This is a genomic window from Nostoc sp. (assembly GCF_036917415.1).
In the GTDB taxonomy this organism is placed as follows: Bacteria; Cyanobacteriota; Cyanobacteriia; order Cyanobacteriales; family Nostocaceae; genus Nostoc.
The window spans coordinates 115344-173014 of sequence record NZ_JBALDJ010000044.1 but is presented as its reverse complement, the minus strand read 5'-3'; the positions used below and the strand labels follow the sequence as shown (position 1 = coordinate 173014).

At 41.2% G+C, this 57671-nt stretch carries 46 protein-coding genes and 3 pseudogenes (2 of these 49 cut by a window edge); 16 read left to right on the top strand and 33 right to left on the bottom strand.

What is annotated here, in order from left to right; genetic code table 11:
• Positions 1 to 371, bottom strand: partial view of an MFS transporter gene (locus V7K41_RS08165; protein ID WP_334847084.1) — the beginning only. Its footprint begins 904 nt before the window's first position; 371 of the gene's 1275 nt are visible here — the first part of the coding sequence; it begins with the start codon at positions 369 to 371; the stop codon falls past the left edge of the window.
• A gap of 470 nt (positions 372 to 841) precedes the next feature.
• Between V7K41_RS08165 and V7K41_RS08160 the strand changes: the two are divergent.
• A pseudogene (locus V7K41_RS08160) lies at positions 842 to 1033 on the top strand (DUF2811 domain-containing protein); the annotation flags it as partial.
• Between the two features lie 611 nt (positions 1034 to 1644).
• Here V7K41_RS08160 and V7K41_RS08155 read toward each other — a convergent pair.
• Positions 1645 to 2364, bottom strand: coding sequence for a response regulator transcription factor (locus tag V7K41_RS08155; RefSeq protein WP_334847082.1), 720 nt, complete (start codon positions 2362 to 2364; stop codon positions 1645 to 1647).
• 650 nt (positions 2365 to 3014) lie between these two features.
• On the opposite strand from V7K41_RS08155, the gene V7K41_RS08150 reads away from it, so the two are divergent.
• The gene (locus V7K41_RS08150; protein WP_292780627.1) at positions 3015 to 3641 is read left to right on the top strand and encodes a CPP1-like family protein; all 627 of its coding nucleotides are present in this window, start codon (positions 3015 to 3017) and stop codon (positions 3639 to 3641) included.
• 155 nt (positions 3642 to 3796) lie between these two features.
• On the opposite strand, the gene V7K41_RS08145 is transcribed toward V7K41_RS08150, so the two are convergent.
• From V7K41_RS08145 to V7K41_RS08080, 13 genes and pseudogenes are all read right to left on the bottom strand, one after another.
• A complete protein-coding gene (locus tag V7K41_RS08145) occupies positions 3797 to 4489 on the bottom strand; it encodes an HAD family hydrolase (protein WP_334847080.1) in 693 nt (230 codons plus the stop codon).
• A 67-nt stretch (positions 4490 to 4556) separates the two neighbouring features.
• Positions 4557 to 4739: a hypothetical protein gene (locus V7K41_RS08140; RefSeq protein ID WP_334847079.1), complete on the bottom strand. Its 183-nt coding sequence runs from the start codon at positions 4737 to 4739 to the stop codon at positions 4557 to 4559.
• Complete coding sequence (locus tag V7K41_RS08135; protein WP_334847078.1) at positions 4700 to 4996, bottom strand: hypothetical protein; 297 nt, start codon at positions 4994 to 4996, stop codon at positions 4700 to 4702. Before V7K41_RS08135 ends, V7K41_RS08140 begins: the two co-directional genes overlap by 40 nt.
• Entirely contained in the window at positions 4993 to 6117 is a 1125-nt protein-coding gene (gene hppD, locus V7K41_RS08130) for a 4-hydroxyphenylpyruvate dioxygenase (protein ID WP_334847076.1), read from the bottom strand. The genes V7K41_RS08135 and hppD overlap by 4 nt, the downstream gene beginning before the upstream one ends.
• A gap of 106 nt (positions 6118 to 6223) precedes the next feature.
• Positions 6224 to 6928 (bottom strand): SDR family oxidoreductase, encoded by a 705-nt coding sequence (locus tag V7K41_RS08125; protein ID WP_334847074.1) that lies wholly within the window; start codon positions 6926 to 6928, stop codon positions 6224 to 6226.
• A gap of 81 nt (positions 6929 to 7009) precedes the next feature.
• Positions 7010 to 8293 (bottom strand): IS1/IS1595 family N-terminal zinc-binding domain-containing protein, encoded by a 1284-nt coding sequence (locus V7K41_RS08120; RefSeq protein WP_442943152.1) that lies wholly within the window; start codon positions 8291 to 8293, stop codon positions 7010 to 7012.
• Between the two features lie 189 nt (positions 8294 to 8482).
• Positions 8483 to 9262: a phosphate ABC transporter ATP-binding protein gene (locus tag V7K41_RS08110; protein WP_334847073.1), complete on the bottom strand. Its 780-nt coding sequence runs from the start codon at positions 9260 to 9262 to the stop codon at positions 8483 to 8485.
• 660 nt (positions 9263 to 9922) lie between these two features.
• On the bottom strand, positions 9923 to 10702 hold the full coding sequence (pstB, locus tag V7K41_RS08105) for a phosphate ABC transporter ATP-binding protein PstB (protein WP_334847071.1): 780 nt from the start codon (positions 10700 to 10702) through the stop codon (positions 9923 to 9925).
• A 37-nt stretch (positions 10703 to 10739) separates the two neighbouring features.
• Positions 10740 to 11621: a phosphate ABC transporter permease PstA gene (pstA, locus tag V7K41_RS08100; protein ID WP_334847069.1), complete on the bottom strand. Its 882-nt coding sequence runs from the start codon at positions 11619 to 11621 to the stop codon at positions 10740 to 10742.
• A gap of 74 nt (positions 11622 to 11695) precedes the next feature.
• Positions 11696 to 12673, bottom strand: coding sequence for a phosphate ABC transporter permease subunit PstC (pstC, locus tag V7K41_RS08095; RefSeq protein ID WP_334847067.1), 978 nt, complete (start codon positions 12671 to 12673; stop codon positions 11696 to 11698).
• Positions 12674 to 12853: 180 nt separating this feature from the next.
• Positions 12854 to 13897 (bottom strand): phosphate ABC transporter substrate-binding protein PstS, encoded by a 1044-nt coding sequence (gene pstS / locus V7K41_RS08090; protein ID WP_334847066.1) that lies wholly within the window; start codon positions 13895 to 13897, stop codon positions 12854 to 12856.
• Positions 13898 to 14074: 177 nt separating this feature from the next.
• Positions 14075 to 14230 (bottom strand): annotated as a pseudogene (locus tag V7K41_RS08085) (Uma2 family endonuclease); the annotation flags it as partial.
• A 103-nt stretch (positions 14231 to 14333) separates the two neighbouring features.
• Complete coding sequence (locus V7K41_RS08080; RefSeq protein WP_334847063.1) at positions 14334 to 15287, bottom strand: stage II sporulation protein M; 954 nt, start codon at positions 15285 to 15287, stop codon at positions 14334 to 14336.
• An 80-nt stretch (positions 15288 to 15367) separates the two neighbouring features.
• Between V7K41_RS08080 and V7K41_RS08075 the strand changes: the two genes are divergently transcribed.
• Positions 15368 to 16213 (top strand): hypothetical protein, encoded by an 846-nt coding sequence (locus tag V7K41_RS08075; protein ID WP_334847062.1) that lies wholly within the window; start codon positions 15368 to 15370, stop codon positions 16211 to 16213.
• Positions 16214 to 16258: 45 nt separating this feature from the next.
• Positions 16259 to 17044 carry an RDD family protein gene (locus tag V7K41_RS08070; protein WP_334847060.1) on the top strand — a complete coding sequence of 262 codons (786 nt, stop codon included), beginning with the start codon at positions 16259 to 16261 and terminating at the stop codon, positions 17042 to 17044.
• Between the two features lie 69 nt (positions 17045 to 17113).
• On the opposite strand, the gene V7K41_RS08065 is transcribed toward V7K41_RS08070, so the two are convergent.
• A complete protein-coding gene (locus V7K41_RS08065) occupies positions 17114 to 17902 on the bottom strand; it encodes a DUF1868 domain-containing protein (protein ID WP_334847058.1) in 789 nt (262 codons plus the stop codon).
• 179 nt (positions 17903 to 18081) lie between these two features.
• Here V7K41_RS08065 and holA point away from each other — a divergent pair, with 179 nt between their 5' ends.
• Positions 18082 to 19071: a DNA polymerase III subunit delta gene (gene holA / locus V7K41_RS08060; RefSeq protein ID WP_334847056.1), complete on the top strand. Its 990-nt coding sequence runs from the start codon at positions 18082 to 18084 to the stop codon at positions 19069 to 19071.
• Between the two features lie 109 nt (positions 19072 to 19180).
• Positions 19181 to 19663, top strand: coding sequence for a DUF4168 domain-containing protein (locus V7K41_RS08055; protein ID WP_334847054.1), 483 nt, complete (start codon positions 19181 to 19183; stop codon positions 19661 to 19663).
• A 234-nt stretch (positions 19664 to 19897) separates the two neighbouring features.
• On the opposite strand, the gene V7K41_RS08050 is transcribed toward V7K41_RS08055, so the two are convergent.
• From V7K41_RS08050 to V7K41_RS08025, 6 genes are all read right to left on the bottom strand, one after another.
• Complete coding sequence (locus V7K41_RS08050) at positions 19898 to 24301, bottom strand: PAS domain S-box protein (protein WP_334847052.1); 4404 nt, start codon at positions 24299 to 24301, stop codon at positions 19898 to 19900.
• Positions 24302 to 24488: 187 nt separating this feature from the next.
• A complete protein-coding gene (locus V7K41_RS08045; RefSeq protein WP_334847051.1) occupies positions 24489 to 26867 on the bottom strand; it encodes a glycoside hydrolase family 31 protein in 2379 nt (792 codons plus the stop codon).
• Positions 26868 to 27113: 246 nt separating this feature from the next.
• The gene (locus V7K41_RS08040; protein ID WP_334847049.1) at positions 27114 to 27452 is read right to left on the bottom strand and encodes a hypothetical protein; all 339 of its coding nucleotides are present in this window, start codon (positions 27450 to 27452) and stop codon (positions 27114 to 27116) included.
• Complete coding sequence (locus V7K41_RS08035; protein WP_334847048.1) at positions 27452 to 27811, bottom strand: hypothetical protein; 360 nt, start codon at positions 27809 to 27811, stop codon at positions 27452 to 27454. Before V7K41_RS08035 ends, V7K41_RS08040 begins: the two co-directional genes overlap by 1 nt.
• 3 nt (positions 27812 to 27814) lie before the next feature.
• On the bottom strand, positions 27815 to 29029 hold the full coding sequence (locus V7K41_RS08030) for an NRAMP family divalent metal transporter (protein ID WP_334847046.1): 1215 nt from the start codon (positions 29027 to 29029) through the stop codon (positions 27815 to 27817).
• Positions 29022 to 29534: a hypothetical protein gene (locus V7K41_RS08025; protein ID WP_334847044.1), complete on the bottom strand. Its 513-nt coding sequence runs from the start codon at positions 29532 to 29534 to the stop codon at positions 29022 to 29024. Before V7K41_RS08025 ends, V7K41_RS08030 begins: the two co-directional genes overlap by 8 nt.
• 1793 nt (positions 29535 to 31327) lie before the next feature.
• Between V7K41_RS08025 and nifH the strand changes: the two genes are divergently transcribed.
• Positions 31328 to 32218: a nitrogenase iron protein gene (gene nifH, locus V7K41_RS08020; RefSeq protein ID WP_334847041.1), complete on the top strand. Its 891-nt coding sequence runs from the start codon at positions 31328 to 31330 to the stop codon at positions 32216 to 32218.
• A gap of 285 nt (positions 32219 to 32503) precedes the next feature.
• Here the strand turns inward: nifH and V7K41_RS08015 are convergent, their stop codons facing one another.
• Both V7K41_RS08015 and V7K41_RS08010 read right to left on the bottom strand, forming a co-directional pair.
• Positions 32504 to 32800 (bottom strand): hypothetical protein, encoded by a 297-nt coding sequence (locus tag V7K41_RS08015; RefSeq protein WP_194043762.1) that lies wholly within the window; start codon positions 32798 to 32800, stop codon positions 32504 to 32506.
• A gap of 229 nt (positions 32801 to 33029) precedes the next feature.
• Positions 33030 to 33218: pseudogene (locus tag V7K41_RS08010) on the bottom strand (hypothetical protein); the annotation flags it as partial.
• 998 nt (positions 33219 to 34216) lie between these two features.
• Here V7K41_RS08010 and glgX point away from each other — a divergent pair.
• Positions 34217 to 36343: a glycogen debranching protein GlgX gene (gene glgX, locus V7K41_RS08005; protein WP_334847039.1), complete on the top strand. Its 2127-nt coding sequence runs from the start codon at positions 34217 to 34219 to the stop codon at positions 36341 to 36343.
• A 70-nt stretch (positions 36344 to 36413) separates the two neighbouring features.
• Here glgX and V7K41_RS08000 read toward each other — a convergent pair whose 3' ends face one another.
• On the bottom strand, positions 36414 to 36968 hold the full coding sequence (locus V7K41_RS08000) for a hypothetical protein (protein ID WP_334847037.1): 555 nt from the start codon (positions 36966 to 36968) through the stop codon (positions 36414 to 36416).
• Between the two features lie 12 nt (positions 36969 to 36980).
• Positions 36981 to 37874 (bottom strand): hypothetical protein, encoded by an 894-nt coding sequence (locus V7K41_RS07995; protein ID WP_334847035.1) that lies wholly within the window; start codon positions 37872 to 37874, stop codon positions 36981 to 36983.
• A gap of 295 nt (positions 37875 to 38169) precedes the next feature.
• Between V7K41_RS07995 and V7K41_RS07990 the strand changes: the two genes are divergently transcribed.
• Entirely contained in the window at positions 38170 to 38814 is a 645-nt protein-coding gene (locus tag V7K41_RS07990; protein WP_334847033.1) for a Uma2 family endonuclease, read from the top strand.
• Positions 38815 to 38825: 11 nt separating this feature from the next.
• Here V7K41_RS07990 and V7K41_RS07985 read toward each other — a convergent pair whose 3' ends face one another.
• The 4 genes from V7K41_RS07985 to V7K41_RS07970 all read right to left on the bottom strand — a co-directional run bounded on the left by V7K41_RS07985 (position 38826) and on the right by V7K41_RS07970 (position 42571).
• Positions 38826 to 39749: a tetratricopeptide repeat protein gene (locus V7K41_RS07985; protein ID WP_334847032.1), complete on the bottom strand. Its 924-nt coding sequence runs from the start codon at positions 39747 to 39749 to the stop codon at positions 38826 to 38828.
• A gap of 176 nt (positions 39750 to 39925) precedes the next feature.
• Positions 39926 to 40261, bottom strand: a complete 336-nt coding sequence (petJ, locus tag V7K41_RS07980) for a cytochrome c6 PetJ (protein ID WP_334847110.1) — start codon at positions 40259 to 40261, stop codon at positions 39926 to 39928.
• Positions 40262 to 40740: 479 nt separating this feature from the next.
• On the bottom strand, positions 40741 to 41235 hold the full coding sequence (locus V7K41_RS07975) for a GNAT family N-acetyltransferase (RefSeq protein ID WP_334847108.1): 495 nt from the start codon (positions 41233 to 41235) through the stop codon (positions 40741 to 40743).
• 163 nt (positions 41236 to 41398) lie between these two features.
• A complete protein-coding gene (locus tag V7K41_RS07970) occupies positions 41399 to 42571 on the bottom strand; it encodes an RpoD/SigA family RNA polymerase sigma factor (protein ID WP_334847030.1) in 1173 nt (390 codons plus the stop codon).
• A gap of 801 nt (positions 42572 to 43372) precedes the next feature.
• On the opposite strand from V7K41_RS07970, the gene priA reads away from it, so the two are divergent.
• The 3 genes from priA to V7K41_RS07955 all read left to right on the top strand — a co-directional run bounded on the left by priA (position 43373) and on the right by V7K41_RS07955 (position 48774).
• Positions 43373 to 45964 carry a primosomal protein N' gene (priA, locus tag V7K41_RS07965; RefSeq protein WP_334847029.1) on the top strand — a complete coding sequence of 864 codons (2592 nt, stop codon included), beginning with the start codon at positions 43373 to 43375 and terminating at the stop codon, positions 45962 to 45964.
• Positions 45965 to 46107: 143 nt separating this feature from the next.
• Positions 46108 to 46278 carry a hypothetical protein gene (locus tag V7K41_RS07960; protein ID WP_334847027.1) on the top strand — a complete coding sequence of 57 codons (171 nt, stop codon included), beginning with the start codon at positions 46108 to 46110 and terminating at the stop codon, positions 46276 to 46278.
• Positions 46279 to 46575: 297 nt separating this feature from the next.
• Complete coding sequence (locus tag V7K41_RS07955; RefSeq protein ID WP_334847025.1) at positions 46576 to 48774, top strand: Ig-like domain-containing protein; 2199 nt, start codon at positions 46576 to 46578, stop codon at positions 48772 to 48774.
• Positions 48775 to 48794: 20 nt separating this feature from the next.
• Here V7K41_RS07955 and V7K41_RS07950 read toward each other — a convergent pair whose 3' ends face one another.
• Together V7K41_RS07950 and V7K41_RS07945 are read right to left on the bottom strand one after the other, a co-directional pair.
• Complete coding sequence (locus tag V7K41_RS07950; protein WP_334847024.1) at positions 48795 to 50318, bottom strand: ATP-binding protein; 1524 nt, start codon at positions 50316 to 50318, stop codon at positions 48795 to 48797.
• Positions 50319 to 50320: 2 nt separating this feature from the next.
• Positions 50321 to 51019: a response regulator transcription factor gene (locus V7K41_RS07945; protein ID WP_334847022.1), complete on the bottom strand. Its 699-nt coding sequence runs from the start codon at positions 51017 to 51019 to the stop codon at positions 50321 to 50323.
• Between the two features lie 149 nt (positions 51020 to 51168).
• Here V7K41_RS07945 and V7K41_RS07940 point away from each other — a divergent pair, with 149 nt between their 5' ends.
• Both V7K41_RS07940 and V7K41_RS07935 read left to right on the top strand, forming a co-directional pair.
• Positions 51169 to 51438, top strand: a complete 270-nt coding sequence (locus V7K41_RS07940) for a hypothetical protein (RefSeq protein WP_334847020.1) — start codon at positions 51169 to 51171, stop codon at positions 51436 to 51438.
• A 149-nt stretch (positions 51439 to 51587) separates the two neighbouring features.
• Entirely contained in the window at positions 51588 to 52238 is a 651-nt protein-coding gene (locus V7K41_RS07935; RefSeq protein ID WP_334847018.1) for a hypothetical protein, read from the top strand.
• 710 nt (positions 52239 to 52948) lie between these two features.
• On the opposite strand, the gene V7K41_RS07930 is transcribed toward V7K41_RS07935, so the two are convergent.
• Positions 52949 to 54415, bottom strand: coding sequence for an APC family permease (locus V7K41_RS07930; protein ID WP_334847016.1), 1467 nt, complete (start codon positions 54413 to 54415; stop codon positions 52949 to 52951).
• 266 nt (positions 54416 to 54681) lie between these two features.
• On the opposite strand from V7K41_RS07930, the gene aspS reads away from it, so the two are divergent.
• Positions 54682 to 56469 (top strand): aspartate--tRNA ligase, encoded by a 1788-nt coding sequence (gene aspS / locus V7K41_RS07925; RefSeq protein ID WP_334847015.1) that lies wholly within the window; start codon positions 54682 to 54684, stop codon positions 56467 to 56469.
• Positions 56470 to 57346: 877 nt separating this feature from the next.
• Positions 57347 to 57671, top strand: the 5' portion of a protein-coding gene (locus V7K41_RS07920; RefSeq protein WP_334847013.1) for a hypothetical protein. The gene runs 1187 nt beyond the window's last position; the window shows 325 of its 1512 coding nt (coding positions 1-325); it begins with the start codon at positions 57347 to 57349; its stop codon lies beyond the right edge, outside the window.

The window sequence follows — 57671 nt, the reverse complement described above, 5'->3', positions numbered from 1 at the left end:
CTAATCAAGCTACCGATTACCAAAGTAGTGAAATTATTGGTTGTAGCTAAAACTAGAGAAGCAATTGCTGAAATCGCCGTCGCTAGCAACAATGTGCGGCGGCGTCCCCAATATCCAGAATCAGCCAAAGAACCACCTGTAATCCGTCCTACAACGCCGGAAATCGAGGCGCTACCCAAGGCTACCCCAACACTGGTTGCAGATAAACCAAGTTGATTGACAAAAAAGATGGGGGCGTAAAACAGGGTACAGCCGGTGCCAACTTCCGAGAGAAATCTACCAATTGCGAAAATCCAGACCTGGGGATGTATCGAGGGCAACCACGATGATAACTGCGATTGAGAAGCTAATTTCATGAGCTTAAATGTCATATTTTGATGACATTTTTGTAATTCTTATCATTGGCTACTATTTTCCTCACTCATTCCACAGGGTTTCCACAGGGATTTTAGCAGTTTTCCACAGGTGCTATACGAGCTAATAGGCTTCTTGCTGTCTTACTGGGGATTGTTGATTATAAGTAGCAAAGAAGTTTAAGGACTGAGTTTTTGTGAAGTAAAGTAACAAAAAATTGGCTTAAAACCCGATTATTTCGTTCGTATTTATTTTTTATACAATCGTTTTTAACATTTCGCAGCATTGACAAACCCACCCCCTCTTGGCGCACAATGATGCGGCTTGCTTTTGTAATCCGTTCAACTGTTGACATCAAATGTGTAAAATATATTACTATCAGATGTAAGTGCAGATTGTCGGGATAGCGAAAGAGCGTGTGAAGCCCTAAACCGCTTTAACGCAAGCAACTTGTCCCTCTTGATTATCCTCATAGGAGGAAAATCTCATGAAAGCAACGGTTAGCATCTTTACAGAAATTCCTGAAACACTCCACGAATCCTTAAAAAACTACTTAGAAACCCATCCTGATTGGGATGAAAACAGAGTATTAACGGCGGCGCTATCATTGTTTTTACTCCAAAATGGAGATAGCGATCGCCGTGCTGCGCGAGTCTATCTGGAAACTTTGTTTCACCACTCCACAGTAGAAATGCCCTGTACCGACTCACCAGCAACAGCTAATTTACCGAAACAGTGCTGAGTGCTGAGTGCTGAGTAAAAAAGTAATCACTGCACTCAGCACTCAGCACTCCTGAATAGATACCCCATAGGTACTGGTATGAAGGGTGTTATTGTGGCTCATGCCCTATTGACGGGACACGGTAAACCGTGTCTCGTTAATGAGATTTTGATCCAAAGCGATCGGCAATATTACAATAAAAAAGATCAGTAGATCCCGATCTATAAAAAAGTTCTAATAGTTTCTCTTATTGCCAAAACTAGTACCGCAAGGCGGAAGTCAAAAGTCAGCTTAAGTTGACACGAATGCACGGCTATGTGCCCTACGAACTCCAATCTAAGCACCGTTATATCTACCAAAACGGTCACATACAAAGAAATATTTTCCAGTGGACTCTCTCGCCTGCCCACTGTCTTAAATAAATAAATATCTCAAATAACTGTTTGGTCTGTATTTGAGAAATATCTACCTATTTTGTCTAAATTTGTTTTTTACTAAAGCCAAAGAAATTCACTAATTACTCGCCCAAAAGTTAACAGTCAAGAGTTAAAAAACTCTAGACTATAAACTTAGGACTTGGATTCCAACTGCCCTGGGTGAGCAGCAGATTCAAACTTATAGCCTACGCCACGTACAGTTTGAATTAATGCTGGCTGACTAGCATCAATTTCAATCTTCTTGCGAATTTGGCCGATATGAACATCTACAACCCGTTGGTCGCCGACATATTCATAATCCCACACCTCTTGGATTAGTTCTGCCCGCCGCCAAACTCGGCCTGGATGACTAGCTAAAAAATGCAACAAGTCAAATTCCAGAGCCGTTAAAGGTACTGGTTGGTTATTAAGTGCTACCTCCCGTCGCACTGGATCGATCATAAGTTTTTCAAATACCAAGCGTTTCTGCTCGGCCGTAGTTATCACTCGCTGACGCCTCAAAATAGCTCCGACTCTGACTTCTAGCTCTCCTAGCCCAAAAGGCTTGGTGAGATAGTCGTCGGCACCTTTAGCAAAACCGCGAATTTTGTCAGCTTCGTCAGCACGGCTAGTCAACATCAAAACAAAAACACCATTACGACTTTGCATCTCTTGGCAGAGGTTAAACCCTGTGACATCTGGTAAATTCACATCTAGAATCACCAAATCAGGGTTAAATTGCTCAAATAGAGTTAAGGCTGTCTTTCCATCTTCGGCAGCCTCCACCTGATAGTTCTGCTTAATCAAAAAGCGTTGGATTAAATTCCGAACCGCAGGGTCGTCGTCAACTACAAGAATCTTGGCAGGAGCCATGACCATTATTTTGCACAAAAATTCGTAAGATTAACAAGAGAGTTGCGTAAAAACGCAGTTGCCACTTTGGGACTAACTAAGAATCTAGATGGCTACGGTGGAAGAATCCCGATAATTCAAAAATAAATACTTTAATCAGGATTGTGAGCAATGAGAACGCGAAACTTCTGTTAGCCACAGTAATTATAAGCGCTCTGACTTTAACTGCAACCGTTCTTGACATCAAGATACCTTCTCGATCCCAGTTAAGTGATAACTTAAAACGTTTCAATTTTAAATCGATATGCGGATATATACCACAAGCGATTATTCAGTATAATTAAAAAAAACTCTTTTAGGGCACAGTAAGTTGCCAAATTTGAAACAGTAAAGTTGATTTTTTCATAAAAACCATGAATTTTAGGTACTCTCCGTTCAAATTCTAGATTAAAGCCAGAATTAGACAACGACATGAGGGTATACACGGAGTTATAGCGATATGTTAAAGTGACTATAGTTGAAATTACAAAGTCGATCAAACTAACCCGTGCTACTATCCTGGTAGGGCATATAAATAGGTCGAGACTTTAGTTTCGATCGAAATAAAACCTAAAGCTGTTTTTTATTCGATAAAAGACCGCCGCTGACTGAGGCTGAAGTAACAAACTCCCATGAGCGATCAAAATCCCTACGAAAAACTTGGGGTATCAGAAGAGGCTAGCTTCGATGAAATTCAGGATGCTCGTAATCGCCTATTCGAGCAACATAATGGCGATGCCAAGCATTTAGAAGTAATTGAAGCGGCTTACGATGCGATTTTAATGGATCGCTTACGGATGCGCCAGGAAGGTAAAATCAAAGTCCCTGAGCGCATTCGGTTTCCAGAGTTGCGAGTGCAATCGCCTCCTAAAGAAAGTCCAACCCCTCGCGAGCAGTCACCCGCATGGCTGCAACGGATGCTGGATCAGCCAACGCCTGCGGATATACTCTTACCAGGAGCTTGGTTTCTCGGTTTGAGTTCTATTAGCCTGTTCTATCCAGAGGGAGGCGATCAGGTTTTGCAGTTAGCATTGGTGGTTGGCGTAGGCACTAGTATTTACTTTCTTAATCGCAAGGAAGGCAAATTTGGCCGAGCAGTTCTGTTCACACTGGTCAGTTTAATAATTGGCCTAATCGTTGGGGGACTAGTTGCTAGCTGGCTCTTACCACAAATATCATTTATTAGTCTGGAAACGAATCAGTTCTCTACTGTAGTGACGTTTATATTGTTGTGGTTAGTTAGTAGTTTTCTACGTTAAACCACTGCCGTAAGCAGGTTTCTATAAAGAAGACATGGTTTATGTATGTTCTTCTGAGATAAAAAAGTCAGGAGTCAGAATACCTATTCTGACTCCTATTTTAATTTGCAACCCGAATGCTGATTAATTGAATCTGTTGCAGCTACAGAGCCTTTTTAAACAAGGTGTTTAGCTCTTAGAACTAAATCTACAGCAGCGCTAAAATCCTTAACGATTAAGTCGGGGTCGTAAAGTTCTAGTTGGGTGCGATCGCGAATTCCAGATTCCACAGCCATCACCTTAATCCCATAATTTTTAGCTGCGGTAATATCGGCTTCCGTATCGCCCACCATCCAGGTATCAGCAGACGGGGGCAGTTCTTTTAATGCCCTAGCCATCAACAAGGGCTTATCTTCAATATCGCGAGTTTTAACGTAGTCGTTAGTCAAGCAAAAACAACGATTTTCTGGGAAAAATCTCCCTAAATCGTGTTTTTGGAAGGCATAATCTAGTTCCCGAAATCGGCGCATCGTCATCACTGCTAAATCAATTCCAGCTTGTTGAATTTTTAACAGTGCATCCACAGCACCAGGCGCGAGAGTGTCATAGTGAAAGTAAGGTTCTGTATGCACAGTTTGCCGCCGCAACTGGGCGAATTCTTGGGCTTGAGCTTCGTCTAACCCGGAATTTAAGGCGATTTGTTTTTCAGGAACACGCGATCGCTTTAATTGCCAAAATTCCACTTTCGGAAGTTCTTGCACTACTTGATCTCGACGACGGGTTTTCTCTAAGCAGAATTGATAAACGCGGTAGTACCGTTCAGAAACATCAATAATTGGGCCGTCGAAGTCAGTAATAAGTCTTAGCATCGGCGCAAAATGTTAATTTTTATTAAAATTATCTCAGATGTATGGGTATTTTTAGAGAGTATCAAGTTTAGCTAAGGGGTTTTTGTAAATTCTTTTTAAGAAAGTATCGACGATGACCTGGAGGAAAATCCGCTAACTCTCCAAAAACTTCATATCCCAAGTGCTGATAAAATTCAGGAGCTTGGAAGCTGTAAGTAAAAACATATACGTTTAAGCAGCCACGATTAACAGCTTCTTGCTCTGCTGCCAAAAGTAGCGTTTTTCCATATCCTCACCTCTTAACTCCTGTGCAATCCAGAGAGTACCGATATGAAGCCATCCCAAGCCGATAAAACCTTCCAAGCCGCCCACTACATTTTCTTGTGAATCACGCAGCAATAGAAACAGTGACGTATATTGGTAATCTCCAATCTTACCTATATTGAATTGCTGAAGTTGCTTGTCTATAAAATCAACTTCTTTGGAGTCTGGCTGAATTTCAATTGATATTTTGTACTCAGGCATCATTGCAAAGTACCGCGTTTGATTTGTTCGCTTTCAATGGCTTCAAATAAGGCGCGAAAGTTACCTTCGCCAAAACCTTGAGCTTGGAAACGGCGTTCAATAAACTCAAAGAAAAATGTCGGCTGTTCAAATATTGGCTGGGTGAAAATTTGTAGTAATAAGGGTGCGGTATTTCCTCCTTCTGCGGAAGTATCTTCTTGCCAGTCCACCAGAATTTCCTGTTGAGCGATCGCTTCTAGTTCTAGAGGTGATAGCGTGATTCCTGGACGCTGTTTTAGCTGCGAGTAGTAGGTTTGAGGAACTGAGAGTAAAGATAAACCACTCTTCCGAAATTTGGCGATCGCACTCACAAGATTAGTCGTCCGCAAGGCAATATGTTGAATTCCTGGCCCCCGATTGACATCTAGAAATTCCTGAATTTGAGAATTGCTAGTAGCCGGCTCATTAATGGGCAATTGAACGCTACCATTGCGCGAAACCATTACCTGGCTGTGTAAAGCAGAGCGATTGGTTTTGATTTTAAATGCTTGCTGGGGTTGAAAATCTAGGATTTTTTCGTACCAAGCCGCAGCACGATCCAATTCACCAACTGCTACATTTAGCACTATGTGATCTATGGCGGTAAAAGTGTTGTCATTAGTTATTTGTCCTCTCTTACAAAGTTCTGATCGCCGGAAGCCGGCGCTCAGACTTTGCGCTTTGTCACAAACCAATGACAAATGACCGCTGACTAATGACCTTTCTATCAATGTATGAGTTAGTCCACCCCAAGCGGCAATTTTGCCACATTTGATAAATGCCTTACCCTCCTGGCGTTCCTGGATGGGTTGTAGGATTGTAGCACCATGTTTTTGAGCTAGGGCGATCGCGCCTTCGACATCTTCGACAACAAAAGCGACATCTGCCACACCAGGTGGATATTGCCGCAGAAATTCAGCTACTGGACTTGTAGGCAACAGTGGTGAAGATAGAAAAAAGCAGACATCACCACTTTTCACCACTTCTGTACAAGTGTGAAATGAACTAATGCGATTGGTTACTGCTTGAAAACCAAGATGGCGTACAAACCAATCCCGCCACATTTTGGCGTCTTCTAAATAGAAATGAACGCGATCAATTTTCATAGATATTGAAAATCCAGCATAACAGTTTATATATCTGTAAATTTTGCCTTTTCTGCTAGATTTTCACGTCTTTCCTAAGCAAGAATTATGTAAGCGTACTCCCACTCTAAAAGAACAAATGACTATCAGATTGAATGTTAATTTCCATTGGCACAGCTTGCGGTTCGGCACAAAGGGCAAAGAAAATCGCATTGGCAGCAGTTTCAGGACTAAGCATTTTTTTTCGGTCTACTTTTAGGTTGACGTTATCCCAGAAAGGAGAATCTACCCCACCAAAGTAGAATAGCGTGAACTTGATACCAAAACGCTTGAGTTCCTCTGCCATGCACTTGCTGAAACCGACAACACCAAATTTAGAAGCCGAATAAGCTGCTGCCATCCCCATCGAATGCTTGCCCAGAATTCCAACCACATTACAAATGTGACCAGACTTGCGCTTTTGCATCTCTTCAGCAGCCGCCTGAGTGGTGTAAAAGCTACCTTTTAAGTTGACATCTAACATCTTGTCTAAATCAGCGGGTTCTAGGCTGTTGTAGGGCTTGAGTATACCAGCACCAGCTGCATTCACTAAAATATCGATTTGACCAAACTCAGCGATGGTCTTTTTGATCAAAGTATCTACCTGTAGTGGGTCAGTAATATCAGTGGGAACGCTCAAAACTTGCCCTGGTAAATCATCTGCCAGTGTGGTTAAACGAACTGCATCTCTAGCAGCCAGTACCAACCGGACTCCGGTAGGCGCAAGTTTTTGTGTTAAAGCTGAACCAATACCACCAGTAGCACCGACAATAACAACAACTTTATCCTGCATTGTATTATTTATATTTCTTTACATCTTTTTACAGAATACAGAATTACAGGCTCAGGTTGTACGTAAACATCCAGAAAGTATCTATTTGGATAGCGGCATTACCTCATATTCCTTGCCACTCATTTTTAATGTAAATGTGGGAGATGATTCTAAATATTTGGTAAAATTGGAACCTAATTTTAATTTTTTAATAATTGAATTAGGAGACTCTCCGGTTATTTTCCGTAACTCTGAACCTAGTTTAGACACAGATAATTTAGTTTGGGGAGACTTTGTTTGTATATCTTGAATAATTTTTAATAGTAATTTATTTAATATTTTTTCATTAGGAATTTCCGCAGAATCTTCTTTTTCTTTTTTTTGAATAGATTGTGCAGATGAATCATCTCTAACAGAGATATTTTCTTCAATTTCTGGTTGCTTAGGATTAGATTTATTATTGATATTGGATCTTTCGTGAAATAAACTTGCAATAGTTGCTAAAGTATGTAATCGAGTATTAATAGAATCTTGTTCGTTTTTAATTAAATCTTGAATTTGCTCAACCACTTTTTCCAAGGATGGAACTTCTGTTGCTATTGCTAAAGAATAATGAGTTAATTTGCCAGTATTCCGGTTTTCTATATGCAAAGTTTGCCCTTGTCTACGTACCCAATAGACAATTAATCCCTGGTTTTGGAGTTCGTTACAGAGATGAATTAAAATTCCATCGTTAGAACAGACTAATATCTCTTTAACTGTTGGATAAGAGCGTGAAACACAAGCACCGAAAGCGATCATTTTGGCATCAGCACTATCCTTACCCTCTGGTACGTGGACAAGTTGATAGCCACGGTTATATAGTTCAATATCTTGCTTTCCAATACTTGGATTTCTCCAGTTAGCAAATGCCATTTTAAATTGGAGAGGATACTTGCAGACACTAGCTAAAAATAATTCTGAATTAACATCTAATTTTAAGTTCTCTGCATCCAAAAGTAGAAGAGATATTCCTGTTTCTAATTGATATTTTATTTCAGTTTGTTGTTTAAATTTTTGGATAAATTGGCTGAACGCAGCAGATTCTAACCAAGCAGGCGATAATATAAGTTGCAGCAATTGTTCAGCTAATGTCAAATTAAAAAAGCCAAGACTTTTCTCCGTGATTTTTTCTTCTGGCAGGTTTTTTACTAAAGAAAGTTCCGTCGCTTCAGGCGTAGATACTTTAGTATGTCCGTTGCTGTTAGCAAGCAAGTCAGTTTCTAGGGAAAGAGGGAATGCAGGCTCAATGAATTGCTTACCACAATTTTTGCAGAGGTAATTCTGTTTGTCATTCCGACGACCATTTTTACGATATGAAGTAGATTCGCACCGGGGACATTTCATTTTATGATTCAGGTGGTCTAGAGCAGATACTTGTCTTTAAATATATAGTATAAAAAAATACTGTCAATATCAGCAGGTCGCATTGCCCAACACAAGAAAAACCTAAAGCAAGGGGAAATTCAATTTAACCCCTCATTTCCACTTGCACCATATAGTAACCCTCTGAATGGCTAGAATTTAAGAAACACTTCAAATGATGCGAGCAAAAACATAGTCGCGGGTGCGAGAATCCACAGGGTTAGTAAAGATTTTATTTGTAGTACCAAATTCAACCATTTGAGTAATCCGATTTTCATTACTATAAAAGAAAGCCGCAAAATCAGATAGGCGAGTAACTTGCTGGATATTGTGAGTAACCATTACAATTGTCAACTCAGAACGCAAGTTATGGATCAAATTCTCGATTTTCATACTACCCATAGGATCGAGACCTGAACAAGGCTCATCCATCAAAAGAACATTCGGCTTGACCGCTAAAGCACGGGCAATACATAATCTTTGCTGTTGACCGCCAGAAAGTTCTAAAGCAGATTTGTGCAGCTTATTTTTCACTTCATCCCAAAGTTCGGCAGCTTTGATGGCAGATTCAACAATTCCATCTAATTCGACTTTCGGATACCATCCAACTAATTTCACCCCATAAGCAACATTATCGTAAACGCTCATGGGAAAAAGATTTGGCTTGGGAAAAACCATACTAACTTGGCGACGTAAACGATTGATGTTGACACGACGCTCATAAATACTCTGCCCATAAAATTCTACTCTTCCTTCAACTCTCACATCTCCTTCTAATTCACTCATGCGATTTAACGATTTAAGAAAAGTAGACTTTCCACAACCACTAGAACCAATAATTGCCGTGACTTGGTTTTGATAAATATCCATTGACACGCCTTCAACTATCTTTTTAGTTTCGTAATAGAAGCTGAAGTTTTTGACTCTGATGGCTGGAATTAATTTACTCATATTCCCAAAACGTATGAAACAAAACTTGATTAAGTAAAACAGTACAAATCAGCAATGCTGTTTCACTATGTTACTGCCAAAAGGATATATTCATGGAACTTACGTAACTATACAGTAGCCATACAGCAAATAAAGTGTTGTTAGCTATTTGTATTAAGACTGTGTTTCAAAATGTATCTTTTACAGACTTTTTATAGCCATCTTTTGCACCTTGACCTATATACCATCCTTGCTTGTGAAAAAGGATTAGGTTTAGTTCGATTTAAGATAGTGACGTAGAAATCAAAATACGAATATCAGACAGCAGATTTCAAGTTGGTAAGGTACACAAGCAAAGTCTGTAACCCAGATATAAAGGGTGTTTTACTCCTAAATTTTGAATTCCCCTGTATATAAGTAGGACGATGTAAGTAATTAAAGGTTTGTAGTGAGGACTGAAGCCCTCAAAGTAGGCTAAAGTCCTTACTACAAAATAATTTAAAGATTTTTTACATTAGTTAATATAGGTTGAATTATTCTCACCGACTTACTTATCTCATAGATAGTGAGGAATTAGTTTTTTATAAAGATAAATTAGTAACTTTTGTAAGCTACATTTTATGAGTATCTTCTAGTGCAAGCTAGATCGACAAAAATCGATAAGTCACGCTTGAAGACACCTTAACCGAAACGTCCTGAAATGTAGTCGCGGGTGCGAGGGTCTAGTGGGTTGTTAAAGATTTGCTCTGTAGCGCCAAATTCAACCATTTGACCAATCCGACTTTCATCGGTGCTAAAAAAAGCCGTAAAATCGGAGACGCGAGCGGCTTGCTGCATATTGTGAGTAACGATCGCAATCGTCAACTCAGACTGCAAACTATGGAGCAGTTCCTCAACTTTCATGGTAGCGATGGGGTCAAGAGCCGAGCAAGGCTCATCCATCAGCAGAACTTTCGGCTTGACTGCTAAAGCACGGGCAATACATAATCTTTGTTGCTGACCACCAGAAAGCCCTAAAGCAGATTTATCCAGCTTATCTTTCACTTCATCCCAAAGAGCAGCGCTGTGAAGTGCAGATTCAACAATTTCATCTAATTCTAATTTTGAATATCTGCCTGCTATTCTCATACCATAGGCAACATTTTCGTAAATGCTGATCCCAAAAGGATTTGGTTTTTGGAACACCATACCAATTTGCCGGCGTAACCGATTGATGTTGACACGAGGAGCATAAATATTCTGACCAAAAAATTCCACATCTCCTTCAACTTTTACAGGCCCTTCCAATTCACTAATGCGATTAAGAATTTTGATGAAGGTAGATTTACCACAACCACTAGGGCCAATAATTGCGGTTACTTGGTTCTGATAAATATCTATTGATACCTTTTCAATAGCTTTTATTGTCCCATAGTAAAAGCTGATGTTTTTAACTTTGATAGCTGGAATTAGGTTACTCATGCTTTCCCAAGGTACGAAATAAAACAAAAATTTATTTTTACTTAATTCTTCTCTGTCTAATAACTAAGCGAGAGAGAATACTGACACATAAAATTAAGCTGAGTAAAACTATAGAAGTAGTCCATACTAATTGGCTTTTTTGTGGATCGGGGTCGTTGTAGAGGTTAAAAATCAATACTGGTAAGGAAGCTGTTGGACTTAACAATCCTTCTGACCAATCTAGACTAAATAAAGCAGTAAAAATTAAGGGTGCTGTTTCACCAGCAGCACGAGCTACAGCTAACAAAATGCCTGTAGTAATTCCAGGGATTGCAGTAGTCACAACAATGCGAAAAGTCGTTTGGAAGCGAGTTCCACCTAAAGCAGCAGATGCGAGGCGTTGAGATATAGGAATCAGTTTTAAGGATTCTTCTGTTGTCAGTATAATTACAGGTAGCATAATCACGGCTAAAGCAAAACCACCTGCGATCGCACTAAATCCTTTAGTTACCAGAACTATCACACCATAAGCAAATACGCCTACAACAATTGAAGGCACGCCTGTAAGAATACTAGTGACAAAACGAACAATACTAGCAACTGGGTTAGTTTGACTAAATTCTGCTAAGAAAATTCCTGTTATAATCCCTGTGGGAATGCTTAAAATAGCACCAATAACCACCATGATTATGGTTCCCAGGATGGCATTGCCAAAGCCATTATCAATAACTGCTTTAACAAACATTTCTGATTTTAGTCCAGATATTCCACGGACGAGAATTTCCCACAAAATTGATAATAAAGGAATGAGTACTAGACCTGTAAGACCAAAGGCGATCGCATTCATTGCATAGGTAAATATTACTCGTTCTGTTGGCAGAGGTCTGCATAATTCTGCCGCTAGAGATTCATCAGTTTTTGACTGAATATAACCACTCATAAATTTTACAAATTTTGATTAATAAACGTCTTGTTCAACTGAGGTATTTGTAGTAAGTTCAAAGTTAGACAGTGTTATTTGTTTTTCCTGCCAACCCACTTCACTAAGAGTACAGCGCCAATATTTACAATTAGAGTCAACCCAAATAAAATTAATGCTAAATAGCTTAAAGCACCTATATGCAAACCCGGTTCAGCTTCGGCAAATTCATTAGCTAATACAGAGGGAATTGTATAACCTGGATCGAGTAAAGAAGTGCTGATTTGAGCAGAGTTACCAATCACCATAGTTACAGCCATTGTTTCACCCAAAGCACGTCCTAAAGCAAGCATTGCTGCACTCACTATTCCAGAAAATCCAGATGGTAGCAAGACTCGAAAAATTGTTTCCCAACGGGTTCCACCCAAAGCCATAGATGCACTACGTAATTCTTTAGGGATAGCCATTAAGACATCACGACTAATTGCTGCCATTGTAGGCAAAATCATGATCGCGAGAATAACTCCAGCAGTCAACATATTAGTCCCAGAAGGATCTTCTGTATTAAATAGTGGTATCCATTTAAAGGTGCTGGCTAGCCACTTTTGTAGAGGTTCTAGAACTGGAATAAAGACAAAAATCGCCCACAAACCAATAATTACACTGGGAATTGCTGCAATTAATTCAACAACAAATGCTAGGATGGTTCGCAGCGATGAAGGTAAGAAATTTTCACTCGTAACCAAGGCTACCGCTATTCCCACTGGGACAGCAAAAAAAATAGCGATCGCACTACTTACCAAAGTTCCATAAATATAGGGTAATGCACCAAAAATCTGATTACCTGTATCCCAATCTTGGCCCCACAAAAACCCCATTCCAAACTGCTTAATGGCTGGTAGAGCTTCGTGTAAAATTACCCAACTCATTAACAATAGCACTGCAACGGTAATCACAGCAAAAAAGTATACTAGCCGTGTAAAACCTTGGTCAAACCAGAAATTTGTGCCGCTGGTAGTAGTTAGATTGAAATTTTCATCGCTTAGATTTGAATCATCTGATAAATTTGCCATTACAAATCAATAAAATAGTTTTTTCTTACTAGTAGAGCGAGTTATTAACTCAGTCTATTAGGGGAGGAAAATAGTAAAATAATCCCCCTAAACCTTTTAAAAGGGGGATATATTCAAAGCATTCTTCTCTTTTTAAGGGAGTAAAGGGATCTTTTGTGCGTAAGTCTTAAAAATTGTAAATTAAGGCTTGACAGAGCTATTCACTGTCTGAAGCACTCGATTTGCTACATCAGATGGAATTTTAGTGTAGTTAAGGTCATCGTTATATTGTTGACCGTCTTTTAATACCCAATTAATCCATTTCTTAATTGCATCAGCTTTAGCAGCATTAGCATACTGTTTGTAAACCATCATCCAAGTAAGACCGACAATGGGATAACCTTGTCCTGGATCTCCTACAAAAACGCGGTAGTTGTCTGGGAAAGTGACGGTTGATAAAGCTGCATTTGCAGATTCTAAAGAAGGAGCAACAAATTCTCCGTTCTTATTTTGTACCAGTGCTGATTTCAAATTGTTTTTGACAGCGTAGCTATATTCTACATAACCTATAGAACCAGGAGTCCGAGCTACTATAGCAGCTACACCTGGATTCCCTTTGCCTTTGAGGACATTTGGCAGATTCCATTTTGGAGCAGTATTAGTTCCAACTCTGCCTTTAAAATAACCGCTGATGGCACTTAAGTGATTAGTAAAAATGAAAGTTGTACCGCTACCATCGGCACGAACAGCAAATTTAATTGGTTGATTTGGTAGATTAGCACCTGGATTATCAGCTTTAATTTTTGCGTCATTCCATTTGGTAATTTGACCTGAATAAATTGCTGGTAGTGTAGCGCGGGATAATTTGAGAGCGTTAACGCCTGGAAGATTGTAAACAACAGAAACAGCACCACCTGCTGTAGGTACTAAGATTGCACCATTCTTGACTTTAGCGATTTCATCATCTTTCATTGCAGCATCACTACCACCAAAGTCAACGGTTCCAGCGATGACTTGACGAATACCGCCACCACTACCAATTGCTTGGTAGTTAATTTTTAAGTCTGGATATTTCTTCTTCACTTCACGAGCATAGCGTTCGTAAAGTGGAGCCGGAAAAGTTGCTCCTGCACCATTGAGAGTTTCAGCTTGTGCGATCGCACCAAAAAATGGACTAAGTGCAACAGAAGTTGTCACCATTGAAGTAGCAACGACACGATTCAATATGGCGCTCGAAAAAATCATATTACCTCTGATTCAAGGAATATTTTACTGCTGTAATTCCAGTCTTAAATAGGCTACATTTTTTATGGTTAAACCTTATTTAACAATTGATAAGCAAGAAATTAAGATATGTTTAAATCTTGATTTAAAACATCTTTTCTATTTATTTTGATTAACTAAATTAGTTTATTAAAAATATATTATAGGAAAGATTTCTCCTTGAATAGTGCTATATTTTCCTTGAGGCATAGGTTTTGAAATTAATTTGCCGTCGATGTATTCGCAATACGGTTTAGTTTCTGGTAGTGCGAGAAACTCTTCTAGGGTCAATATTTTATTTGATGTTTGTACCATGATTAACCTTGCTTCAACTCATAAAGATTTTTTTACATAGTTATTATTTACCTGGTTCTAAAATACTTTTTAAATTTGCCAATCAGCCGCCATCAAAATTATTTCATGTTTGCTTGCGACTACAATACATTATTAAAAGTATAAATAATCCTATTCCTGCCAGATATTTAATCGGCTCAGGTAGGCTGGGATTAGGGGAGAAAAAGCCTTCGATCGCACCAGCAATAATCAACATTGGTACAATGCCAAATACTAGCTGCACTGCCTGATAACCATAAAATTTCAGTGCATCTCCACGGCGATATTTACCAGGAAATAAAATTGCTCTTGCTAATAATAATCCCGCACCCCCAGCAAAAAAGATTGCAGGTAATTCCAAAGAACCATGCGGAAACACAAAAGCCCAAAAAGGATAAGCCAAATTATTTTGACCAACTAAAGTACCAACAGCACCAATTAATAAACCATTAAATATCATCAAATAGGCAGTGTATGCTCCAGCCGTCATACCACCGGCAACAGCCCCAAAAGACACTGACAAATTATTGATTGCGATCCCGCTAGATGCCAGAGGTTCAACACCGACAATTGAACCCATCCATAATTTATGCTCATCTCGCACCTTGGTAATCAAGCTTTCAGGTACAATCAAAGGCATAAAGCTGGGGTTTTGCCAGGAATACCACCAAGCCACTAATGCGCCTAGTAGAAACAGCGCTGTTGCCGCAGCAATATATACAAATGCTTTCTGGACTACAGATGGTAATCCCCAACGATAAAATTCTAGGATTGCCTGCCATTCCTGCCGCCGCGAACCTTGGTAAATCTGCGTGTAAGCACGAGTTGTTAAAGATTGTAAACTTTGGATCGAGGTATTGCCAATTTGCTGAGTGCGGGCACGTGCCAAATCTGCCGTTACTGAACGATACAAACTCGCTAACTCTCTAATTTCTGCTGCCCGTAAGGACTTTAACCCTTTTTTTTCTATCTGCCTTAATAAGGCATCTAAACGCTGCCAATTTGGTTCTCGTCGCGCAATCCAACGTTGAATATTCATGAATTTTGGGAACACTGAGTTTAACTTAGCTTAAGATAGCCTCAAATTCATCTCCGTAATTTCAAGGCAAATTTAGCATTATGTCTGAAAACTTTGGATCTTCCGGTCAGATACAACCACTGAGTATTGGTAACGTTGTCAGTGCTGCAGTACGGTTGTATCGTTCTCATTTGAAGACTTATCTTAATCTGGCTGCGATCGCTCACTTGTGGATTCTTGTTCCTGTGTATGGTTGGGCAAAATATGCAGCCATTTCTGGACTAATTTCACGCTTGGCTTTTGGAGAATTGATTTACCAGCCTGAAGGTGTTCAAACTGCTAGAAGCCATATTAATCCACGTCTTTGGTCATTTTTAAGAGTTGCTTTGCAAGTAGGTATATCAATACTTTTAATTTATATTGGACTAGCGATCGTGGGCGGTGTACTAGCTGGCTTGATCGGAGTAGTATTAGGAAGGATATTAGGCAATTCAAGCATTATATTTACAACCACATTGGCAATAATTGTAACAGCAGGAGTTATATTGTTAGGAATAACCTTGCTCTACTCTCGTTGGATAGTAGCTGAAGTGCCCTTAGCAGTTGAGGAAAATATCAATGGTGGCGAAAGTGTTGCCAGAAGTTGGGAGCTAACTAAAGCCTCTGTCTTTCGCATTCAAGGCATTGTTTTAGTTGGTTTTATCGTTACATTGCCGTTGGTGTTTGTATTAAACTATATACCTAGCTTATTCCTAATTAAACTTGAGCCTGGTACTGCTATTTACTCGATTGTGTATATTATTTCTGTGATTGGCAGCTTGATCGGTGGAGTTTTAGTCATGCCATTTTGGCAAGCACTAAAAGCTGTTTTATACTTGGACTTGCGTAGTCGGCGTGAAGGTCTAGGTTTGCAATTACGAGAACCTCCCTCGCAAGATTTTCGTTAACTTAACATCTTAATCCAACTCTATTAATTTTGAATTAGTTAAAATATGCGCTTTTTTAATCGCATCACATTCCAGACTCCAGAAAGTGTAGAGTTGGAATTCACTCTAGCGGGAATCGGTAATCGAGCTTTGGCACTCCTGATTGACTATACAGTGTTGGGTGTAACTTTGCTTCTGTTTGTCCTTACTTGGAGTGTCTTCTCGACACAACTGTTAAATTTTGTTGAATACTTTTTTACAAATTTACCAAGTTTAGACATTTGGTTATTAGCAATTTTCTTCATTATCGCCTTTGCAATTTATATCGGCTATTTTGTATTTTTTGAAACCTTATGGTTTGGGGAAACTCCTGGTAAACGCTTTGCTAAAATTCGCGTAGTTCGAGATGATGGTAGACTCATCGGGTTACAACAAGCAACGCTACGTGCTTTACTGCGGCCCTTTGATGAGACTTTGTTTATTGGTGCTTTTTTAATTATGTTGGGTAGCCGCGAAAAGCGCTTAGGTGATTTAGCTGCTGGCACAATTGTCATTCAAGCGCAAGCTCCGACTGCATCTGCAAGATTGACAATTTCAGAACAGGCAAAAGGAGTTCATGAACAGTTAATCGAAATTGCTGATTTTTCGCAATTGATGCCAGATGATTTTGCTGTGATTCGCGAGTATTTACAGCGACGTGGTGCAATGTCGTTAAAGGCAAGAGCATCACTATCTCTAAAGCTAGCCGAGCAAGTTAAAGCTATTATTCATTTAGAAAAATTGCCAGAAGCTGTTACGCCTGATGTTTTTTTAGAAGCAATTTACCTCGGTTATCAACAACCGAAATTTTAAGCTAATTAATAATGAGTAGTCAGTAGTCAGGGAGTTGAAACTATTGACTACTAACTACTAACTAATTACTTAAAAATCTAAAATCGGCCAGTCTGGTTCACGATAATAACGTGTCATGTTGTCAAACTTTCGCAATTCAACACTATCAATCAAAAATTCTGGCAAATTCAACAGCCATTGTTCATTCAATTGAGAAAGCATAGTGCTGAAGCTTATGCGGTCTAGGTCAGATGGAACCTCCCCAAAATAGGCTAATGTAACATGGGCCGTGAAGTGATAATGCTGCTCAATACCCAAAGCAATTAACTTGGGATTTTGATAAATTGTTCGGCGAAATTGAATAATTTCCTCGTAACAGCGTTCATCTTGGGGGACTAAACAAATGGCTACAGCTCTTGGCATCAGTATTAGTCCCAGCATTTGCCATTTAATTGGATGACTCCTGTTTGTCATCAATTGTTGATATTTTTGAAATATTTCAGCTAAACAAGAGTGTAACTCCTCATCAAATTTAGGATTTTTTTCGTAGGCATCAAGGTAAGCATTGTCCCAAATTAAATCCGCTAAAGTTAGATGGAAGCTAGCAGGAGGTACAGGTACAATCAAATTACGGTTTACAGGCAACTGCAAAAGTTCCTGTTGATAAGTCTGTAATTTGGCATAGAAAGCAGAGTTGTGTGATTCTTCTTCTGCCGGCGGGGTAATTAGCGTATAGCCAGGAAAGGATGCTGCTTGTCTCAACCCAGAATCTGGCTGAAACTTAGAAGATTCCTGAATATGCTGGGCTTGGGATCTGTAGGCTTCTGGCAATGTCAGTCTTGCTAACCGATTTAAGTAAGTTTGATAGTTGTCGTCCAATCTTCATAGCCTCACGCTCTCACTTGATAGATTTTAGGGAAAATTATCTTGATTAACAGAATGATTTCAAAAGTATTTAGTTTTTGGGAGGGGCGAGCAGGGGAGCAGTAAGTTTTTCCCCTTTGCACCTCTGCCTTTTGTGCTCAATGCCCAATGCCCATCTACTACAAGGTTTATCTATGCCAATCTATGTTTACTGGGGTGAGGATGATTTTGCGATGGAAAAGGCGATCGCTGTTTTGCGCGATCGCGTCCTCGATCCCCAATGGACAAGTTTTAATTACACTGCATTCTCCCCAGATCGAGCTGATGCTGCTATCCAGGGGTTAAATCAGGTGATGACACCCACTTTTGGCGCTGGTGGGCGTTTGGTATGGCTGATAAATACTACTCTGTGTCAGCACTGTCCAGAGAATGTGTTGGCAGAATTGGGGCGATCGCTACCTGTGATTCCCGAAAGCTCATTTTTATTGCTCACCAGCCGCAACAAGCCAGATGAACGTCTCAAATCCACGAAATTGTTAAAACAGTTTGCTACCGAATTCCGAGAATTTCCCCTCATTCCCCCTTGGAAAACAGAATTATTAGTGCAATCTGTTAATCAAGCAGCCCAGACTGTGGGCGTGAAACTGACTGCCAATACTACCCATCTGTTGGCAGAAGCCGTAGGAAATGATACACGGCTTCTCTACAATGAGCTAGAGAAATTGCGGCTATATGCCCAAGGTAGTAATAAGCCTTTAGATACAGATACCGTTACGAAGTTAGTAAGAAATACTACTCAAAATAGCTTACAATTAGCAGCAGCAATCAGAACAGGAGATACAGCTAAAGCTTTGACAACCTTGGCAGATTTGAGCAATGCTTCCGAGCCGGGATTACGGATAGTTGCCACACTGATTGGACAATTTCGCACCTGGCTGTGGGTCAAGATTATGATAGAAAGTGGGGAACGAAACCAACAAGCGATCGCTATTGCCGCTGATATCGGTAATCCCAAACGGATTTACTTCTTACAGCAAGAAATCAAACTGCTTTCTGTGCAACAGTTAATTTCTTGCTTACCCCTACTACTGGAATTAGAAGTCAGCCTCAAGCAAGGAGCATCAGAAATGTCAACACTCCAGACTAAAGTCATCGAACTTTGTCAAGTATGCCGAGGAAATTGACAATCAAATATAAAAGCTTGATGTATTGAGCAGTTCCTGGAACTTCCAACTCCGAAAATAATTCAAAGTTCTTATAATATCCCTGATGTAGTTTTGTGTCACACAGTATATGAAGAAAATTTCTGATTTATTTTCTCGAACTAGCCGAAAGCGAACCCTTTCGCAATCATTATTTTTCGGTGCGATCGCTACTGTGGGTGTGATTTTCAACGCTTTTTTCTTGAGTTCCAAAGCTGAGGCTCAAACTCCACCACCAATAGTTAACAATACTGAAATCGATAGTTACGCTCAAGCCGTGCTAGCAATGGAGCCAGCCCGTCAAAATGCCTTTGAAGAAATTAAAAAACTTATTGGCAATGGAGAAATCCCCAATATTGTTTGCAACGATTCTAATAGTATAAATGGTCTTCCAAAGAAGGCTCAAGATATCGCAGTGAACTACTGTACCCACGCTCAAAAAATTGTTGAAGATAATGGCTTGAAATTTGAACAATTCAACAAAATTACTATAGAACTACAAAATAATACTATCTTAAAAAGGCAGGTTTATAATACTTTATTACGCCTACAACAACCTCCCGAATCTCGGTAAGTAAAAGGGCTACTTAAAAGCACGTAGTAAGTAAGTGGTTAATTACTATGGGAATCATAACTAATTATTCGGACATTATAGTAGTCCTATTTGATTCATAAAAAATGATAAAGCGTGTTTTACTCCTGAATTCTGTATTCTGAATTCGGAATTATGCTGTATAAATTTTGATATTAAAAAAAAGCAAATCAGGCATTGGGCAGAATTTAATTCATATTCCCCAAAGCCCCATTTTTAAGTCCGTCCAACAAGGCTGGCGATTACTGTAGCTAACTCAGCAGCTTTAATAGGTTTAGGTAAATGCAGCTGATAACCTTCTTGTATAGCTCGCAGCCGATCCTCTTCCTTAGTATCAGCTGTCAACGCTGCGGCTGGAATATTTCCCCCTAGTTCTGGTGGTTGCGATCGCACTTTACGGATCAAAGAGTAACCATCCTCGTGGGATATACTGATGTCGCTGACTAAAGTATCTGGTTTCCACTGTATAATTAACTGCAATGCTTCTGCAACTGATGCTACAGCTTTAACTTCGGCTTGGTACTGTTCGAGGACTGTGGTGATGAATTCACGGATATCGGCTTGCTCGTCTACAACCAGCACGCGCACACCAAGCAGGGAGAGGGGCAAAAGGGCAGAGGGGGGTAGAGGGGCAAAAGGATGGAGGTGGGCACTTTTGAGAAGTGGTAGTTTGACTGTAAACGTTGCTCCTTGCTCTTCACCTGGACTATTTACATGGACAGTGCCGCCATGTAATTCTACTAAATGACGGACGATCGCTAATCCTAGTCCTAATCCACCATAGGTTCTAGTGCTAGAACTATCAGCTTGACGAAAGCGATCAAAGACGTAAGGAAGAAAATTAGGACTGATACCAATGCCTGTATCAATCACCTGAATTTGGGTATATTTATCCGTTGTCTGTTGTTTTTCTTGTCCACTGATTACTGACAATTGCACCTCTACCCTTCCTCCAACGGGTGTAAATTTGATGGCATTGGATAGCAGATTCCAGATGATTTGTTGCAAGCGCTCGAAATCCCCAGAAACTAAAAATTGAGAATTTTCGCCCAGCTTGCTGTCCTCTGAGTGTTGATTGATTTGGGATTGTGCTGCTGAAAATTCGGGATTTTCGTGATTAACTCCTAATTCCCAATCTGAATTTGGCGCGAAAGTGACCACGGGGAGTATCCCCGGTGGCGCATTTCGCGTTTCTTTTGAAGAAATGAGGGAAAATCTCAAATCGATTTCCTTGGATTGGGCGGCTAAACTAACAGTCTTGATGGCTGACTCAATTATGAGAACTAAATTACAAGTACGGACATCGAGGCAAGTTATGCCTCTACTCATCCGCGATATATCCAGCAAGTCTTCAATTAGCTGGGTTTGCGCTTTGGCGTTGCGCTCAATTGTCTCGGTTGCCCTAGCCATTTGGGTATCACTGAGCTTGCTTCGTTGCAGGAATTGCGCCCAGCCAAGGATGGCATTCAGGGGCGATCGCAATTCGTGGGACAATATTCCGAGAAACTCATCCTTCATCCGGTTGGCTTCTTGCAACTGCTCAGTTTGTTGTTGCAAAAAAGCAATTAAACTAGCCCGTTCCATTGCGATCGCTATTTGGTCGCATACTGCTTGCATCATCCCTTTTTGATTGTCGGTGAAGCTTAACAGAGTGCGGCTGCCAAAAGAAAGAGTACCCAATAGCCGTCCTTGGGCGATCAATGGGTAGGCATAATAAGCTGTAATGCCTAAAGAACGAATCAATTCTGTTTTCCGGTCAATTGATTGCTGCACATTCTCTACAGCTATTGCACAACGCTCCTGGGCTACAGTCCCACAAACCGCTTCACCAAGTCCCAAATATTCAATTTCCTTTGCCATCTCCTGGGAAATGCCACTGTAAGACTCTAGCCGCATTATCTGAGAGTTATCCTCAACCAAATAGTTAAAGTAAATATCTAAACCAATTTGGTCTCTTAGTTTTTGGTAGACACTATCGATTAGTAGTACTGGTTCCTGGCTTGATAGTAAATCGTTGGCTGTGTCAAATAGTAGCTTTAGCCTTTTGTAACCTAACGAGAGTGCTTTTTCTGCCTGCTTGAGGTTGCTGATATCTTGGAACACCAAGATACAGGTAGCCGGATGACCGTGCATTGCTGGCAAGGTATCAGCAAATACTAGTAGAGAGCGCACACCAGCAGAAGTGTGCCAGTCTACCTCCAATCCATTTAGGCGTTCGCCAAGTGCAACCCGCACTCCTGGCATTTGTTCATTGGGAATGCGATCGCCAGCCGCATCCGTATAGTGGTAAACTGTGTGATACTCTGCGGCTGGTACACCTTTGGGAAATTTGCCCCCAGCTAATTCGTCCGCAGAGCGATTGGCAAAAGTTACCCGCGCCGTTCCTGGTTCGATAAACAGCAACGGTCTTGGCATCAGATTTAACACATCCTCTAACCATTTTTGCTGATTTAGGAGTACTTCCTCTGCCTGTTTGCGCTCCGTAATATCTAAAAATGCACCAACGCTTCCTCTGGTTTTACCCTCTTCGTCAAACAGGGGTGCAACGTACTCCAACAGCTTGACGATTTTGCCATTTTCATGGACAACATCAAGTTCACAATCGAGAATTTCGACACCATGAGCAGCAGAGTACTGCATTGGGAGTTCTTCTGTTGAAAGTTCCCTTCCCTCGCGGTAGATTTTAAAGCTTGTCGGTCTTTCATCCACGGGAGCGTTGAGGGAGCCATTTGTATCTGAGGATATCCCCAACTGCTTGCCAAAAGCAGGGTTGACCTTAATATTTTGGCATTCTGGATCTTCGGCAATGCCAATTCCAATAGGAATTACCTCTAACAAAGTTTGTAATTCACTAATGCGGCGCTGTAGATCCCTATTTAGTTGTAAGATTTGTTCCTTGGACTGCTTTTGCTCGCTGATGTCGCGAGTCACAGTTGCTAAGGCAATTGGCTGACCTGTGTTGTTATCTGTAACAGTGAAGATATTGTAATCAACTGGTATCGGTTGACCTGTTTGGAGATGTCGAAAGCAAAATTCTCCCTGCCAGCGCCCTTCTGATAGTACAGTCGGCAGTATATATTTTTGAAAATAGGCTTTGTCTTTGGGCATGAAGTAATCTAATACTGCTTTTTGCCTGACTTCATTCAGGTTGGCAAACCCTACCAACTTTTGACCTGCATCATTTATGTAGAGTAATTGACCCTCAAGGGTGGCGATGCTGATAAAGTCAGAGCTATTTTCTACCAGCGATGCTAATTTTTGTTGTTCTGCTTCTGCTTGTTTGCGTTCGCTCAAATCGAGGATAAACGCTACTGACTCTTCGCGGTTTTCTCCTAGCAGCACGTAACCAACTAAAACTGGGATACGGCTACCATCCTTGCGAATAAATTCTTTCTCGTAAGGCGTACAAGCAGCGTTGGTATTTCCTTGGGCTTCAGCGATACCTCGCTCATCCAAGTATAGATACTCTGGTGGTGTGATATTGCTCCAACTTAACTTACCTGCTGACAAATCCTCCTGCGTGTAACCAATCATCCTCAGAAATTCGTCGTTTGCCTGCTGGATACAGCCATATACGTCGCCAAACAGAATACCAATGACGTTAGCATCTACAAAACTTCCTAGTTTAGCTTCGTAGGTTCTCAGTGCTTTTTCGGCAAGGTCGCGTTGATAGCTGAGGCGTTCAATAACCCTAGCACTTTGCCAAATCAAAATAGTAAAAATTACAATTAGGACGATCGCAAACACTGATACTGCAAATGCCGGATCGTATTGTCCTGCCCGTTGGCCTTCGACAATTACCCATCCCAATATAAAAGGTACTGCGATCGCTGCAATTAATAAACGACGTGCAAGTAAGCCGCCGTAACTATCACTTGTAACTACCCTCATTAATCCATGTTCTGCCCGCACCCACAGAACGCCCATACTTAGTAAGAGGAACAACATCGCTGTGTGTAATGCCATTGATGTTGTATAAGGGGCAAGCCCGTAGAGAACTTTCACTTTGTAGGCATAGCCCATCAGCGCCTGAAAGGAAATTAAAGTAGCAATCAGAGCAATAATCTGGGCATACCAATAACTGCGGTGGGTTTTTGGATGAATCAGAATCTGTAGGGCGACGCTAACCAGCATAAAGTTCAGTGCTGTGTTCAGCCCCATTCGCCCTGGATGTAATGTCGCTATACTAGTTCGCGAATCGTGAAACACCAGTTCATCAATGCCGAGATTCCAGCCAAACACATATTGACAGAGAGTAAGCCCCGCAATTGTGGTGACAGCTATTGCACAGACCTGAGAGATTAGAAGAGTAAGTACCGACAAGGGGGCTGTAGAACTGTGCGGGTAATTTTGAATTGTTCTTTCCCCTCTGCTCCCCTGCTCTCCTTTTAAAAATAGCCACAGCGACACACCACACAGCACAAAACATAGGGCTGTGTTGACTTTCATTGTGGCAGGACTACCAAAGAAGCCGCGCTTAAGAACTTCAATGTCAAGACACCAGCCAACTAGTACAAAGCTGCCAACAAAAACAGCGATCGCACTTGCGACTCTTGCCACAAGTGCATTTGTAGAGATTTTAAATCTATCTTGCAGCCGCAAGCGGTTAACATTTAACATTGATTGTTTTCTAACCGCATCTATCTAGCGTAGTAAACTTACGTATTTCTTACGGTTTAATTATTTCTGTCCTTTGTATTGTATGTTACCCCTTGACTTGCTTTTCATCTACCTCTATGCATATTTTTTCTTGCACAATTTAAAATAAGAAATAATGGTGGTTCAAAAAACCACCTTTGCGAGTATTTCAAAATTGCAGAGTATGACGCTTACCATCGTCTTGGAAACGTTGCTCTCCAACACCAACAAGTTCTACAATCACTTCACGTGATAGAGGTGTCCATTTTCCAACTCTTGCCCCAATTTCCACTACTGTTTGATTAGACTCAGTGAATACGGTGATGTTTGTTAGTGAAAAATTTTTGTCTTGATACTCGTTTGTCTGTCCATCATCTTCAAATAGCTGATATTCGTTATTACCAGGCCAAATCCGTAATCGGATCTCGTCGAGTGGGGTTTGATCGACGTATTGCTTAACAGGTTGCATAGGGACGATCGCACCGCTACGGACATACAGTGGCATTCTTTCTAATGGTGCATGAGCAAGAATGTGAATCGGGCCTTCATAGCGATCGCCACTCCACCAATCATACCAAGTGCCGGCGGGTAAATAGACAGCTCGATGCTCAACTCCAGGGCGGTAAATTGGTGCAGCCATCAACGACGCACCTAACAATACTTGATCGTAGAGGCTATAGGTTTTCGGATCGTTAGGGAAATGGTACAATAATGGTCTTAAAATCGGTGCGCCCGTTGTTGCCGCTTCCCAAAAAAGACTATAAATGTAGGGAAGTAATTGGTAACGTAGATTAATGTATTCTCGACAGATATTTTCAACGCGATCGCCAAATACCCAAGGTTCATGACGAGCAGTAGACATTGCCGAGTGACCGCGCATCATTGGATACAGCATTCCTACCTGCATCCACCGAGCAAATAATTCAGCTGTAGCGTTACCAGCAAACCCGCCAATATCGCAACCCACAAACCCCACACCTGAAAGTCCCATATTACAAAGCATCGGCAGAGACATTTCTAAATGCTCCCACAACGATTGGTTATCTCCCATCCACACAGAAGACCAGCGTTGCACACCAGCATAACCCGATCGCGTTAACACAAACGATCGCTCAGAGCTTCGATGCCGTTCCAACCCTTCATAGCAAGCTTTAGCCATCATCAACCCATACAAATTATGCACTTCCGTATGAGTAGAAGAGAACACAGGAACATTCCCCCCTGCTCCCTGCCCCCTGCCCCCTGCCTCCTCTCCTCCCTGCGGTGCATCTAGCGGAAACCAAATTTTTTCACCTTCATCGCCGAAAGGGCGATTGTTTATGGCGGGTTCGTTCATATCATTCCAAATTCCTGCCACACCAATATCAGTTAGGCTTTTATGTAAATCAGCCCACCAGTTACACACATCAGGACGTAAAAAGTCAGGAAAAACAGCTTTCTCAGGCCAAACGTAGCCGTGGAACAACGTACCATCGGCTTTACGCACAAAATAGTCGTTTTCTAATCCTCGATCAAAAACATCATAATTGCCTTCTGGTTCATACTTCACACCAGGATCGATAATTGTGACTGTTTTGAAACCATCCTCTGCTAAATCACTGATGAGTTTTGCGGCGTTGGGGAAGCGTTGAGGACTCCAAGTAAATACTCGATAACCCCGCATATAGTCAATATCCAAGTGGATAACATCACAGGGAATGCGACGCTGACGAAATTCCTTTGCTAGTTCCCGCACAACGGTTTCTGATTCGTAACTCCAGCGACATTGATGATAACCTAGCGCCCATTTCGGCGGTAATGGCATTCTCCCAGTTAGCTGAGTGTATGTGTCCAGGATTTGGGCAGGTTCCGGGCCGTAGATAATGTAATAATCCAATTCACCGCCACGAGTTTCCATCTTCCAAATACCTGGTTGTTCAGCACCGATATCGAACTGACTCCAAAAAGTGGTGTTGAAAAAGATACCATAGCTTACCTCTGGGCGCAAAGCCATAAAAAATGGAATTGCTTGGTACATTTCATCAGTCAGTGCATCATAATCTAAAGCATCCGTTGTCCAGTTGGTTTTTACTTCGCTGAGTTTATCCAGAAAGCCTGTGCGTTCACCAAAGCCATAGAAATGTTCATCGACTGCAATTTGTTTCCACCCTGCAACTGCACCCATCCGCCAACCTATCCCCATTTCTGCATCTTGGGCAAAGGGACGATTAGCTTTGTCGAAACAGGCAATGCGACACTTTTCTCGCTGGACACACACACGAATCTGTGCTGTTTCAATTTCTACCGTTGCTTCAGTTTCCCGTACTGTAAAAGGTGTTGTTGTCCATTCTGCATCATCTAGCGTCACTGCCCAAGAGCGGCGAGGCATAAATTCCCCAGTTTGTGCCAAACGCACACGGATTAAATTCGGAGCAAGTACGTTAATGGTGAGGCGTGAGTCACCACAGTCAAAATTGATAATATTATTGTCCCAGGTTACAGCTTTTACATTACTAATACTTGTCCAAGGTTGGTTCGTAGTGGGTAGTTTTCCGAAATATTGCGGCATATTAGTTATTAAACAGATTAATACTTGTCCGCATTTATGATTACAGAGATACTCAGCCTCAAACTCTTTCTTTCGCTAGAAGTTGGGTGAAAGATTAGTAGATATTTTTACCAAGAGTCGTTTTTGTAATGCACAAGTTGTTGTTTTTATCCCCTGCCCCCTGCTCCCTGCCCCCTGCCCACACAACGTTCGCGTAGCGTCCCGCAGGGATGGAATATTTTTTTACTTGGAAGTCCCCAAGCCAAGTTACTCTGTATCCTGCGGCTGCTCGTTTAATGACTTTAATGCATCTAGACTGCAACGCAAACGCGGCTTGTCAGGGTCAGTCAAATCTAACTTGTCCCAAGGTACTGTATAACCACCGTAGATTTTCTGCGCCCCAAGTAAATGCAAAATTTTTAACCCAATTGTCCAAGCGGATAGCCGTTCTAACACGGCAGCATAGCCGATAAGATATTCTTTAACAATCCATTCTTCGCCTTGTTGTTCGGCGCGTACTTCCTCAATGCGTCCGACGACTTTACCAGTTGAGTCTAATACTGGTTTACTCAGCAGTAATTCTAGATGAATTTCACGAGTTGTCATTATCCCCCTCCTGGAATTCGGGCGATGATGCGATCGCGCAGCCATTTTTCATAGCCTAAGGCTGGTGTTGCTTCAGCTTCAACATCGACTTCGACATCAATACCAATATCCCGCACTTTTGACCACGGAATCCGAAACGGTTCACTTTGTTTAGCACCCCATTTACTTGCAATTGCTGCTACAAAACCTGCCAAGTTGGGATTTAGGCGTTTGGTAAAGGTTGTCACTCCTACTTCAATATAAGCAAGTCGTGGTGGTTCGCGATCGCGTAACTCTATCACAATGCCATCAACTTTACCCATTTTGCGTTGATTGCGGTCAACCAATTGGTTATCAAGAACATCTCTAATAATGTCCATTTCCTACCCTCCAATAATTTCCAGTGGAATAGCAACGATCGCTAGCACAAATGTCAGCGCAATTGTAAAAATGACAACACTGTTACTAATCCAGCCGTTGCGATACTTGCCAACGTATAATTCATCGTTCATCAAAACCAAAAAAGGTATAATTACAGGCGGCAAAATCACTGCTGTAATTGCCATTGAAAACAAAGTCAATTGCAATGGATCGATACCAAATACCATTAGTAATGAGGCGAGAAAGACAAACACGGTATAGACCAAACTAAAACGTGCAGCATCTTTTGCTTTTAGATTTTCGCCCCAATTCCAACCAAAAGCTTGAGCCACAATATATGCTGTATCGAGGCTTACCTCCAGTGCTGCACCAAAGCAAGCAATCCCTAAAGATGCTGCAAATAGCACAAAACCCCAGTAACCAAAAGGTTCTGTCAACATCAGCGCCGCCTGTTCATAGCTATCAACCTGGATACCTTTGGGATTAAGTACCAGTGCTGCCACAATCAGTACTCCCAGCGATACGATACTACCAAAGCTCATCCCCAAACCAGCAACGGCACGATTCACACCGATATATCCTTCATCCCACTTATCTTCTACTGCACCAGATGAGTAGAAATAAAATAAGTATGGGCTAATCAATGCACCCAAGATGCCAACAGCAAGGTATAAGTAATGTGCAATGTCTTGTTGGGGCAGAGTTGGCAACAAACCAGAGCCAAGTTGTGTTAATGATGGATGCAGCTTAAAAGTAGCGACAACAAATGCTAATGTAATTAATCCCAATAAAGAAATACCGTTTTCAATTAATCCAAATGTCCCTTTCCAAAGTAGCAACCAAATTGCAAAGGCCACGGGTAAAGCAAACCACTGGAAACTAATACCTGTTACTAATTGCAGGGCAATACAAACACCCCCAATCTCGGCCGCTAAAACCAGAAAATCAACGACAATTTCTGCAACTAGTGGAATGATATAAAAGTTGAACCCAAATCGTTCTCGCACCGCCGCAGCTAATGTATGTTTGCTAACGGCTGCTAAACGTCCAGACATTTCCACTAAAAAGATTACACAAATTGTCCCTAAGACAATCGCCCAGATTAGTTGGAAGCTGTAAATAGATCCAGCTTCCGCAGCAGTTGCGATCGCACCTACATCTAAAAAGCCGCCGATACTGGTAACAATCCCAAGAGCGATTTCCAAAATTTTATTCATTGGTTTGCCCTGCTACTTTTCTGAGCTTATTTAGCGATCGCTTTTCTACTGCTAATTCTCCAAGTTTTTGCCGTACCTCTGAATGATTTTTTTTAGCCACAGCCCTGGACATTTCCTCTGTTTTATTTGCTAACTGTAAAACTTCAGCTAATAGCACTGATTTATCATGTTCACTTATATCTTGAGATAACTTGATTTTGTCTATTTTACTTTTTTCTTTTTGCAATTCTTCCGTGGCTCTTTTCAATGTTTGTTCAGCATATTTCTTGGGCACAGCACCGCGTATCCAAGCATCACCAACCATATTTGCTGTTGCTACCCAAGAAGATATACTTTGTGTTTCTTTATCCATATCTTCTGCGGAGGTTTTACCACTACAAGAGGCTAACAATGTCAGTATTAATAAACAATTAATTACAGATCCTAATTTACCCGGCTCTGGCATTTCTACACTCTCTATAGCCAATAAATATATTTTTCTCATTCTTTTGGCAACAGTGTACATCTCTCTAACGGAAGATTTTATAAAAAATTACTTTAAGCTGAATATTTATTTTTCAAAATGCATTGTGTTAACGGAAATTAACTATAAAAATATCCCCGACTTCTTCAACAATTTGGGGATCAGAGGATGTCTGAGAAGTATCAAATATTTGTTGATCCCCCTAACCCACGCCAGTCGCTTTACTTGGGGAGACCCCAGACGCTCGCGGACTCGCTAACGCTAGCGCTATCGCCCTTGGCGTCTCCCCTTGGGAGAAGACCGCGCTGGCTCCCCTTAAAAAGGGGGGAATAAAAGTCTTAAAGTCCCCCAATTTATCGGGGGATTTAGGGGGATCTCCAAGAGTTAGGTGTATACAAAAAAACTTTTCAGACATCCTCTCAGAGCCTCTCGGTGTTTGTAAATTAAATAGAATTGGTATAGACGTAATTAAATTTAAGATAAAACTTTTGCTGGTAGTAAGTAATTTATCCATCTATATAAAGTTCTTAAGAGCTAAAGCTGTTTAATACGACCCTTTTATTTAATGAAGCCATTCTAATTATTACCGAGTGAAATTTTATGATTTATTTAAATTACTTTTTTTACCATATCTTTGGTTATAAAAATAATAATTTTTAATTTTATTGTAAAACATTAGTTTTCATTACTTTTATCAAATACACAAAAGTATCGAACTGCACATATTGGCTATGATAAATAATTTCATTAACTAGCAATTGAGCAGGGCGAAACTTATGGCTATTAAAGGTTATAAGGATAATTTTCTATTAAATAGAGAAAAGATTTTAGATTTGGCAAATTAATTATTGAGATGTATGTTATGGTTTTTATAGGAATCAAACAAATGAAAACACAAAAAGACTTCAAGACAAGTTTGAGGCAAGCTCAAGAAAGTTTTTTTGCTCTGGTAAGTCCCCTTCAATTAGCTACATCTTTTTTTTACGAAAATCTAAAACTAGATTGAGTAGGATAGTAGCCTTTGTAACAACTTGAAGTCAATCAAAATTTATCTGGGTATGAGCCAATAAGAGTTGGCTAACCTAGCTAGAGCATTACCCACCAAAGGCAATTACTCTTGGAGTCTGGGAAGAAAGACTCTTAGTACAGCCTGACAATTCAATAGGAATACAGAATATTTATTAACTTAGTCTTGCGGGAGTAAACATTTTCAACTGCAAACTAAGTTGAAGCAGTTGCTGACTTTTGGAACGAAAACTTCAAGCAGAATGGTGTCGTTCCATAATTTCGAGGAATTTAACCATACTGTCAAAAGTCACTAAGATATTATCTAAGCCAGAGTACCAGATGTTGCCTGTGTAAGTATTATATTACTGCACTGATGTAGCTACTACTTTTAGGCTGAAATTTATGCTGCTGCATCAATCACGAAATGAGAAGCGCTATAGATGTTCTTGGCGACTTGACATCAGGAAAATCAGAAAAGTTGTAGCAACCATTTTAGAGTGGATTGCAATCTGGTTGGTTGTGTGGTTCAGGGAACAAATCTGCGTTCATTTGAATTCCTGCTGCAACCACTCTTGAGGCTTGAGCAACCATTTGGGATTCGTTATAACAACTGATAATGCTGAAGTCATAGTTTCAAAGGCTTCATTATTAGGAGATTAGATTTCTCTATCTCTTAAGCCATCGCTTCGTGGGTAAATATGTTCTGATTTTAACTGTTTTTGCCAGGGTGCGATCGCCAATAGGCTCTACTTCCCTACGACGCCAAGGGTGAATATTTCACATCAAGCTTACGACTCATCAACTAAATCATTGTAGGAAACACAACCATGACTGACGAAAAGATTAGACAAATAGCTTTCTATGGTAAAGGCGGTATTGGTAAATCTACCACTTCTCAAAATACCCTTGCAGCAATGGCTGAAATGGGTCAACGCATTCTTATTGTTGGTTGCGACCCCAAAGCTGACTCTACCCGTTTGATGCTACACAGTAAGGCTCAAACAACTGTTCTTCACCTCGCAGCAGAACGTGGTGCAGTAGAAGATATCGAACTCGAAGAAGTGATGCTGAAGGGTTTCCGTGACGTTCGTTGCGTAGAATCTGGTGGTCCAGAACCCGGTGTAGGTTGCGCCGGTCGTGGTATCATCACCGCCATCAACTTCTTAGAAGAAAACGGTGCTTACCAAGACTTAGATTTCGTCTCTTACGACGTATTAGGTGACGTTGTGTGTGGTGGTTTCGCTATGCCTATCCGTGAAGGTAAGGCACAAGAAATCTACATCGTCACATCAGGTGAAATGATGGCGATGTACGCTGCTAACAACATTGCTCGTGGTGTTCTTAAGTATGCTCACACTGGTGGCGTGCGTTTGGGTGGTTTGATTTGTAATAGCCGTAACACTGACCGGGAAATCGACCTAATCCAAACCCTGGCAAAACGGTTGAACACCCACATGATTCACTACGTACCTCGTGACAACATTGTACAACACGCAGAATTGCGCCGGATGACTGTTAACGAGTACGCACCCGAAAGCAACCAAGCTAACGAATATCGGACATTGGCTCAAAAGATCGTCGACAACAAGAACCTTACTATCCCCACCCCCATTGAGATGGAAGAGTTAGAAGAATTGTTGATTGAATTCGGTATCCTGGAAAGCGACGAAAATACTGCAATGCTAGTTGGGAAGACTGCTACTGAAGCACCTGTTTAAAGTATTGCTAAGTAAATAATGGTTTAGGGTGGGCAACAGCCCACCTTGTTCCCAATTTTTGCATTTCTTTGCTTGAATCCTTAATAGAAATATATAGCGATCGCTCGTACCCTGCAATAAACCGCTATGCATCTATGTAGAAGAGATGTTTCAAGATTTCAAAAGTGGTGGTTACAAATTAGAAGAGACAAATGCTTCTGGCAATCGCTTGATATCTCTAATCTTAATCATTTTCAACCAGAAGCTGGCACAGGGTTTGTTAACAACAATGATAGCTATACATCCCTACTCCCAAGTAGAAACATCTCGCAGTAAATTAGGAATTTCTCCTTGAGATAAGGGAAATTCTAGTAAAGTTTCTCTAATACCCAAATATCCAGATTCAGCAAACGATAAAAGCATTCGTGAAAGCGCTAGCCAAACCTCCGGTTCGTATTCCCAATCACGATAACGTGAAGCTTGACCAGCAATTGAACGTAGCGCCCAGAAATAAGAATTTCTCACCACCGAACCACCCTTCTTAAACTCTGGCAAATCTTCGTGGTGGATAAAAAGTATTTTATTTTCAATTCTGGCTCTCATAGCAATTTTAGATTTCAAATTTTAGATTTTAGATTAAAAGTAAATTTTAAGTAGGGTCATTATGGCTTTAGCTTAACGCATTATGTTGTACGGCGGTGCGTCGTATTTACCAAAAAAATGCTGTGAAACCTAACATCCTACCTTTGTAGGAAAGTGAGGTTTTGCAAATTATGTGAAAAGACATAAGAATGTAGAGACTTTGCAATGATAAAATCTCTACATTGAATACCTAAAAATTGGCGCTCAAACCCACACGAAAAGTAAATCCAGGGCTATATATGCGATTAACTCGCTCATATTGCTCACCGAGTAGATTTTCTAAGTAAACTGTCAGCCCTAAATTGCTAGTTAGAGGTATACGCCCGCTCAAATCTAAATTCACAAAAGACGGTGCAAAATCTGTGGGCTTGTCAGTAGGGTTAGCGATCGCTTCTATAGAAATGTCTGCATCATCGCTTATAGTTTGCTCTGTTTCTGGTTGAGTTTCTTCTGGATTAACTTCAATCGGTACAGATTGTTGAGATAATAATTCGGCATTAGTGGCGGGTAGCTTAATTTCACTCAAACTCGGAATATCTGAAATGACTTCGGTTGATTTATCGTAAATTAAAGGGTTTAAGACCCCTACGTCTATACGTAGCACCATTTTCAGTCGGGGTTTAAATCCCCCGGAGTTGCTCCTCTTGGGGAGACCCCAAGACCGCACTCCTCTTCGTCTGAAAATGTCTTCAATTTTGAATTTTGAATTTTGAATTTTGAATTTTGAATTGTTAATAGTATTTCTCTGCTCAATCTCACTTTCAACAGCATAACTAGGAGACGCTATCAGTAAACTTGGTAAAGGAACTGTTAGCAACAAAAAATTCTTTTTCACGTTCTCTTTCACACCAAGTCAAAACAGTCACTAAGTAGTATTGTTGCTGTAATAGTAAAATCGTGTCAAAAGACACGTTGTCATATTTCCACACTTCAGATGAGACTATTTGTCAATTCACTATGTGTTAAACTCAAGAGCAAATGCCTTTGAAGAAGGCAGAAGGTGATTCAACCCCGGATGATTTGGAGGCATGTAAAGAGCCGTACCTTGCGGGAAGATGACGCAACAGTAAGGGTTTTGAAGCCTTGCTTTTTAGCGTTGGTGCAGCCTGCTGTAGGTATCGCTTCTTGAAGCAGATTGTGCAACGTGTCGCAGACAGGGCAGTTTTCCTTCAGCCTGTTGCCCTCTACATTAATTTTTCCAACTTAAGGAATAGAGATTTTTATTACTAATGATAGAGCAAATAATACTTTTTAGAAGTTAGATTGTAATGTTAGTAATTTTAACGAATAATTAGTAACTTTAGATTTTAACTAATTATTCAAAAAAGTCGAAGTCAATAATATTTGCCGAAAAACTAAATTATTCAAGATTTACTTATGTACTTAGCTTTATGGCCGGGCAATGTATATCCTTTAGGTGCAACTTGGGATGGTAAAGGAACAAACTTTGCTTTATTTTCGGAAAATGCAACAGGGGTAGAGCTTTGTTTATTTGATAACGATGACGAAGAAATACGCGTGCCTTTGACAGAAAAAAACAATTTTGTTTGGCATGGTTACTTACCAGGAGTTGGCCCAGGTCAAAAATATGGGTTTAGAGTGCATGGAATGTGGGCACCGGAGGTAGGTCATCGATTTAATCCAAACAAACTATTAATTGATCCTTACGCAAAGGCAATTGATGGTGAGTTTAGTAACGATCCAGCTGTCTTTGGCTACTCTCTAGACGCTGAGGAAAAAGACTTAGTTTTTTCTGAACTAGATGATGCCAAAATAATGCCCAAGTGTGTTGTGGTCGATCAATCTTTTGATTGGGAAGGCGATAAACTGCTTGCTACGCCTTGGTATAGAACTGTTATTTATGAAACTCACGTCAAAGGTTTTACTAAACTACATCCAGGTATTCCAGAAGAGTTGCGCGGCACTTATGCCGGGTTGGCGCATCCTGCTGCAATTCAACACTTACTCCAATTAGGAATTACAGCAGTTGAGTTGATGCCAGTACATCATTTTCTATCTCATCCGGGACATTTAGAAGGAAAAGGATTAAGCAATTATTGGGGTTACGATTCCATCAATTATTTTGCCCCCTATTCTAGTTACAGTGCTAGTGGAACTGGGGGAGAACAAGTCACTGAATTCAAGCAAATGGTCAAGGCACTACATTTTGCCGGAATTGAAGTAATTTTAGATGTAGTCTACAACCACACTGGTGAAGGAAATCATTTCGGGCCAACGCTATCTTTGCGAGGTATTGATAATTCTGTATATTACCGTTTGGTAAAGGACGATCCTCGCTACTACATGGATTTTACAGGTTGCGGTAACTCTCTGAATGTGCGTCATGCTCAAGTTCTGAAGTTAATCATGGATAGCCTGCGCTATTGGGTAATAGAAATGCATGTAGATGGCTTCCGATTTGATTTAGCCTCGGCGCTGGCACGGGAATTATATGAGGTAGATAACCTATCAGCTTTCTTTGATATTATTCATCAAGACCCAATCTTGGCAGATGTGAAGTTGATTGCTGAACCTTGGGACTTAGGAGAAGGCGGCTATCAAGTCGGGAACTTTCCACTGCGTTGGTCTGAGTGGAATGGTAGATATCGGGATACAGTCAGAGATTTTTGGCGTGGTGTAGATGATAGTTTAGGACAATTTGCCTACTGTTTTACAGGTAGCCCTGATTTGTATCAAACAAACGGGCGCAACCCAAATGCAAGTATTAATTTCATAACTGCTCATGATGGTTTCACGTTAAATGATTTGGTCAGCTACAACGAAAAGCATAACGAGGCAAACGGGGAAGACAGTAGAGATGGTGAAAGCCATAATAGATCCTGGAATTGTGGTGCAGAAGGCGAAACCGACGATCCAGAAGTAATGCGTTTGCGCGAACGGCAACGACGAAACTTTTTAGCAACCCTAATGCTATCTCAAGGTGTCCCAATGCTATTAGAGGGAGATGAAATTGGCTGTAGTCAAAAGGGAAATAATAATGTCTACTGCCAAGACAATGAAATTTCCTGGCGGCATTGGGATTTGCATAAAGCGAACGCAGATTTATTAGACTTTACACGTGAACTGATTAATTTTCGCAATCAGCATCCAGTATTCCGACGACGTAAGTGGTTTCAAGGTCGCCCCATCTACGGTTTAGGCATTAATGATATTGCTTGGTTTAATTCTGATGGCAGTGAAATGACTGAGAAGCAGTGGCTAATTAGCTATGCCAAAGTAATGGAGATTTTTTTTAATGGGCAGGGAATTGCTACTCCAGGGGATCGTGGTGAGCGGATTATTGATGAAAGTTTTCTGTTATTTTTTAACGCTCACTATGAGTTAATTGACTTTGCTTTGCCCCATGAATTTAAAGAAAAGGTATGGGAGATAGTAATTGACACTAATGAACCTCGCTTTTTAGATCGGGGAAAATTAGTTTCAGGTTCTCAAACTATACCAGTTACAGATCGCTCTCTGATGGTATTACGTCTTCTCAGTTAGCAGTATGAAGAGAAAAGATGCTCAACTGTATAGAAAAAAGATATTTTTCTATACAGTTGATTAAAATGCTTTAACTATTTTTACTTGTAATTCTAATTAGAAAACGCAGAGCTTCATTTACTGCTTCCGAATTGGGAAACATTTTTGCAACATCAGGTTCTAAAAAAACTGTCAATTTTTCAATAGTATTAAAATTATATTCACCATTTATCATATTGATTTCCGCCAAACTCTGATTTGATTGAGGATTATTCTGTATTATAGTTGTTTGGTAAGATGCAGCATTTAGTTTACTAACTAGTGATTCCCAACTACTAACTTTGATATTAAAGTGAGCCTTTGCATCCCGTAATGTTTGAAACTGTTGCTTCAGAATATCAACAGTATAAGCATACTTCTTAGATACGTGTTTTTCTGCATTTAGGTCTGACTCAACCATATCAACTACTTCATTAATAAGTCGGTCATGATTTTCGGCAATTTGAGCAGCAGCCCCTAAAATCCGAGAAGTTGCTTGTATCTGTACATCAGTCTCTTGTTTAAGGCGATCGGCAATACTGCGAATTTGATCTCCCAACCTCGCTTTACCTTTTTTTTGCGTGGTTGGTAGTGATTTTTTGCTCATGAGTATGCTTGTTTATTCAGAAAGTATGTCTTTAATTGCCAGCCAGATGCGTTTAAATTTTTGTACCAAACCCATAGGATTGTTAGTTGTTTCGTCTTCCACCGAATCAACTAGAGATTGAATCCGATCCATACGCTCTGCTACAACGTAAAGATTATTTACTGCTTCATCCTTACTTGCTAAAGAGTCACGCAATAGCACAACCATCTGGGCAATTTCTCGTTTTAGTTTTTCATTCTCGGCTTTCCGGCGAGTTTCCCATCCCTTAATACTAGCTTTGGAACGTCGCTCATGCTTGAGTTCTGCTTTAGCCTCATTGTATAAAGTCAAATACATTTCTCGTTCAGAGTTGGCTGCATCATATTTGGTAAGCAATTCAGTTGCTCTAGCTTTTTCTTCATTGTAGAAACAGAGTGTTTGTTGATGACTTTGTTGTTCATCAATATAGAAACGATAATTTTGAGTGACTTGTTCTTTTAGCTCATTAGCTTCGAGTTGGCAAGTTTGAATCTCTCTCTGGTGAACATGAACTAGCTGGGATATTTTTGCTTTTTCTTCGTTGTAAAGGTAGAGCGTCTTTTGATGATTTTCTTGCTCATCAATATAAAAGCGATAGTTTTGAGTGACTTGCTCTTTTAGCTCATTAGTTTCGAGTTTTAGCTCATTAGCTTCAATCTGGTAAGTTTGAATCTCTTGCTGAACATGAACCAGTTGGGATGTAGCTTCCTCATTTTCTTTCGCACGTTTTTGCCACTCATCGCGTTGAGATGTAGCTTCCTCAAGATTGGCGCGAACTGTCATCAATGAAAGTTTAAGCTCATGATAAGAAACTGGTTCTTTCTGTCGTGAGCGAGGATTATTAACAGCGTTGGTATAATCAGAACCTCTGCGATCTGCGCTTTTCATTATGATAATTTAACTTCCTATGTGAGTATTTTTTATTTAAGTATAAATATTGAGTTTAGCTGAGATGAATTAATTGAAGTGTGATCTAGGTTCTACTGGTAATATGATCTGAGGTTGAGATATATTTTATTTTGTCTCAGACACTTAAATTTCCATACGTGCGCTCTTCAAGGGCTAGAGATATTGGGCTTCATAAGCAAGCTAGGCTCCAAAAGGCTAAGGAGAGCCTCTTGCTTTGTAGCAATTACAATTACGTTAGCATTGATAAAACTGGACACTTCGCAAACACAATAGAATGATTCAAGCCTTACGCAAACTAGTTACCTTCGATGAATTCGTTGCTAAATATCCTGACAACACAGGAAAACGTTATGAATTGCATGATGGAGTAATAGTCGAAAGGTCCCAACCAACAGGCGAGCATGAAGAGGTAGTTGGATTTTTAGCCTTTGAAATTACTAGAGAGTGTATTCGTTTAAATCTCCCCTATTTCATACCTAAAACAGCATTAGTCAAACCGCCTGAAAATGAATCGGCTTACTCACCAGATGTGCTGATATTAAATCGCCCTAATTTGGTAAATGAACCTCTGTGGAAAAAAGAATCTACTGTAAGCCAAGCGGAATCAATACCCTTAGTAGTTGAGGTAGTGAGTAGCAATTGGCGTGATGATTATTTAAAAAAAGCTGCTGATTATGAGGCTATAGGTATACCCGAATACTGGATTGTAGACTATGCTGCTTTAGGCGGTAGGCGATTTATTGGCAACCCTAAACAACCAACTGTCTCGCTTTACACCTTAATTGAGGGAGAATATCAAGTCAGCCAGTTTCGAGGTAGCGATGCCTGCGGCGGTAAACTACGCATTATCTCACCTACTTTCCCCGAATTAAATTTAACCGCCGAACAGATTTTTCAAGCTGGTGGATATCCTGTATAGTGCTGAAAGTCTTATAAAATAGCGATTTCCGTTACAGACGAAATTTGTTCTCGCAGATTCTTGAGTAAATCTAGAGTTTTTTCGTAGGCAACTCTCTTTCCTTGGTTTTCAAAGTACTCAGATGCTTTTTGTAAATCAGCGATCGCTCCTAAATGATATCCTAAGCGAGACTGAGCTACTCCCCGATTAACGTAAGCCTGGGGATTACTGGGGTTAAGTCTGATTACTTGGGAAAAATCACGCACTGCACCAAAGTCATCTCCGTTTCGTCCGCAAGTACAACCCCGGTTGAAATAAGCTCGATAATCGTTAGCATTGAGACGAATTGCTAGATTAAAGTCGAGCATGGCTGCTTGGGTATTTTGCAAGACAAAATGCGCCAAACCTCGGTCATTATAGATATCTGCAAGTAGTAAGCTAGTTATTCGAGGTATCTGAGTTAGGGCTAAATTAAAGTCAAGAATTGCCTCCGAGTCTTTCCCATCGCCGACACGGGCTAGCCCTCGGTTGTAGTAAGCTCGAAAATCGTAGGGTTTAAGTGCGATCGCTCGATTATGATCGACAATGGCAGCAGGATAATCCTCTTCTCTATAGTGTGCTACTCCCCGGTTCAGGTAAGCCTCAAAGTTATCCGGTGCAAAATTTATGGCTTGAGTACAATCTGTAACAGCTTGATGGTAATCTTGTAATTGGAGATAAGCCAGACAGCGATCGCTATAAGCAACAGCCAAATCTTTCTCAAGTGCAATCGCCTGGTTAAAATTCTCTATTGCTTCCTGATAATCACCGCGCCGCATCTTATCTACACCCAATTCTAAGAAATCACTCGCTGTAATTTGGGTAATTAAAATGGGTGAAGAATGTGCAGATAAAGTCAGAAAAGTCAGAGGTAAAGCAATAATTGTACTGAAAAATAATCGCCAGAAATTACTCATAATACCAAATTAGGATAGGTAATATTGTTTGATATTCTTGGAACAGTCTTTTTGTAAAAACTCTTAATCCAAAATCCCAAATTGGTATATGCATCCTGTTTGATAATTGCGGCAACTCTAAAATTAGCGGGGCTTTTTGTCCCGCTAATTGTTAATTTTTGAAGTTAGATTTTAGTCTACTTCCATCCCTTATCTGCTTGTGAAAGCACATAAGCCGCTACATTTTCAATTTGTTCAGGCTTCAAACGTTTGCCGAAGGCGGGCATGGCATTTTTACCGTTTGTAACCTGGGCAATAATCGCCTCTGCTGAGTACAAACCATACTTTTCTAAAGCGTCCTTCTTCAAGTTTTTTTCAGCTTTAACCAGATTCTTTCCCCCTGCGTGACAAGAGGCACAATTGGCACTAAATACTTTAGCTCCACTAGCAGCATCTGCTGCCAAAGCTGGACGACTGAAGGCAAAGGTGAAGATTGCTATGCCTAACAGCATGACTGTAATCATTTTTTTCATTTCGTGTTCTCTCTGCAATAACGGCTTATTCGGTTCGATATCCTCCATAATTGTCAGTTGAGCCGCTGCCATAGTCAAACGACAAGCTGTCAAACTTTGGTTTATTAAATAAAGTGTTTGGATTTTGAATCTTGGAGATTTTAGATTTAGGTTTTTTAGCACAGAGTAATATCTCACGAGAATGTGTTTCTTTACAAAATACCTAGCTTATTTATTTGTAGTAATGTATATTTTTGCTGATGATTAAAAGACAAATTTATGTACTTTTGATATGTTATAGGACTCATATTTGATTTTTGAAAAAAACTCAGTACACCTTTATTCCTTCTTAAGAGTCCCCAGTCCCCAGTCCCCAGTCTCTACGAGTAATTCAGGAATCAAATCGGATTGCTATATCAAGAAAATCATTAAAATTTAAGGATGAAATATTAAAGATGAAAATTGTCCTGATTCATCCTTTATAATTCATCCTTTGTTTTTTATTTGACAGAACCTAATTGAGTAAGCACATCTTCTGTGACGCGACAAATCCGCCAATCATCTAATATAGATGCTCCCATCTTACGGTAGAATGCTTGGGCTGACTCATTCCAATCTAAGACACTCCACTCTAAGCGCCCACAATCACGTTCTACAGCTATCTGAGCTACTTTAGTTAGGAGAGCCTTACCAATACCTTGCCTGCGATATTCTGGTAAAACAAATAAATCTTCCAGATAAATTCCTGGCTTAGTTAGAAATGTTGAATAATTATGAAAAAATAGCGCAAAACCGACAGATTGACCCGCAGATTCTGCTAATATTGCCTCTACATACCTCCGCGAACCAAATAAATGCTCCTGAAGTGCTAGAGCATTGCCAGCGATCGCGTGAGATAATTTTTCATATTCTGCAAGTCCCTCAATTAATTTAAACAGTACGCTGCAATCGGCTGGTTCAGCAAAACGCACAATCAAATCGCTACCCGAAGTCATTAGTCTATAGTCCATAGTTTATAGTCCATAGTCTATAGGCAACTGGGCAATTTATTTTGAGTATTGACTAAACAAAAGCCGAAAAAAGCTACAAAACGCCCGATTTTTGCGAATTGCAAAGCTAATTAAGTTAGGGATTGCATCTCTATCTTGAGCAATGTAATTAAATCAACCAACCTTTTAAGCGTTTGGCTATGTGAGGACGGCGCAATTTCCGCATGGCTTTGCTTTGAATTTGACGCACTCGCTCACGAGAAAGATTGAACATATTGCCAACCTCTTCTAAGGTACATGGTTCGCTGGTTGTCAAACCATAACGCAGAGAAATAACATCTTTCTCTCGTGGAGTTAACACATCACCCAAGACTTCCCAAATCTCCTGACGCATCATGTTTTCATTCATTTTTGCTTCAGGAGACAAGTTATCTTCATCTTCTAGCAAATCCATCAATTCCGTGTCTTCTTCTTTACCGACGCGGTGGTTGAGAGAAAGTGCTTGTCGTCGTAGCTGTTGTAGCTGACGTAGTTGTTGCACACTAATCTCCAAATATTCTGCCATTTCACCTTCGGTAGGATTACGACAAAGTTTTTGTTTGAGTTCCCGTTGGGCTTTTTTTAGCTTGTTAAGCTTTTCAACAATATGAATCGGTAGCCGAATTGTTCGCGCATCGTTAGCTATAGCTCTAGTAATTGCTTGTCTAATCCACCAATAGGCGTAAGTAGAAAACTTATATCCTTTATCGGGATCAAACTTTTCTGTAGCGCGATTTAAACCCATAGCTCCTTCCTGAATTAAATCCAGAAAAGGCACTCCCCGATTCAAGTATCGTTTAGCAATAGACACTACTAATCTCAAGTTCGAGCGAATCATTTTGCGTTTCGCTACTCTCCCTTGATACAAGCGATTTTCTAGTTGCTTTTCCGTCATTCCTAGCTCGGAAGCCACTTCTAGTTTGCTGGGTTCATGTTCCAGTTTTAACTCTAAAGCCGCTTGTATTTCTCTAAATTCCTCTAGAAATCTGACTCGTCGCGCTAACTCTACTTCTTCATCAGCTTTTAAGAGCGGATAACGCGCCATTTCCTTAAAAAACGCGCCGACAGCATCATCATGTTCGGTTTTGTTGTATCCCGAAGGACGAGCCGCCGCCATGTCATCTCCATCGCGTTCGTCTGATTCCAGATTTTCTACTACAATTGGAGATTCTTCTTCTGCCACTGCATTTAAACTATCGAGTGATGGTTCTTCGATATCAGCAGCATTCTCCAGTATTTCCATTTTTCCCAATTCAACAATATTCATATTTTCCTTTAGGGATTGTTGCTTTGTTTGGTACATAATTTATTTACACCTACTCGTTTGAGGCTTGGTAGTTTTCCCTAATGGACGATGCACCCGTAAAAAATAGCGAAATATAGGCTGATGCTAATTTGTCTACAGAAATAAAAATCGGCATCTACCTAGTATCTATAGGTTACAGTTATGTACAACCTATAACGAAACTGACCTTAGCACCCAATAAAGCTTTTTCTTAGATTCCCAACAGATATATTCTTCATTTTTTTCTGAATTATCAAATATGTCAAACCCCCTCAAACTTTCTCAACCTTAACAAATATAAAAATTCCAGCTAATCATCCAAATTTCTTAAACTTTCATATATTTTTCTAAATATTTATAATGTTTTAGGCGCTGGAGTCCACTGTATAAAAAGAAGAACTATTAATGGACTTACGCTTCCCCGATTTGATTTCAAGTTACCTACATGATACAAATTATAAGAGAGGCAGCTTAATTTTAGGACAATCTTACTTTGTATAAAAGCATCTCATATACAGAAAAAGTTGAATATCTACCGGTAGGCGGAAAAAGGCTACTCCATATTTAGTAGATACAACTGTTGTAGCAATAGCCGACATCCTTTTATTTGTATAGTGGGCACCAAATATTTATTGCATATATAGTTGATACGAATTTGTCTAGTAGATTACATAAGAGGAAAATTATCAAGTATTATGAAGAATAACAGTATTGATAAATACTATTTAAATTTAAGAAAGCGAAAAACTAAAGTTTAGTTAGCTAGGTTGATTTAGACCAGCTATGTGAAGAAAATATTTAATTATAAAGTCAGCAAGTATGTATATTAATGACATCAATTTATCTCCTTTAGTGGTGGCACAAGCGAGTGAATCATACCACTCAGGTGAAACTCTTAATCGGTGGGTTGAAGTATTGGTAGACTGTCCAGGAAGTACAGGACTATTTACTTATCGATTGCCAGCCCAGTTAGAAATAAAACCAGGGGATATTTTGAGCGTGCCATTTGGGGCGCAACAATTAGGAGCGATCGCGATTCGATTGCTGGCACAACCAAATATCGATTTACCACCAGAAAAAATCCGGGAAGTAGAAGATATAGTCAGCGTTGGATTTTTCCCAAGTGCTTACTGGGAATTACTCAACCGAGTTGCTGCATATTACTATACGCCACTGATTCAAGTAATCCGGGTTGCTCTGCCACCAGGGTTACTGGGGCGATCGCAGCGTCGCATCCGTCTGGTTGGAGGCAGGGGGGCAGGGGGGAGTAGTTATTTACTGGCATCTGCCGATCCTTTAGCTTTTCTGACTCCGACTGCGCGGCAAGTTTGGGAACTTTTGCAAGGGCAACCAGCAGGGGACTACAGTTTTGTTTACCTTCAACAAAAAGTCAAATCTGCTTATCGGGGAATTCGGGAGTTATTGCGATTTGGTTTAGTAGAAAGCTACTTAGAACCGCCACGACTGACTCGACCAAAGTTGCAAAAAGCAGTCACGCTCACAGGTACAATTAACGATGAGTTAACTACTCGCCAACGAGAAATTTTAGAAGTGCTACGCCGACATGGTGGAGAGTTGTGGCAAAATGAATTGTTGCAAATTTGCAATGCTAGTCCCTCTATTCTCAAGACGTTGGCACAAAAGGGTTACATCGTTGTTGAAGAACGGGAAGTATTGCGAACTGAACAAGGCCCAGCATTAGTAGGCGATGGCGCTAAATCTTTAACTACTGCTCAAGCTAGCGCTTTGGCAACAATCCAGACATTAGATGGATTTGCTCAAGTTTTATTGCATGGGGTGACAGGTTCAGGAAAAACCGAAGTATATTTGCAAGCGATCGCACCTCTCCTCAATCAAGGTAAATCTGCTCTTGTCTTAGTCCCAGAAATTGGACTTACACCCCAGCTAACCGATCGTTTTCGCGCTCGTTTTGGTAATAAAGTCAGCGTTTATCACAGTGCCCTTTCAGATGGTGAACGTTACGACACTTGGCGGCAAATGCTCGCGGGAGAACCCCAAGTTGTTATTGGTACTCGCAGCGCCGTTTTCGCCCCTTTACCCAACTTGGGTTTAATTATTTTAGATGAAGAACACGACAGCAGCTTTAAACAAGATTCCCCTATACCTACCTACCACGCCCGCACCGTTGCCCAATGGCGAGCCGAATTAGAAAATTGCCCCTTGGTGTTGGGTTCCGCTACGCCTTCGTTGGAAACTTGGGTAAGCGTTGGAACCTCACCCCCTAGCCCCCTCTCTGCTTACGGAGAGGGGGGACAAGAAAGAGATATTAACTCATCGCTCCTAAATCAGAAGTCAGGAGGCAGGAGTTATTACTTAAGTTTGCCTGAACGCATCAACTCCCGCCCTTTACCGCCAGTGGAAATCGTCGATATGCGGCAAGAGTTGCAACAGGGAAATCGTTCTATATTTAGTAGATCGCTGCAAACAGCTTTAGAAGAGTTGCAAGAAAGAAAACAACAGGGAATTTTATTTATCCATCGCCGGGGACACAGTACTTTTGTCTCTTGCCGCAGTTGTGGATATGTGTTGGAATGTCCCCACTGTGATGTGTCGCTGGCATATCACCACACCGAAGAAAAAGCGCCGGAATTATTGCGGTGTCATTATTGTAACTATGCGCGATCGCACCCCAAATTTTGCCCTGATTGTAGTTCCCCTTACCTGAAATTTTTCGGTAGCGGTACTCAACGAGTCACGCAGGAACTAACGCGACAGTTCCGGGACTTAAAATATATTCGTTTTGATAGCGATACCACCCGTAATAAAGGCTCACACCGTACCCTACTTACTCAGTTTGCCAACGGCGAAGCAGATTTATTAGTCGGTACGCAAATGCTTACCAAAGGTTTAGATTTACCACAGGTGACACTTGTGGGCGTTGTCGCCGCCGATGGATTGCTAAATTTATCAGATTATCGCGCCAGCGAACGAGCATTTCAAACCTTGACTCAAGTCGCTGGACGTGCCGGTAGAGGTGAAGATCCGGGTAGAGTGATTGTGCAGACTTATACTACAGAGCATCAGGTAATTGCAGCAGTGCGATCGCACGATTATCAGTCTTTCTCTCAAGCTGAATTAGAACAACGCCAAGCACTCAATTATCCTCCTTATGGGCGGTTAATTTTGTTGCGCTTAAGTAGTCTCGATCCCATTCAAGTGCAAAATACAGCGCAAATTATTGCTACAGCTTTGAGTACAGAAGAAGAATTCGAGATATTGGGCCCAGCACCAGCGAGTATTTTACGGGTAGCTAATCGTTATCGTTGGCAGATATTGATTAAATTTGCCCCCGATGCATTACCACAGTTGCCAGATTGGGAAGAAGTGCGATCGCTTTGCCCTTCATCTGTGAGTTTAACTATTGATGTAGACCCGATTAATATTATGTAATCGTAAATTACTACCCAATCTATAGCTTTTCCTAATCTAATGAGGTACATCATAGCCCCCTCCTCGCCTGCCTACCGTGTACACACAAGTCTTTTAGAGTAGCTGCGTAACGTAGGGTGGGCTAATCTTTACAGGTTGATGCATTGGCATTGCAGGTCGATGCACTGGCATTGCAGGTCGATGGATTGGAATTGCAGGTCGATGCATTGGCATTGCGAGTCGATGCATTGGCATTGCGAGTCGATGCATTGGAATTGCAGGTCGATGCATTGGAATTGCAGGTCAATGCATTGGCATTGCGGGTCAAGGTATAGGGCAGCTTTAGAAGACAATTTTGAAGATTTATTACTTTTTACGTAATCATACTGTACCAAGTTGGTGAGTTAGACAGTTGTGTTAAATTCTCTTAAAAAAGAAGTTCAGTATTTATGTAATTTCAAGTAATTACTAAATAATTTTTACACATTTAGAGAAATGGGTTCCCTGGGACTTGCAGTCATCATATTTGTTTCTGGCTAGTAAAGGATCGCCAGGAATAATCATTGCAGATACTTGGCCAATGTCAATGGACTACTCACGTATCAACTACGACCATAACGGCAAGGCATAATATGATTTACAAGATCAAACCCAAAATACTGGTATTAGCAATTGTTCAAGGGATTGCTTTTCAACCAAATAACGCTCCTGTACCATCTGGGTATATTAAAGACATCGGTCAAGCCTACAATGATACTAGAGGCTTTGGTTGGGTGCGTGAAGATAGCTTAGGCAATACTACACCCACTCCCCTTGATATCCAACTCAATACACGCGATCGCAACCAAAGTGGCATCGATCAACGACTAAATAGACTGATTCATCTGCAATATCCTCTTAGCAGTTCGGGAACAGCAGTCAAGATACCTGCTGCTTGGGAATATGCCCTATCTAATGGTTCCTACAATGTGACTGTTAGCGTTGGTGATGCTAGTAATACTGTAAATAGTAAGCATCAGATTAATATAGAAGGGATGGCTACTATTTCTGGCTTTGTACCAACAGCAACCAAAAAGTTTGCCGCAATTACCCGGATTGTTAATGTTGCCGATGGCAAGCTCACAATTGATGCTAAAGGTGGTAAGAATACCAAGCTCAACTATATTGCGATCGCACCAGGTAATCGTCCCTCCATCAGAACGACCAATCCCAATGATGGTCAGACAAGTGTGTCGCCAGATATCTCGATTACAGCAGACCTAAATCTGCCTAACAGTGGGATTGCGGTTAATACTATTTCCGCCTCAACCATCAAGCTGATCGATAGCAGTACTAATACACAAGTCAATGCCAATTACAACACTTCTGGTGGCGGAGATGTGATTGTAGTGTCTCCGATAAATCGTCTCAAAAACAATACCAAATATTTCTTACAAATCACTGACGGGGTTAAAGATAGCAATGGTGCTGCATTCTTACCCTATAGCATCAGTTTCACAACAGGCACTTTTGTGAACCCAGTAAGCAATATTACTTTCGAGCAAATCTCACTAGCGAATGTACCTATCAAACCTTACACCACAGTATTGATTGGGCCTGACAATAAACTCTATGCTGCCACCTTACTAGGTGAGATTTTGCGTTTCCCGATCAATGCTGATGGCACTCTGGGTACGCCACAAACGATTACCTCATTGCAGACTGCAAATGGTGGTAATCGAACGATCGTTGGTATGCACTTTGATCCCTCATCAACAAATGCTAACAACCTAATTCTCTGGATAACAAATAACTACTACTGGAATGGAACTGTTGATGCACCGGAGTGGACTGGTAAAATTACTCGTTTAAGCGGTACCAATCTAGAGACAGTAAAAGACTATGTGGTTGATTTACCACGCTCTAGTCGGGATCATCTAACCAATAGCATTGAGTTTAAGCCCAATGAGCCAAATGTGCTGTATGTGTTACAGGGTAGTAATAGTAGTACAGGCGCACCAAACACTGTCTGGAGTAATCGTCCTGAGCGTTTGTTAACTGCTGCTGTATTACGAGTTGACCTGTCCAAAATCACCTCACCTCCTTTAAGCGTTAAGACGGAGGATGGAGGTACTTATAACCCCTTTAATCCGGGAGCGCCTGTAACTATCTTTGCTAGTGGTATACGTAATGGCTACGATCTGGTTTGGCATAGCAATGGTCAGTTGTATGTGCCAACGAATGGTTCGGCGGCTGGTGGCAATACGCCAAATACACCTATCCCCCTACCTCTTGCCTGTCAAAACCGGATTGATCAAGCTACTAATGGGGCATATACTAGTCCATCTGTGCCTGCTCTTACCAATCTAGACACACAGCGAGACTTTCTGTTTCGCGTTGTTAAAAATGGTTATTACGGTCATCCCAATCCGAAGCGTTGTGAGTGGGTGTTGAGTGGAGGAAATCCTACAGCTGGTACAGATCCAGTTCAGATAAATGAATATCCCATTGGTACTCTACCTGACCGGAATTGGAAGGGTATTGCCTTCGATTTCGGAGAGCATATTTCACCTGATGGCATCATTGAATATCGTAGTCATGTTTTAGGTGGTCAGCTGCAAGGCAAACTGCTGGTGACACGCTTCAGTTCAGGGAAAGACATCATTGTGCTAACACCTGGTGGCGCAAACTTGGATATTGTAAATTCCCAAACGGGTATTAGTGGTTTCACTGGTTTTAATCCAAGTCCATTGGATTTGGTTGAGAATCCCACGAATGGAAATCTTTACGTGGCGCAACTTAGTCAAGAGACGGGCATGGGCAAAATTACACTTCTACGTCCACTTCATTAATATCAGTACCGAGCGATCGCTCAATTATCTAACTTCATCGGTAAGGTGAGGGTGAATGCTGTTTGACCAGAAGGTGTTAAGTCAAGAGTGAGATCGCCACGATGTGCCCTAGCAATTTCCCGGGCTAGGCTCAGTCCTAGTCCGATTCCTTCTACCTTGCGGTTACGTGAGGGATCGCCGCGATAAAATCGGTCAAAAATGCGATTGCGATCGCTTAGGGGGATATCTTTTGATGCATTGACAATGGTGACGTGAAGAGTTAAAGGAGTTTGATGAGCGCGAATTTGTATCCAGCCGTTGGCGAGATTGTATTTGATCGCATTACTAAATAGGTTTTGCAAAACTTGAATTAAAAGATCGCGATCGCCTTTTACCCGCAACCCATCAATAAAGTCAGTTTGCACAGTCAAATGGGGAGCTAGCATTTCCACATCTTCTAGCATCTCCATCAGCAACTCAGACATATCCACCTCAACTAGATACAAGCTCATTTTTCCGGCATCTGCCAGAGATAGCAACAAGAGTTTTCGCATAATTCCGCTTAGGCGGCGCACCTCATCTAACAAATTGCTTAAGCGCTGTTGTACTTCACTACCGGGATCGACCTGTTGTAGTGTTCGTTCTAGTTCGCCTTGTAAAATAGTTAGTGGGGTTTTCAGTTCATGGGCCGCGTCACCACTAAAGCGGGAAGCTTGGGTAAAACTACGTTCCAAGCGTTCCAGCATCAGGTTAAACACCTGAATCAGTTCGATAAATTCAACATCAGTTGTCCCAATGGGAATCCGCTGATCTAGCCCTTTGACAGTTACCTGTTGAATTACGCCCGTTAATTCCCGAATGGGACGCAAAGCACCACCAGAAACCAACCATGCTCCTACTGCAACCAGCAGCAACGCTCCCGGAATTGAAACCAGGAAAATATTGCGAATGGTAGCCATTTCTTGATCTACGGCTTGCAAGCTAACGGCAATGGCAATCTGAGCATTGGGAAATTTAACTGCCCCAATCCGCCAGACTGCTGTTGTTGTCTGCTCTGTGACAAATTGGGGTGGGCGTGGACGAATTAGCGGTGGGCGCTGGATCGATGGATTTGTATTAGAGGGTAAAGGTGGTGGTTCTCTCTTCGGGGGCGGTGGTAGAGGTGTCAACTCAAGACGCTTAAGCAGCAGACGATTCACCTCAAGGTCGGCAGGTAGGGAGTTTGATTGATAAAGTATGTTGTTGTTTGCGTCCAGCACCACCAGGGCGACAGGGGTTTTTGTATTGGTTCCGAAAGCATAAGATAAGGAATCTTCGTAAAACTGCCATCGCGAGCGATCGCGTAAGTTTTCTCTTCTGGGAGACGCTACGCCAACGGGAGGTTCCTCTCGTGGAGGGAAGTTCGGAGTTGCCCGCATCAAGTGATTTAATAATTCTGCATCCAAGCGGCTAATCTTAGCATTGTAAATCTGAAACCAAGAAACCGCGCCAAATCCGACTAATGTGCTGCCAGCTAGAGCCGCAGACAACAGAGCAATGCGGAGTCGAAAGGAAGGGAGTTTCATGATCAAGAATCTGGTTTGCGAAATCGATATCCAACCCCTCGAATGCTTTCAATCCAGACTGCTTCATCAAGAGGGTCAAGCTTTTTACGAATTCGCTGGATACAAACATCCACAACGTTAGTGTTGGGGTTAAAGTCGTAGCCCCAAACGTGTTCCAGGATTTGGGTACGAGTGAAAACCCGTCCGGGAGAACGCATGAGATATTCCAGAAGATTAAACTCACGGCTGGTGAGTTCTATCGCTTGGCGATCGCAAGTGACTTCCCTAGTGATCCGATCGAGTTTGATCGGGCCAACACAAAGCAGATTTTGGCGTAGCTGTAGCCCGTCGTAGACATCGCTCACACTCCGGCGCACAACCGCATGAATTCGAGCCGCTAACTCTTCCACAAAAAACGGTTTTGCGATATAGTCATCCGCTCCCAAATTTAGCCCTTGCAAGCGATCTTCTAGTTCATTCCGAGCCGTCAACAAAATCACCGGAGCATTCCGACCTTGCCGCCGTAATAGTTTTAGAATCGATAGTCCATCTTTTCCCGGCATCATAATGTCGAGTACGATCGCATCATATTCGTTGTCTAACGCCCGCAGATATCCGTCATCACCGTTATCGCAGTAGTCTACAACAAATCCCTGCTCCTTGAGTCCAGCGCGGACAAAGTTAGCAATTTTCGCTTCATCTTCAACAAACAGAACGTTCACAAGTTTTTATTAATTCATATATTTTTCTATTCTAAATTCATTATTTTTTATTCAAATTACAAAACTGTAATTTAGAAAATAGGCAAGCTGTAATTTTGAGGTGGCTCAATTAGAAATATGAACACCTTAGCTTTTGAAGGTTGATTTTTATGAATATTCGTCGAGTCTTAGCCGTAGCAGCGATTCCTTTTTTGATTGGTACATTTGGTATTGTTGCACCCAATCAGGCAAATGCCGCTAATCCATCTCATCGGAACGCCGAGATTTCACAACAGCCCAACAAACGGCAAATATCTGATGAAAAACCACAAATCAGACATTCTAAACCCCGTCCACATCACAAAAAGCGTTCTCCCCAACGTCCTCAACCTCATAATCAGGAAAAAGTTCAAAACCGGGTAGAACGCAATAACCGTTAATTGATCCACCCTTGCATTTCGCCTCGCCCTCAGCGGCGATCTTGTCAGAGTGTTGTTGTTTCTAAATTACAAAACTGTAATTTAGAAACAGGGCAAACTGTTATTTTGAGAAGACTTAATTAGAAATATAAACCTTTGGAGATTTAATAATGAATATTCGTAGAGTACTAGTAGTAACAGCGATTCCTGTTCTGGTTGGCACATTTGGTTTTCTTTCACTCAATCAAGCAAATGCCGCTAATCAATTCGATCAAATTGCACAGGCGCAACAACCGCCCAACCAACCATCAAATGAACGGCCGCGTCCACCTCGACCTGATTTGAAAGCCGCAGCGACAAAGTTAGGAGTTACAGAAGCACAGTTAAAGGATGCGTTAGGAGTTCCTGCCAATCCTCCAAATCCAGGCGATCGCACTCAGCGCCCACCCAGACCTGATTTGAAAGCGGCGGCAACAAAGTTAGGAGTTACAGAAGCCCAGTTAAAGGCGGCATTGGGAGTTCCTGCCAATCCTCCAAATCCAGGCGATCGCAATCAACGCCCACCCAGACCTGATTTTGCAGCAGCGGCGACAAAGTTAGGAGTTACAGAAGCCCAGTTAAAGACGGCATTGGGAGTTCCTGCCAATCCTCCAAATCCAGGCGATCGCACTCAGCGCCCACCCAGACCTGATTTGAAAGCGGCGGCGGCAAAGCTGGGTGTCACTGAACAACAGTTGATCGATGCATTAGGTGTTCCATCTCATCCTCCTGGCGATGGCGGAGCCTCTCCTCAAGAAAATCGTCCTAATCAACCAAAATAGCTGAATATTATCTAGGACTTATGCATTGACAAAAACTTTATTCTGTGCATAATTTCTTACTTTCTATTAAGAGGCTGTACTAAGTAAGTCGGTGTGAATATTTATAGTTGGCATGAGGCAGAAGGCAGGAGGCAGGACAATACGGTTCGGTTAAGATCCCCCCGCCTACGGCGACCCCCTTAAAAAGGGGGTAAAAGAGGGTTGTAAGCCCCCCTTTTTAAGGGGGGTTGGCAGGGTGGTTTCATACAAGCAAAGAAAAATTAAAACTGGGTTTCAAAGCCTCTCCCCCCGTGGGGGAGAGGAATGGAAGTGAGGGAAAAAGCCATGCCACTTTCACGAGAAATCAAGACTTATGTATTTTTCTTTTTTCGTATGAAACCACCCTGCCTTTTTAAGGGGGGTTGGGGGGATCTTTGAGGAATAAACACGTTAACCGAACCGTATTGGGAGGCAGGAGGAAAGAGGGTTTGAGCCTATTGAATTTTTATTAACATAGTTTTGTTTTTTCACACCGTTATACTTACATCCCTCTTTTGTTACTCTCGGAAAACAATAATCTCAGACAAATTCTGAGACTTGGATTTAATCGGGGTTTGAGGCTTTATTTTCTAACAGAAACTAAACTTTATAGACAAAAAGTAGAAATTAAAGCTCCGTAACCGTTTGAGCGATTAGATTTTCCCAAAGTGACAAAAGAGGGTTACATTGTTCTAACTGAGGGTTTCAGTTTCATCAACGACAAATAGTCTACCTGCTTGACGAATAGCTTCGGGTTTGTGAGTTTGCAGGAACCTTAATACTCCAATGCCCAGGAATAGCCAAATTAAGACGACAACTGGTGCTAAGTGAAGCGGTGCTGGTGCAGGGGGATAAAGAGTGCCAACTAAAACACCACTAATCGCGATTATCGAGAGCCAAGGTAGCAGAACATAACGCAACCAACCAAAGCGAATCGTAGAGTTTCCCTCCAACCGAGCGCGGTGTTTTGTCGAGAAATATCGAAAACACGCCAAACTAGTCAATCCATAGATCGCTAGGGCAGCGAGCGTTAAGACTGTACCCAGAAACGCAAACGCCTGAATCGGTGTCCACAGCATTCCCAACCCCAGCCCTACAAACGCAGAACTGCCACTCAATCCGAAAATGGCATTTGTCGGTGTGTGATAGGTGGGATGAATGTGCGCCAACCAATGGGGAAACAGTTCTTCTCGACTGATGGCATAGACAATCCGAGCAGCACCATTGAGAAAGGCAACGGCACAGGCATATCCAGCCATAATTCCGGCAAAATCAATCAATAAGGCAAACCCATTGCCCCAAACGTGACGCGCAATCGTATCGAAGGGGGCAGCATCTTGAGCAAAGGCTGCCATGTTATGAATGCCATATCCCACCGTTGCCACATACGACATCAGCACATAGAACATACCGACTAAAACTAGGGTGATCGTCGTCGCTTTTGGAATTGACTGGCGGGGGTTTTGAATTTCTTCACCCAAAGTGGTTGCGGATTCAAACCCGACGAAACTGAGGATGGACAAAATGACACCGGCAACCAGGTTACTCTGCTGTGGTAATCCTGTCAGCGTGAAGGGTACGAGCGTCAGTTGTCCGGTTTTGCCAGATTGTATGAACACGATGAGCGCCAGCAATAGACAAACGCCGAGTTCAAACATCAATAGCGTCAGATCCAATTGCAGCGAGAAGCGAATGCCGCGATAACACACTGCCCCGACGATCAAAGCGAACAAGCAATACCATAATGTCCAGTTTAGGTGTACGCCAAACCAGTGCAGCAACAAATCTTGAAAATTCGCACTCATTACTAGAAAGACAAAGGCAATAGCTACACCAAAGGAAATTAAACTCAACCAGCCAGCGAGAAAGCCCCAGCGCACTCCTAATCCTTGAGTCACAAAGGTATACAACGAGCCACTCGTAGGGAACTCGGCTGCAAGTGTGCTGATTTGATCGGCAACCAGCAGAGCCACCCCAAAACCAATGATGTAGCACAACGGCATCGCTGCACCGACGAGTCCCGCTTGGGGAATGGTATTAAAAAAGATGGCTCCCACCGGAGACATCGCAGCGACTGCCATAACAACCGCATGGCGCAATTGCAGCGTATTGCGTTGCAGCTTTGGGGGTTCCTTTGAAGAATTTGTAACAGGTGTCATATCGAAGGGTGGTTGATTTACTGATACTGCTTATCATCCATCAATGGAAAAATGACCGCAACTTATTCTCCAAATCCTGTGAGTAGACGACACCTATCTCAAATACGCATTATTTTATTACTCTGTGAATGCATAAGTCCTAATATAGTGTGAGATTATTTGATTTTTTCTTTCACCAGAACTACTACAATTACTATTGATGCTAGATAATGGGAAGGCTTTGACATTTTCTTGCCAATCTAGCCCGGAAACAATAACTAAGACTTATGCGAACTCACTATTGCGGCGAACTCCGAAAAGAACATATTGGAGAAACTGTTACCTTTTACGGATGGGTAGACCGTCGCCGCGATCATGGTGGTGTGATATTTTTAGATTTACGCGATCGCTCTGGAACTGTCCAAATCGTCAGCGATCCGCAACGCACCCCAGATTCTTACGAATATGCGAACGCCCTGCGAAATGAATATGTTGTCGAAATCACTGGTAGAGTAACACAACGTCCTGAAGAATCGTTGAACACCCGCATCCCCACAGGTGAGGTGGAAATTTACGCCGATAAAATTGAACTACTCAATGCTGTTCGCAAACAGTTACCTTTCCAAGTTTCTGTAGCTGATACCGAAACAGTGCGGGAAGACTTACGGCTGAAATATCGTTATTTGGATTTGCGACGCGAACGTATGGCGCAAAATTTGCAACTGCGTCATCAAATTGTCAAAGCCATGCGTCGTTATCTAGAAGATTTGGAAGGTTTTATCGAAGTCGAAACCCCAATCCTTACCCGTTCTACCCCAGAAGGAGCGCGGGATTATGTTCTACCCAGTCGCGTGAATCCTGGTGAGTGGTACGCTTTGCCGCAATCACCCCAGCTATTTAAACAATTGCTGATGGTATCAGGCTTAGATAGATATTATCAGATTGCCCGTTGCTTTCGTGACGAAGACTTACGCGCCGATAGACAACCAGAATTCACGCAGTTGGACATGGAAATGAGCTTCATGTCCCAAGAAGAAATTATCGAACTAAACGAGAATTTAATTTGCTATATCTACAAAACAGTTAAAGGTATTGAGTTACAGCGCCCTTTCCCCCGTCTTACTTATGCTGAAGGGATGGAACGCTATGGTAGTGATAAACCAGATACACGCTATGGTTTGGAATTAGTTGATGTCTCAGATATTGTCAAAGACTCTAGTTTCAAAGTCTTTCGGGATACTGTTACCAATGGTGGTATCGTCAAAATCCTCCCCATTCCCAACGGTAACGATGTAATTTCTAATGTCCGCATTAAACCAGGTGGTGACTTATTTAAAGAAGCCAGCGAAGCCGGTGCTAAAGGTTTAGCTTTTATCCGTGTCAGGGATGATGGCGAAATTGATACTATTGGCGCGATTAAAGACAACTTAAGCGAAGAACAAAAACAAGAAATTTTGCGCCGTACAGGTGCAAAAGCTGGACATTTGCTATTGTTTGGGGCTGGTGATGCTGCTACAGTTAATAAAACTTTAGATAGATTACGACAAGCGATCGCTAGGGAATTTGGCTTAATCGATCCAGAAAAAATCAACTTGCTGTGGATTACAGATTTCCCGATGTTTGAGTGGAATGCTGACGAAAAACGTCTAGAAGCACTACACCATCCATTTACAGCACCGCATCCTGATGATTTGAGCGACTTAAAGACTGCACGCGCCCAAGCTTACGACTTGGTACTCAACGGCGTAGAAGTTGGCGGCGGAAGTCTGCGGATTTATCAGCGAGAAATTCAACAGCAAGTGTTTGAAGCGATTGGTTTATCTCCTGAAGAAGCACAAAATAAATTTGGCTTTCTCTTAGAAGCATTTGAATATGGTACACCGCCGCATGGTGGCATCGCCTACGGTTTAGATCGTTTGGTAATGTTGCTAGCTGGAGAAGAATCCATTCGGGATGTCATTGCTTTTCCAAAGACACAACAAGCACGTTGTTTGTTAACAGATGCGCCTTCGAGTGTAGATGCTAAACAGTTGAAAGAATTACACGTTGCTTCGACTTATAAACCAAAGTCTTAGAGGATGTTTGAAAAGTTATAAGGGGTAAAATTTTCTGTCAATCGTCTTACCATAATTCGATCGTGGCAAGGTAGATAAATGTCTCTGCCGTTACAAGGAGTAGTTCGTAGTCTTTGTTTAATCGCTAACACCAAACAAGCCAACCCAAGGTGTGCTCGATCGCCTAGTGTTTTGGAAACAAAACAAACACTTTGCGCATTGTTTGACCCAATAAATAATAGTAGTACGATGCACTCCTTTAACTCGTTCAATCCCTCAGAGAAATTTTCATATTTCTGGCTTTTATTAAAATACTGTAAGTCTATCGATTTAATGTATTAAATGTAACGTCAAGGATATTTTACAAAGTCCACAAAAAAATAGTTAGTAAATTTACGTAACCTGTACTTATTTTGTTTAGAGAATTTTGAGGTTAATACAGTTGACAATTTTGCAAAAGCGTATCTCATATCTCTTTTCAAGAGATAGTCCGGTTTGAGCGATCCACGCGCAACTTGAGACTTAGGCTGTGGACGACGTTGGATGCTCCACTTAGAAGGAAAGTTTTCATTCTTATTTTGTCCAGTGTAAAAAGTAGAACGGTGTTAATCATTAAAGGTTTATATTAAGCGGCTCTAGACCTACTTTGAAGGCTTTAGGCTTCAAAGTAGAGAAAAAATATTTTTTTACATTACTTAACATACTTTAATTTATTGCTGCCTACTTATTTAAATATTTTTGGTACTTCAGCTAATTTTTAATAAAATGAAAAGTCAGTGTTGACGCGATCGCAAAAACTTTAAACTTTAAGTTCATATCCTAAAATTACCTTGCTCTTTACCCTGTTAGGATATTAATCAGTGTAGGATATTCGCTTAATTTTTGATTATAAAAGTTGATGATTAATATTAGTAAATTAAATAAAATTGACTTTCTAGTTTTGATTGCAATTGTGATTATTGGTCTTATACATTTGCCTTTTCCATTTGACGGAGATCAAGCATTTTTTAGGCTAGGTGCTTTGGAGATGCAACAAGGAAAGGTACTCTATCGTGATTTTTGGGATGTGAAGCAACCGGGAATTTTTTGCTTTTACTTTTTAGCGGGAACTTTCTTTGGTTTTAATGAGATTGGTATCCATCTCTTTGAACTTATTTACATGGTGTTTCTGTCTATAGTATTGTTGTTGAGTCTTAAAAGCTATTTTCGGCATCCGATAATCG

What these genes read in the sequence shown, in the direction of transcription:
- V7K41_RS08155 (WP_334847082.1), bottom strand. Translation starts at nt 2,364, where the DNA reads ATGGCTCCTGCCAAGATTCTTGTAGTTGACGACGACCCTGCGGTTCGG.
- V7K41_RS08150 (WP_292780627.1), top strand. Translation starts at nt 3,015, where the DNA reads ATGAGCGATCAAAATCCCTACGAAAAACTTGGGGTATCAGAAGAGGCT.
- V7K41_RS08145 (WP_334847080.1), bottom strand. Translation starts at nt 4,489, where the DNA reads ATGCTAAGACTTATTACTGACTTCGACGGCCCAATTATTGATGTTTCT.
- V7K41_RS08135 (WP_334847078.1), bottom strand. Translation starts at nt 4,996, where the DNA reads ATGATGCCTGAGTACAAAATATCAATTGAAATTCAGCCAGACTCCAAA.
- hppD (WP_334847076.1), bottom strand. Translation starts at nt 6,117, where the DNA reads ATGAAAATTGATCGCGTTCATTTCTATTTAGAAGACGCCAAAATGTGG.
- V7K41_RS08125 (WP_334847074.1), bottom strand. Translation starts at nt 6,928, where the DNA reads ATGCAGGATAAAGTTGTTGTTATTGTCGGTGCTACTGGTGGTATTGGT.
- V7K41_RS08120 (WP_442943152.1), bottom strand. Translation starts at nt 8,293, where the DNA reads ATGAAATGTCCCCGGTGCGAATCTACTTCATATCGTAAAAATGGTCGT.
- V7K41_RS08110 (WP_334847073.1), bottom strand. Translation starts at nt 9,262, where the DNA reads ATGAGTAAATTAATTCCAGCCATCAGAGTCAAAAACTTCAGCTTCTAT.
- pstB (WP_334847071.1), bottom strand. Translation starts at nt 10,702, where the DNA reads ATGAGTAACCTAATTCCAGCTATCAAAGTTAAAAACATCAGCTTTTAC.
- pstA (WP_334847069.1), bottom strand. Translation starts at nt 11,621, where the DNA reads ATGAGTGGTTATATTCAGTCAAAAACTGATGAATCTCTAGCGGCAGAA.
- pstC (WP_334847067.1), bottom strand. Translation starts at nt 12,673, where the DNA reads ATGGCAAATTTATCAGATGATTCAAATCTAAGCGATGAAAATTTCAAT.
- pstS (WP_334847066.1), bottom strand. Translation starts at nt 13,897, where the DNA reads ATGATTTTTTCGAGCGCCATATTGAATCGTGTCGTTGCTACTTCAATG.
- V7K41_RS08080 (WP_334847063.1), bottom strand. Translation starts at nt 15,287, where the DNA reads ATGAATATTCAACGTTGGATTGCGCGACGAGAACCAAATTGGCAGCGT.
- V7K41_RS08075 (WP_334847062.1), top strand. Translation starts at nt 15,368, where the DNA reads ATGTCTGAAAACTTTGGATCTTCCGGTCAGATACAACCACTGAGTATT.
- V7K41_RS08070 (WP_334847060.1), top strand. Translation starts at nt 16,259, where the DNA reads ATGCGCTTTTTTAATCGCATCACATTCCAGACTCCAGAAAGTGTAGAG.
- holA (WP_334847056.1), top strand. Translation starts at nt 18,082, where the DNA reads ATGCCAATCTATGTTTACTGGGGTGAGGATGATTTTGCGATGGAAAAG.
- V7K41_RS08055 (WP_334847054.1), top strand. Translation starts at nt 19,181, where the DNA reads ATGAAGAAAATTTCTGATTTATTTTCTCGAACTAGCCGAAAGCGAACC.
- V7K41_RS08050 (WP_334847052.1), bottom strand. Translation starts at nt 24,301, where the DNA reads ATGTTAAATGTTAACCGCTTGCGGCTGCAAGATAGATTTAAAATCTCT.
- V7K41_RS08045 (WP_334847051.1), bottom strand. Translation starts at nt 26,867, where the DNA reads ATGCCGCAATATTTCGGAAAACTACCCACTACGAACCAACCTTGGACA.
- V7K41_RS08040 (WP_334847049.1), bottom strand. Translation starts at nt 27,452, where the DNA reads ATGACAACTCGTGAAATTCATCTAGAATTACTGCTGAGTAAACCAGTA.
- V7K41_RS08035 (WP_334847048.1), bottom strand. Translation starts at nt 27,811, where the DNA reads ATGGACATTATTAGAGATGTTCTTGATAACCAATTGGTTGACCGCAAT.
- V7K41_RS08030 (WP_334847046.1), bottom strand. Translation starts at nt 29,029, where the DNA reads ATGAATAAAATTTTGGAAATCGCTCTTGGGATTGTTACCAGTATCGGC.
- V7K41_RS08025 (WP_334847044.1), bottom strand. Translation starts at nt 29,534, where the DNA reads ATGTACACTGTTGCCAAAAGAATGAGAAAAATATATTTATTGGCTATA.
- nifH (WP_334847041.1), top strand. Translation starts at nt 31,328, where the DNA reads ATGACTGACGAAAAGATTAGACAAATAGCTTTCTATGGTAAAGGCGGT.
- V7K41_RS08015 (WP_194043762.1), bottom strand. Translation starts at nt 32,800, where the DNA reads ATGAGAGCCAGAATTGAAAATAAAATACTTTTTATCCACCACGAAGAT.
- glgX (WP_334847039.1), top strand. Translation starts at nt 34,217, where the DNA reads ATGTACTTAGCTTTATGGCCGGGCAATGTATATCCTTTAGGTGCAACT.
- V7K41_RS08000 (WP_334847037.1), bottom strand. Translation starts at nt 36,968, where the DNA reads ATGAGCAAAAAATCACTACCAACCACGCAAAAAAAAGGTAAAGCGAGG.
- V7K41_RS07995 (WP_334847035.1), bottom strand. Translation starts at nt 37,874, where the DNA reads ATGAAAAGCGCAGATCGCAGAGGTTCTGATTATACCAACGCTGTTAAT.
- V7K41_RS07990 (WP_334847033.1), top strand. Translation starts at nt 38,170, where the DNA reads ATGATTCAAGCCTTACGCAAACTAGTTACCTTCGATGAATTCGTTGCT.
- V7K41_RS07985 (WP_334847032.1), bottom strand. Translation starts at nt 39,749, where the DNA reads ATGAGTAATTTCTGGCGATTATTTTTCAGTACAATTATTGCTTTACCT.
- petJ (WP_334847110.1), bottom strand. Translation starts at nt 40,261, where the DNA reads ATGAAAAAAATGATTACAGTCATGCTGTTAGGCATAGCAATCTTCACC.
- V7K41_RS07975 (WP_334847108.1), bottom strand. Translation starts at nt 41,235, where the DNA reads ATGACTTCGGGTAGCGATTTGATTGTGCGTTTTGCTGAACCAGCCGAT.
- V7K41_RS07970 (WP_334847030.1), bottom strand. Translation starts at nt 42,571, where the DNA reads ATGTACCAAACAAAGCAACAATCCCTAAAGGAAAATATGAATATTGTT.
- priA (WP_334847029.1), top strand. Translation starts at nt 43,373, where the DNA reads ATGTATATTAATGACATCAATTTATCTCCTTTAGTGGTGGCACAAGCG.
- V7K41_RS07955 (WP_334847025.1), top strand. Translation starts at nt 46,576, where the DNA reads ATGATTTACAAGATCAAACCCAAAATACTGGTATTAGCAATTGTTCAA.
- V7K41_RS07950 (WP_334847024.1), bottom strand. Translation starts at nt 50,318, where the DNA reads ATGAAACTCCCTTCCTTTCGACTCCGCATTGCTCTGTTGTCTGCGGCT.
- V7K41_RS07940 (WP_334847020.1), top strand. Translation starts at nt 51,169, where the DNA reads ATGAATATTCGTCGAGTCTTAGCCGTAGCAGCGATTCCTTTTTTGATT.
- V7K41_RS07935 (WP_334847018.1), top strand. Translation starts at nt 51,588, where the DNA reads ATGAATATTCGTAGAGTACTAGTAGTAACAGCGATTCCTGTTCTGGTT.
- V7K41_RS07930 (WP_334847016.1), bottom strand. Translation starts at nt 54,415, where the DNA reads ATGACACCTGTTACAAATTCTTCAAAGGAACCCCCAAAGCTGCAACGC.
- aspS (WP_334847015.1), top strand. Translation starts at nt 54,682, where the DNA reads ATGCGAACTCACTATTGCGGCGAACTCCGAAAAGAACATATTGGAGAA.